We start from the raw sequence: 43,229 nt of genomic DNA, 5'->3' as shown, positions 1-43,229 counted from the left end.
AAAAATCATACCGAGACGATATACCCCCGGGGCCGCACATCCTGATGCGCTACTACACCACGCCGTCGGTGCACGAGGCGCGCAAATCGGTGTTCTGGACGCTGTTCTTCATCATGCTGATCTACATCACGGTGCCGGCGCTGGCGATCCTGGTGAAGTACGACATCTACACCTCGCTGGTCGGCAGCAACTATGCGCACTTGCCGGATTGGGTCTACTACTGGGCCAACATCGACAAGGTCAATCCGCTGGTCAGCATCACTGACCTCAACCACGACAACGTGGTGCAGCTCGGCGAGATTGCACTCGACGGCGACATCATCGTGCTGGCCACGCCGGAGATCGCCGGCCTGCCTTATTTCATTTCGGGACTGGTGGCGGCGGGCGGTCTGGCGGCGGCGCTGTCGACTGCCGACGGCCTGCTGCTGACCATTTCCAATGCGCTGTCGCACGACGTGTATTACAAGGTGATCGATCCGGCCGCCTCGACGCAGAAGCGCGTGACGATTTCCAAGTTGCTGTTGCTGGTGGTGGCCTTGCTGGCCGCCTATGCGGCGTCGCTCAAACCGGGCGACATCCTGTCGATGGTGGGGGTGGCGTTTTCACTGGCGGCGTCGACGCTGTTCCCGGCGCTGGTGTTCGGGATTTTCTGGAAGCGCGCCAACCAGCCCGGCGCCATCGCCGGCATCGTCGCCGGCTTCGTGATGTGCGTGTACTACATGCTGACCACGCATCCGGCCTTCGGCGGCAATGCTGCGAACCAGTGGTTCCACATTGCGCCGATCTCGGCCGGGCTGTTCGGCGTGCCGGTCGGCATCGCCGCGCTGGTGATCGTCAGTTTGCTGACGCCGCCGCCCGATGAACGAACCATTGCGCTGATCGATCACATCCGCACGCCGTAGTCGTCGAAATTCGTCAGCGCGCGAACGGCAAACCCGGCACTTCCTGCGACGGCATCACCGTGACGGCCACCTGCATGGTCTGCTGGCCGCCGCCGATCAGCACGCCGCGCAGGGGCGAGATGTCGAGGAAGTCACGGCCCCATCCCAGCGTGATGTGGCTGATGTCCGGGAAGATGCCGTTGGTCGGATCGGCGTCGATCCAGCAGCCCGGCTGGCCGTCCCGGCCCGGGCAATATACCGATACCCACGCATGCGATGCATCGGCGCCGCAGACTTCGCGCTTGAGCATGGGATGCTGGATGCAAGTGAACTTGTTGATCTTCAGTTGCACTGGCTTGGTCACGCCATGCAACGTCAGCTCGCCGTCAACGGCAACCGGCTTGTCGCCTTCGAATTTGATCGAGGTGCCCTTGTAGGTGGCGGTCGGGAATTTCTGTACGTCGAACACGTCGGGGCCCTTGACGTGATCGTTGAGCTTGGCGTGGCCGAAGTCGACCGACGACGCGTCAATGGTGATGTCCAGCGAGCCGGTCTTGGCGGCGCGATCCAGCGTCACGGTGCCGGAAGTCTTGGTGAACTTGCCGCGCCACACGGAAATGCCCATGTGATCCGCTTCGAAGCTTGGATAGGTGTGGCTTGGATCGATGGTGTAGGTGTCGGCGGCGAAGGCCGGGACGGATGTCGCGGCCAGCAGGGAAATCAGGGCGAGTTTCAGTTTCATGGTGAATCCTTTTCAATGAGCGGTAATAAGCAGTTGGTTGGGTATCGGTTGAGTATCGAAACGCTTTGTGATGAGCAAGTCTTAAGGCGTGGTGACGACGTGGAACTTGATCGTCACTTCGTCGGCGACCATGCCGGTGTCTTTCCATTCGCCTTCGCCGATGTTGAACGCCAGACGCTTGATCGGCAAGGCGCCGTCAAAAGTCTGGCCGCTGCCTTCTTTCCTGACCGTCAGCGGGAAGTGCACATCCGCAGTCTTGCCCTTGATGGTCAGCTTGCCGGCGACGTCATACTTGGTGCCGGCCGGTGCGCCCGCCGTCGGCTTGATCGAGTTGGCGACGAAGGTGGCCTTGGGGAATTGTGCGGCGTTGAACCATTCCTTTTTCAGCACTTCCTTGTTGTACTCGGCTTCACCCAGGTCGAAGCTGGCGATGTCGATGTCCACGCTGGCCTTGGCAGCATCGGGTTTGGTGCTGTCGAAATCAATTTGCGCGACGAATTTCTTGAATTTCGCTTCGACCGGCACGTTCAGTTGCTTGAACACGGCGCTGACCGTGCTTTTGGCGGCGTCGACTTTGAGTGGGGCTGCAACTGCAACGGCGGAGGCAACCAGGCCGAAGACGGCGATGCCGCCGACCATGGCATGGACCAATGTAGTACGCAGAGTCATGAGATTTCCTTGGAAAGAGAGTCAGGGCAGGATACGTCTGAGCACACCGTCGCGATCAATGAACTGATGCTTCAGGGCGGCCAGCACATGCAGGCAGAAAGCGGCTAGCAAAGTCATGTTCAGCCAGTAATGCACCAGCTTGAGCAAGGGTTTGAGTTCGGGATTCGGGTCGATGATCACCGGCAGCGGCAGCACGCCGAGATAGACCACGGGGATGCCGGCGGCAAGACTGTACAGATAGCCGGAAACCGGAATCGCGAAAATCAGGATGTAGAGCAGAAAATGCAGCGCGTGCGCGGCGCTTTGCTGCCAGCGCGGCATCTGCACCGGGTATGGCGGCGCCGCATGCGTCAGGCGCCAGAGCAAGCGCAGGCAAGCCAGGCCGAGCACGGTGACGCCCAGCCATTTATGCCAGGAAAAATATTTGAGCTTGGTCGGGGTCAGACCGGGAATGTTGGTCATCGTCAGGCCGAGCGCAAAGGCGGCAATGATCAGCAGAGCAATGAGCCAGTGCAGCAGGACGGCGGGTTTGGTGTAGCGTTCCATGGCGATTGCTGGTGGAGTATCAGGTTGGACGGCAAGTGGTGCCGGATCGTACAGGCGCCGGCGCGACTGCGTGCAGAGTCTGGTCTTTCGCAGTGGCGCCGTAGCGGCAGGCTAACTCAGCAGAATAAGGTGTTTTCATCGGCGGCAATAGATAGGCATATTTGATTTCACTCATCCATTGATGTTGTGAATGAAGCTGACTGCCGCTCGATTGGAGTGGATCGGGCGGCTTTGGTTTCCGCCCGATCGTTGCTGTGATTAAATATTTTTGGCCAGAGCGATCGCTTCGCCGATGTAATTTGCCGGCGTCATCGCCAGCAAATGGTCCTTGGCGTTTTGCGGAATGGCCAGGCCGTTGATGAAGTCGCGCAACGCATCCTTGGAAATCCCTTTGCCGCGCGTCAGTTCCTTCAGTTGCTCATACGGATTTTCGATGCCGTAGCGGCGCATCACGGTTTGCACCGGCTCGGCCAGTACTTCCCAGGTGTTGTCCAGATCGGCTGCCAGGCGCGTCGGATTGACTTCCAGCTTGTTCAGGCCGCGCAGGCAGCTGTCATAGGCCAGCACCGCATAGCCGAACGCTACGCCGATGTTGCGCAGCACGGTGGAGTCGGTCAGGTCGCGCTGCCAGCGCGAGACCGGCAGTTTTTCCGACAGATGCTTGAGCACGGCGTTGGCCATGCCGAGGTTGCCTTCGGAATTCTCGAAGTCGATCGGATTGACCTTGTGCGGCATGGTCGACGAACCGATCTCGCCGGCCTTGGTGCGCTGCTTGAAGTAACCCAGCGAAATGTAGCCCCAGACGTCGCGGTTCAGATCCAGCAGGATGGTGTTGGCGCGCGCCACGGCGTCGAACAGTTCAGCCATGTAGTCGTGCGGCTCGATCTGGATGGTGTACGGATTGAACACCAGGCCCAGGCGTTGTTCGATGACGTTTTTGGAGAACGCCGCCCAGTCGGTTTCCGGATAGGCGGACAGATGGGCGTTGTAGTTGCCGACCGCACCGTTCATCTTGCCGAGGATTTCGACGGCGGCGATGCGTTTGACGGCGCGCTGCAGACGGGCGACGACGTTGGCGATTTCCTTGCCCAGCGTGGTCGGACTGGCCGGCTGGCCGTGGGTGCGCGACATCATCGGCACGGCGGCGTGTTCATGCGCCAGTTCGGTCAGCTTGGCGACCAGGCCTTGCAGCGCCGGCAACACGACCGTGTCGCGCGCGGACTTGAGCATCATGCCGTGCGAGGTGTTGTTGATGTCTTCGGAGGTGCAGGCGAAATGGATGAATTCGGAGGCGGCCACCAGTTCCGGCACGTCCTTGACCTTTTCCTTGAGCCAGTACTCGACAGCCTTGACGTCATGGTTGGTGACGGCTTCGATTTCCTTGATGCGGGCGGCGTCGGCTTCGGTGAAGTCGGCTGCCAGCTTGTCCAGCAACGCGGTGGCGCTGGCGGAAAATGGCTTGATCTCGGCAAAACCTGCAGCCGACAGAGCTTGCAGCCAGGCAATTTCCACTTTCACCCGATGGTGCATGAAACCTGCTTCGGACAGGATGGGACGCAGCTTGTCGGTTTTGGCGGCGTAACGGCCGTCGAGCGGGGAGAGAGCGGAAAGTGCGGAAAGTGACATGATGATATGCGGATGAAAAGACGTTGAAATGACGTGGAAAATTCGTTGAAAATACGACGCGCAAGGCTCTCGGTATGTGCTGCCGTCATCCGGCAGCGGAGCAAACCTGCATTGACTCGCGATTTTACCATTGCCCGGGGCCGTAACCCGTAACGTTGCAGCTTGTCCTCCAGACGGTCGTCTCGGACGTTGATGGTAAATACCCGATGCTATAATCGGGCCGGATTATTACAAGAAATGTTATGAAACTGATCGCCTCGCTGGTAAGCCCTTACGCTCGCAAAGTCCGCATTGTCATGGCGGAAAAAAAGATCGATTTCGAATTGGTGCTGGAAGACGTATGGAGTGAGACCACCACGATCCAGCAATTCAATCCGCTCGGCAAAGTACCGTGCCTGATGATGGACGATGGCGGCGCCATGTTCGACTCGCGCGTGATTTCCGAATACCTCGATATTCTGACCCCGGTGGGCAAGTTGATGCCGACCAGTGGTCGTGAGCGCGCTGAAGTCAAATGCTGGGAAGCGCTGGCCGATGGCCTGCTCGAAGCCGCCATCCTGGTGCGTCTCGAGAAGAAGCGCCCGACGCGCCAGCAAAGCCCGGAATGGATCAAACGGCAATGGAGCAAGGTCGAGGCGGGTCTGAAGGCGATGTCGGTCGGTCTGGGCGAAAAGAATTATTGCGTCGGCAACCATTACACTCTGGCCGACGTCGCCGTCGGCTGTGCGTTGGGTTGGCTGGAATTCCGTTTTCCGGAGACCCAGTGGAAAGACAGCTATCCGGAGTTGCTGCGCTTGTACGAGAAGCTGTCCGAACGCCAGTCCTTCAAGGATACATTCCCGCAGTAAGAACGATGCGCCGTTGCACATTGCCGTGCATCCCGGCGCCTTCAAAATAAAAAACGCGACCGGCAAGGGTCGCGTTTTTTTGTGCCGCCGCTTCGCAGAGGAGGCGACTTCTGCAGTCAGCCTACTCCGCGATGATCTGCGTTTGCAGGTAATTCTGGATGCCGATTTTATCGATGATGTCGAGCTGGGTTTCGAGCCAGTCGATATGTTCTTCGGTGTCGTCGAGGATCATCTGGAACAGTTCGCGCGAGACATAGTCGCCATGCTGTTCGCAAGTGGCGATGCCTTCCTTGACGGTTTTGTGCGCAGCTCTTTCCAGGTTCAGGTCACATTGCAGCATCTCGGGCGTGTTCTCGCCGATCATCAGCTTGTGCAACGCCTGCAGGTTAGGCAAGCCGTCCAGCATCAGGATGCGGTCGATCAGCTTGTCGGCATGTTTCATTTCACCGATGGATTCGGCGTACTCTTTCTTTGCAATCTTTTCGAAACCCCAATGCTTGTACATGCGGGCGTGCAAAAAATACTGGTTGATCGCTGTCAGTTCGTTGGTTAACTGAGCATTGAGCAGTTTGATGACCGCTGGATCGCCTTTCATAGGTGCCTCTGGAATAGTGGGAGAAGACAGGCTGACAGGGCGGGAGGGCGCAATAGCTGCGATACGCAATCCGGCGCACATGAAGTTCAGCCGCGTGAACGGACGGATCATAGCGCAGTGGGGTACAGACTTCACCTTAAATTAGCGCGAATCATTCTTACTTTATTTCTGGCGCGCAATGAGATTTGTTCCAAAGCGCAAAAAACAAAAGCCCCCGCCGGGGAGGGCGGAGGCTTTGTGCGCAGCGAAACAGCTGGAACTTATTTCGCTTGCGGGTCGGTAACGAAACCGATTTTGGACAGACCGCCTGACTGAGCTGCCGCCATGACCTGAGCGACCTTCTCGTATTGCGTCGTACGCTCGGCGCGAAGGTGCAATTCAGGTTGCGGCTGCTTCCTGGCAGCTTCGGCGATACGGGCGGTCAGCTGCTCGCTGTCGATCGCTTCCTCGTTCCAGAACACCTTGCCGCCGGCATCGATCGAGAGACTGATGTTTTGCGGTTTCGGCTCATCCGGCTGGTTGGTGGCGCGCGGCAGATCGATCTTGACCGCATGGTTCATGACCGGAATGGTGATGATGAAAATGATCAGCAGCACCAGCATCACGTCGACCAACGGCGTGGTGTTGATTTCCGGGTTGAAGTCGTCGTCCGAATCGGACAGGGAACCCATCGCCATTACGCTCTCCCGACAGCCGTCAGTTTGGCGCTTTTGGTGGCGCCCGTTTCGGCGTCCTCGGTGGCAGAGCGGGCGCCGGTGACGAACAGGGCGTGCAGGTCGAAACCGAACTTGTTCAGCTTGGCGATTGTGGTCTTGTTACCGCGCACCAGGGCGTTGTAGCCGAAGGTTGCCGGAATTGCGACCGCCAGGCCCAGCGCGGTCATGATCAGCGCTTCGCCGACCGGACCGGCGACCTTGTCAATGCTGGCCTGGCCGGATGTGCCGATCGACACGAGTGCGTGGTAAATGCCCCAGACGGTGCCGAACAGGCCGACAAACGGTGCCGTCGAACCGACCGACGCCAGCACGGCCATCCCGGTTTGCAGCTTGCCCGATGCTTCGTCGATTGCCTGACGCAGCGACAGCGTCACCCAGTCGCTGACCGACAACTGGTCATGCAGGTGGCCCTTGTGGGCGGTGTGGTGGCTCATCGAGGTGACGCCGGCTTTGGCGACTTCGGCGAACGGGTTGTCGTTGCCCAATGTGGCGACGCCTTCCGGCAGACTGGTGGTGTCCCAGAATGCATGGCCGGCCGCATCGGATGCGCGACGGAAGCGCAGCAGTTGCAGCGCCTTGGTGACGATGACATACCAGGACGCGATCGACATGGCGACCAGCAGCACTGCGACGCCTTTAGTGACGAAATCCCCTTGCGCCCACAGGCTTTCCAATCCGTACGGACTTACTTCCATGATGACTTCCTTTGCTTATTGACTTGAATGAATAGACGAATGAATGAACGAATAGACGAATGAATCAGCGATCGAGCTTGAAATTGATGACGCCGGTGGCGGACACGACAATCGCCTTGCCGTCTTCAATGTAGGGTTTGAACACCGCACGCATGACTGCGCGTCGCGCTTCATCGTCCAGGCGGGACGAACCGGAGCCCTTGATGATGTCAACTTTTTCGGCTCTGCCGCCGGTATTGACCAGTACCCGGAACTGTACGACGCCTTCTTCGCCCATGCGCTTGGAGGCTGCAGGGTAGCTGACGCGAGGCGGTTCAATGTATTCGATGCCGGAGGTGATCTGCTTGGGCAGCACCGGTCCGGGCGGCGCGGCGGGCGCCGGGGTCGGCTCGGCGGCCACCTGTGGCGCCGGGGCGGCAGGCTGCGGCGGTTGCGGCGGCGCCGTGATGGCCGTGGGAGCGGGCGTTTCGGTGACCGGGATGGGTTTGGGCGGCGTCACCGCCTTCTTGACGATCTTCACTTCCTTGGGCGGCGCCGGTTGGGCCTTGGGCGGGGCCGGCTCAGGTGCTTTCTCGGGAACGATGAAGGTGGCGATCACTTCCTTCGGAATCGCGCTGGCGACCTGATGGATGAGGCCACTTTGCAGCGCATAGAAGAAGGCGATATGCAGCAGGATGATGAAGCCGAGCGGGCCGATTTTCTTGACCTGGCGCCAGGCGGCGCCAGCAGGATTGGACGAGCTGCTACTCATAGTAGGCGATAAAGCGTTCATGAATGAAGTGATCTTTAGGCAATCATGGTATTCGCACGGAATACCAGAGTCTGCACTGTGTTGCGTGTTTGATTGGAGTTGCTCAGACATTCGCGGAGGACATGTTTGGCGCAGGTATGACATTTGCCGCAAGAAGTGCCAATACCGAGCTCCTTGCGAAGCTCGGACATGGTGGTCATGCCTGCGTTCACTGCCTGGTGAATCTTGCCTTCGGAAATGTTGTTACAAACACATACGATCATTGTACGCCTTGCCGCCCGGGTATGTAGGCTCTTAAATGGATCTCGCTCCTGAAACGATGCGAGCGAACAGATTAAATTTCTCGGGTTGCGGCATCGTTCGTTCCACTACGGTACCCCACTGTTCCGACAATTGTTGGCAAGTTGCCCGCAATACCGGCGCCAGATTCGGCAAATCCGCCAGCGCTTTCAGGTGTCGTTCAATCACTGACGCCAATTTGACGCAGCTTTTGGTTTCCTGATTACTGGCAGTGTAATGAGACATCAAATGCAGCACTGCTGAGACCAGCAGCTCTGGCTGTGCCGGTGCGTTATTGGGTTCCACGAAAGCGGAATCCATTTTGTCGGTAACCATCAAACTCTCCTTAATCGGCTAGCTTGGCTGGCTAACGCGTAACGCATGGCATCACCGTTGGCTGGCTGGTTTTTACATCGCTTCACTACGAATCCTGAAGCGACTCCTTAATATGGTTACGCCGTCAGAATTAATTTGTTCAACTGCGTCAGACGCAGTTTATAAATACGGCCGCCATGGTCGATTTCCAACTCGCGCATTTGCCGGAACAAATCCTGGCTCTTGATGCGCGTAATGGGGGAGCCATTGGCTGCTGTGGCCGGTTTGTTGCGACGCTCGGTTCCGTGCTCGATCAGTTGGTTCATCATGAACTCCTATTAAATACGAACAATTCTTATTTAGATTATTCGTCATTTGATCCAAGACTGCAAGCTCTTTTATGATTTGTTGCGAGTTTCTTGCCGCGGGGAAATCGACACGCCGGATTTTGTTGCCGAAAAAGCAAAAACGCCCCGCTGCGCAAGGCAAGCGGGGCGCTTCAAAGGAGCGGAAGTGTCTAAACGGACTCGATAATGCCGCCGCCAAGGCAAACGTCGCCTTGGTACAGCACGGCCGATTGACCTGGCGTCACGGCCCATTGCGGGTCGCTGAAGCGCAGATCGAAGCGGCCGCCGGCATCGCTGAACGAGCAGGGCACGTCAGCCTGGCGGTAGCGCGTCTTGGCGCTCAGTCCGGCCCCGCTCATATTGGGCGCCTCGCCGGCGACCCAGCTGATCTGGCTGGCGCCGAGTTGCGACGACAGCAGCCATGGATGCTCATGACCCTGCACGATATAAAGTGTGTTGGTGTCGACGTCCTTGCGGGCGACATACCAGGCGTCGCTGTTGCCGTCGGCGTTCTGATGCGCCTTGATGCCGCCCAGTCCGATGCCCTTGCGCTGGCCCAGAGTATAAAAGCTCAGGCCGACATGTTCGCCGACGATGTCGCCGTCAGGCGTCTTCATCGGACCGGGTTTGTAAGACAGGTAGCGGTTCAGGAATTCCCGGAACGGCCGTTCGCCGATGAAGCAAATGCCGGTCGAGTCCTTTTTTGTCGCGTTCGGCAGTTTCAGTTGCTCGGCGATCCTGCGCACCTCGGTCTTGTGGATTTCGCCCAGCGGAAACAGCGTTTTCGACAATTGCGCCTGGTTCAGCCGATGCAGGAAATAACTCTGGTCCTTGCTGGCGTCCACCGCTTTCATCAGCTCGAACTTGCCGACCGGATTTTCGCGTACGCGCGCATAGTGGCCGGTGGCGATCAGGTCCGCGCCCAGATGCATGGCATGGTCGAGGAAGGCCTTGAACTTGATCTCGGCGTTGCACAGCACGTCGGGGTTGGGCGTACGGCCGGCCTGGTATTCACGCAAAAATTCCGCAAACACGCGGTCCTTGTATTCAGAGGCGAAGTTGACGGCTTCGATGTCGACGCCGACCACATCGGCGACGCTGACCGCGTCGATCCAGTCCTGACGCGTCGAGCAGTACTCGGAATCGTCGTCGTCTTCCCAGTTCTTCATGAACAGGCCGATTACCTCGTAGCCTTGTTCCTTCAGCAGCCAGGCGGAGACCGACGAATCGACGCCGCCGGACATGCCGATCACCACTTTTTTCTTAGCCATGAGCGACTCCTGCGGCGATTTCCGTCGATGCCGTCACGCTGGGGTCCGTATGGAGCAGCGACAGCGGCGCGCGCTGGCCGCTGAGGTAGTCGTCCACGCAACGCAGCACCAGCGGGCTGCGATGGCGTTCGCGGCAGGCGGCGATCTCGTCGCGCGCCATCCACAGCGTGCGCACGATGCCGTCATCCAGCGGGCGATCATGCTGCAGGCCCAGTGTGCCGGCAAACGCAAAACGCAAGTAGGTCGTGTCGGCGCCGCCGCGCGAGGACGAGACATTGCGCGACATGTACATGCCGACCAGCGCGGTCGGCTCGAAATCGTGGGCGGATTCTTCCAGCGCCTCGCGCACCACCGCCTGCGTCAGCGTCTCGCCCTGGTCGAGATGGCCGGCCGGCTGGTTCAGGCGCAAGCCGTCGCCGGCCTGCTCTTCTATCATCAAAAAACGGCCCTCGCGCTCGATGATCGCTGCGACCGTGACGGAGGGTTTCCAGACTTCAGACATAATATTCCTTACAAGAGCCGACATTTTACCGTGGCTGGACAAAGGCTTCAGCGCGGCGGCCCGGAACGCATCGCATATGCGAGTCCCGGCTCCTGCAATGCTTTTGCGCAAAGTTGTTGATCTTCAAATTTTACGTGTAAGATTCCGGTAAGAATTTACAACTACAGGAGCTCTGAATGAGGCTAGGCATCCCCGTCGAAAGTCGGGACGGAGAAACACGCGTTGCGGCAACCCCGGAAACGGTCAAGAAACTGGTTGCCGCCAAACATGAGGTGTTGGTGGAGTCGGGGGCCGGCACCAAATCCAGCATTACGGACGAAGCCTATGTCGCCGCCGGCGCGGTCATTGCCGCCGCGGCCGACGTCTATGGCGCCGAAGCCTTGCTCAAGGTGCGCGCGCCGAGTGCGGACGAACGTGCACGCCTGAAGTCCGGCACCGTCGTGGTCGGTATCCTGAATCCGTTCGATGCCGACAACCTGGCCGCGATGGCCGCCGCCGGATTGACCGCTTTCGCGCTGGAAGCTGCGCCGCGCACCACCCGCGCGCAGTCGATGGACGTGCTGTCCTCGCAGGCGAACATTGCCGGCTACAAGGCCGTGTTGATGGCTGCCAATACCTACCAGCGTTTCATGCCGATGCTGATGACCGCCGCGGGCACCGTCAAGGCCGCGCGCATGCTGATCATGGGCGCCGGCGTCGCCGGTTTGCAGGCGATTGCGACGGCCAAGCGTCTTGGTGCCGTGATCGAGGCATCCGACGTGCGTCCGGCCGTCAAGGAACAGATTGAATCGCTGGGCGCCAAATTCCTCGATGTACCCTTCATCACCGATGAAGAAAAGGAAATCGCCCAGGGCGTCGGCGGCTATGCACGTCCGATGCCGGCCGACTGGATGCGCCGTCAGGCCGAGCTGGTGCATGAGCGCGCCAAGCAAGCCGACATCATCATCACGACTGCGCTGATTCCGGGCCGCAAGGCGCCGGTGCTGATCAGCGAAGAAACCGTCAAGGCCATGAAGCCGGGTTCGGTCATCCTCGACATGGCGGTCGACCAGGGCGGCAACTGTCCGTTGTCCGAGCCGGGCAAGACGGTGATCAAGCACGGCGTGCACATCATTGGCGAAGGCAATCTGGCGGCGCTGGTGGCGGCTGATGCCTCGGCCCTGTATTCGCGTAACGTGCTCGATTTCCTCAAGCTGATCGTCGATGCCGAAGGCAAGCTGGTCATCAACCGCGAAGACGACATCGTCGCGGCGACTCTGTTGTGCAGCGGCGGCGAAGTGCTGCGCAAATAAGGCAGCATCAACGCAACGTCAATGCGTCGCATCATCCATGCCGGTTCGCGCCAGCGTTCCGGAGCAGAACAAGAGAATTAAAGAGTAAAGCCTTATGCAACGAATCATGCTGCGCGCGAAGATCCACCGCGCGACTGTGACCGAATGTGACCTGAACTACGAAGGTTCCTGCGGTATCGACGAAGACCTGCTGGAAGCCGCCGATATCCGGGAGTTTGAAAAGATCGAGCTGTACAACGTCAACAACGGCGAACGCTTCTCCACCTACGCTATCCGCGGCAGGCGTGGCAGCGGCGAGATTTCCCTGAACGGCGCGGCAGCCCGCCGCGCGCACCTGGGCGATCTGCTGATCATCTGCACCTATGCACCCATGACGGACGCAGAAATCGCCAGCTATGTACCGAAGATCGTTTTCGTCGACGACAAGAATCACATCACCAGCCTGAAAGCCATATAAAACCAAACAGGTCGCGGCATCGACCAATAAATTCATGCCGCAGCCACAGAAAGGAATGACATCATGGAAGTCAGTCACACCATCATCAACCTGATCATCTTCGTACTGGCGATCTACGTCGGCTACCACGTGGTCTGGACCGTTACGCCGGCCTTGCACACGCCGCTGATGGCGGTCACCAACGCCATCTCGGCGATCATCATCATCGGCGCCATGCTGGCGGCCGGCCTGACAGAAGGACCGGTCGGCCGCATCGCCGGCACGCTGGCCGTGGCGCTGGCGGCGGTCAACGTCTTCGGCGGCTTCATGGTCACGCAGCGCATGCTGGAAATGTTCAAGAAGAAAGAGCCCAAGGCCAAGTCGGGAGAACAAGCATGAGCATGAACCTGGTGACCCTGCTGTACCTGATCGCATCGATCTGCTTCATCCAGGCCCTGAAGGGCCTGTCGCACCCGGCCACGGCGCGGCGCGGCAACAGCTTCGGCATCGCCGGCATGGTGATTGCGGTGCTGACCACGCTGGCGCTGATCGTCAAGATCAAGGGCGAGGGCGGCAATCCTTCCGGTGACATCGGTTACCTGCTGGTGGCCGGCGGCGTGATCGTCGGTGGCGGCATCGGGGCGTATCTTGCGCGCAGCGTCGAGATGACCAAGATGCCTGAGCTGGTCGCGGCGATGCACTCGCTGATCGGTCTGGCGGCAGTCTGTATCGCCGTCGCTGCAGTTGCAGAGCCATGGGCCTTCAACATCGCCGCGCACGGCGAAGCGATCCCGCTGGGCAATCGCGTCGAATTGTTCATCGGCACCTTCGTCGGCGCGATCACCTTCTCCGGTTCGGTGATTGCGTTCGGCAAGCTGTCGGGCAAGTACAAGTTCCGCCTGTTCCAGGGGGCGCCGGTCAGCTTCTCGGGCCAGCACATGCTGAACCTGTTGCTGGCGGTGGCGATGATCGGCTTCGGCGTGATCTTCGTGCTGACGCAGAACTGGCTGCCGTTCATCATCATGGCGGCAATCGCCTTCGTGCTCGGCGTGCTGATCATCATCCCGATCGGCGGCGCCGACATGCCGGTGGTGGTGTCGATGTTGAACAGCTACTCCGGCTGGGCCGCAGCGGGCATTGGTTTCTCTCTGAATAACTCGATGCTGATCATCGCCGGTTCGCTGGTCGGATCGTCCGGTGCGATCCTGTCGTACATCATGTGCAAGGCGATGAACCGGTCGTTCTTCAATGTGATTCTGGGCGGTTTTGGTGGCGATCCTGCCGCTGCTGCCGCAGTTGGCGGCCAGGCGCAGCGCAACGTCAAGTCGGGTTCGGCTGACGACGCGGCTTTCCTGATGGGCAATGCGGAAACCGTGATCATCGTGCCGGGCTACGGCCTGGCGGTGGCGCGCGCGCAGCATGCACTGAAGGAACTGACCGAGAAGCTGACCCACAAGGGCGTGATCGTGAAGTACGCGATCCATCCCGTGGCCGGCCGCATGCCGGGTCACATGAACGTGCTGTTGGCCGAAGCGGAAGTGCCTTACGACCAGGTCTTTGAAATGGAAGACATCAACAGCGAGTTCGGTCAGGCCGACGTGGTGCTGGTGCTGGGCGCCAACGACGTGGTCAATCCGGCGGCCAAGGATCCGAAGTCCTCGATCGCGGGGATGCCGATTCTTGAGGCATACAAGGCCAAGACGGTCATCGTCAACAAGCGTTCGATGGCAGCCGGTTATGCCGGGTTGGACAACGAACTGTTCTACATGGACAAGACCATGATGGTCTTCGGCGACGCCAAGAAAGTCATTGAGGATATGGTCAAGGCGGTTGAGTAAGCCTTGATTGCATGAAGTAAAAAAGCCGCCGGATTCAACATCCGGCGGCTTTTTTCATGGTGCTGAGATTTATTTGGTGCCGAAAATCCGGTCGCCTGCATCGCCCAGGCCCGGCACGATGTAGGCATGGCTGTCGAGATGCGAATCGAGCGAGGCGACATACAGCTTCACATCGGGATGTGCATCATGGAATACCTGTACGCCTTCGGGTGCCGCCACCAGCGCGACGAAAATGATGTTCTCGGCCGTCACGCCGCGTTTCTTGAGGACGTCGATGGCGTACACAGCGGAGTTGCCGGTCGCCACCATCGGGTCGCACAGGATCATGGTGCGGTCTTGCAGGTCGGGCAGGCGCACCAGGTATTCCACCGGCTGGTGCTGGTCGTTGCGATACACGCCGATATGGCCGACGCGTGCCGAGGGGATCAATTCCAGCAAACCGTCGCTCATGCCGATGCCGGCGCGCAGCACGGGAACCACGGCCAGTTTCTTGCCGGCGATCACCGGTGCATCGTAGGTGACCAGCGGCGTCTCAATCGACTCGGTGGTCAGCGGCAGGTCGCGCGTGATTTCGTAGCCCATCAGCAAGGTGATCTCGCGCAGCAGGTCGCGGAAGGTGCGCGTCGAAGTGCGCTTGTCGCGCATGTGCGAGAGCTTGTGCTGGATCAGCGGGTGGTTGAGGATGAACAGATTGGGAAAGCGGGGATCTTGTTTCATGATCTTATTTCATGGTCTTGTCAGTCAGGACCGCAAGCGTGCGGCAATGCTGCATTGTCTCATGCCGGACACTGCGGCAAGGGATTCAGGGCAAGCTTAACGCCAGCCGAACATCATCTGTTCGGCCAGGACGCGTTTCGCCGGCGCGGCAACGTCGATCAATCCCAATGACAATCCGAGCAGCGCCTGCGACGGCGCACCATCCGGCGCGCTGGCGAAAACCCGCGCCATCATGTCGGTCAGCCTGATCGTGGCGTTGCGGTCGCGCCGCCGCTGCGCAGCGAATTGTTCGAGTGCGGCAGGCGTGGAGCTTGTGCGTGTCAGCGCGCTTGCCAATACCGCGGCATCACGCAGACCCAGGTTGAGTCCCTGGCCCGCGACCGGGTGCAGTGTTTGCGCGGCGTTGCCGATGGCGACCGTGCGTGCGGAGGCGGCGGGTGCGGCGTTCAGGCCCAGTGGGTAACTATGGCGAGCGCTGCAGGAAGCAAAGCGGCCAACCCGTCCGCCGAAGACTTCGCCGAGTTCGTGCAGGAACGCCTTTTCATCGAGCGCCAGCAGGCGCCTTGCCGTGTCCGGACGCACGCACCACACCAGCGCATAACCGTCATCCTGCGGCAACAAAGCCAGCGGCCCTTGCGCGGTAAAGCGTTCGAACGCGCGATGGGCAATCGCGGCCGTGGCGGTGACGTGGGCGACGATGGCGACCTGATCGTAGTCGCGTTGGACGGCCTTGGCGGTTTGTTCCGAGAACACGCCGCCTTCGGCCTGCACCACGACGCCGGCGCTGAGCGTGCGGCCGTCGGCCAGTCGTACGTCGGCCTGCAGACCTTGCTCATCGATGGCGGACACTTGCTCCGGGCGCAGCACGGCCACGTTGGTCTTCGTCAGCGCTGCGGACAAGGCTGTCACCAGCGCGCCATACCGCACCACATAACCGAGTGCGGGCAGGGCGTAGTCTTCGCGATTGATCAGCGTGCGGCCGAAATGCTTGCGTCGCGACACGTGGATCTGGTTGATCGATGTCACCGATGGCGCCATCAGGGACCAGGTGCCGATTTCCTGCAGGATTTGCTGGCTGCCGTGCGAGAGCGCAATCGTGCGCGGATCCTGCGCCGCCTGCTCGCTCGACTTGGCGTCGATCAGTGCGATGCGGTGCGCCGGCATGCCGCGCTTGTGCAGCAGTGCGGCGGCGCTGAGGCCGACCGGACCGGCGCCGCAGATGATGACGTCGTAATCCGGCTGGGCTGGCGCGGCGGTGTCGGAAGAACTCATGGCAGGCGTGGAAAGATATCCGTAACGATTCACGCCGAACGCATCAGCGCTTCGATGTCGGCCACTTTGTTGGGCACGGCCGTGGTCAGGATTTCGCAGCCGTCCGGCGTGACGTGGGCATCGTCTTCGATACGGATGCCGATGTTCCAGTATTTTTCCGGCACGCCTTCGCCAGGGCGCACGTAGATGCCCGGCTCGACCGTCAGCACCATGCCCGGTTGCAGCGTGCGCCACGGCTTGTCGCCATCGGCCGTGGCCGGGTCGCGATATTCGCCGACGTCGTGCACGTCCATGCCCAGCCAGTGGCCGGTGCGATGCATGTAGAACTGGCGATAGTCGCCCTTGGCGATCACGTCGTCGAGCGAGCCGACCTTGTTCTTGTCGAGCAGGCCGGTGTCGAGCATGCCTTGCGCCAGCACGCGCACGGCGGCGTCGTGGCCGTCCATGAAGCGTTTGCCTGGGCGGGTGTCGGCGATGGCGGCGTCTTGCGCGGCCAGGACGATCTCGTACAGTTCTTTTTGCGGACCGGAGAACTTGCCGTTGGCCGGGAAGGTGCGCGTGATGTCGGAAGCGTAGCTGTCGAGTTCGCAGCCGGCATCGATGAGCACCAGGTCGCCGTCCCTGAGTTCGGCGTCGCCGGCGCGGTAATGCAGCACGCAGGCGTTGGCGCCGGTGGCGACGATGGAGCCGTAGGCCGGATATTGCGAACCGTTGTTGCGGAATTCGTGCAGCAGCTCGGCTTCCAGATGATATTCGCGCAGGCCGGGACGCGACAGGCGCATGGCGCGGCAATGCGCTTCGGCCGAAATGAGTCCGGCGCGTTTCATGACCGCGATTTCGCCGGCGTCCTTGAACAGGCGCATCTCGTCGAGCAGCACGTTGACGTCGACGATGGATGATGGTGCGGTGATGCCGGAACGACCAAGTGCGCGTACGCTTTGCAACCATTCCTGCAGCTGCGCATCGCGCTTGACGTCGCGGCCCAACGCATAAAAAACGGCCGGTGCATCGGCCAGCAATTGCGGCATTTCCTTGTTGAGCGTATCGACGGCGAAGGCTTCGTCGAAACCGAATTCCTGGCGCGCGGCATCGGGGCCGTAGCGATAACCGTCCCAGATTTCACGTTCGAGATTTTTGTCGCGGCAGAACAGAATGCTGCGGCTTTCCTTGCCCGGAGCGGCAATCAGGACGATGACCGCTTCCGGTTCCGTGAAACCGGACAGATAGTAGAAATAACTGTCGTGGCGATAAGGATAGTCGGCGTCGCGATTGCGCATGACTTCGTGCGCGGTCGGGATGATGGCGACGCCGCCGCCTTTTGCTTGCATCTGCGCGATCAAGCTGGCGCGGCGGGCGATAAAGGAGGCTGTGGTCATCTTGGTGCTTTCTTCCGGGTGATCCGGATTATCTGCCGGCGAGGGGCGTATTCAATTCTTCCAGCTGTTCGACGGTGCCGACGTTGATCCATTCGCCGCGGTAAATTTCTCCGCCGACCTGGCCACGCGCCGCGTATTCGCGCAGCAGGGGGCCGAGCTTGGCATGTTCACCCGGCGCAATGGCGTCGAACATCTGCGGTCGGTACACGCCGATATTGGCGAAGGTGAACAAGGGCGATCCTTCATTGGCGATCGAAAAACTGTTCAGCGCGAAATCGCCGGTGGGATGGTGCTGTGGATTTTTCACCAGATAGATCCAGGCGACGTCGCGCTTGTCCAATGGTATCGGATTTCCCCACAGGTCGTTGTCTTCGAGGACGGTTTTGACCTGTTCGAAATCGAAATGAGGGATGTAGATATCGCCCGAGATGGCGACGAACACTTCTTCGCCGAGCAGGTGGCGCGCCTTGGCGATGCCGCCGGCGGTTTCCAGTGCAGTTCCCTCGGCAGAATACTGAATCTGCGCGCCGAACTGCGAGCCGTCGCCCAGCGTTTCTTCAAGCAGGTGGCCGAGATGCGCGTGGTTGATCACGATTTCAGTGATGCCGGCGCGCACCAGGTTCAGGATCTGCCAGACGATCAACGGGCGGCCGCGTACTTTCAGCAGAGGTTTGGGGCAGGTATCGGTCAGCGGGCGCATGCGGCGGCAAAAATCATCGCTTTCATGGCGTAGCCGGCCTCAGAAGGTGTAGCCGACTTGCGGCGCTTTGTCTTCCAGCTTCTCGATCAGTCTGACCAGCGGGATCAGCGCGCTGTAGCGGCGTGCCGCCTTGAGCGTGTATTCCATGACCAGCGGCATGTCCTTCAGGTAAGCGTCCTTGCCGTCGCGATGGTAAAGGCGTGCAAATATGCCCAGCACTTTCAGATGACGCTGCAGGCCCATGAACTCGAAATCGCGATAGAAGGTATCGATGTCCGGCGCCACCGACAGGCCGGCGCGCTTGGCGCGTTCCCAGTAGCGGATGACCCAGTCCAGCACCATTTCTTCGTCCCACTGGATGTAGGCGTCGCGCAGCAGCGAAACCAGATCGTACGTGATCGGGCCGTAGACCGCGTCCTGGAAATCGATGATGCCCGGATTGCCGGTCGGCAGGACCATCAGGTTGCGCGAGTGATAGTCGCGGTGGACGAACACCTGCGTCTGCGACAGGTTATTGGCCAGCAGCGTGTCGAAGACCTTGCTCAGCGTGTTCTTCTGGTCGTCGGTCAGCGTCACGTTCAGGTGCCTGGCGATGTACCAGTCGGGGAACAACTGCAACTCGCGCGACAGCAGGGCGCGGTCGTATTCCGGCAGCACATCTGGCTTGCTCTGGGTCTGCAGCAGCACCAGCGCATCGATGGCGTCGATGTAGAGCTTGTGGGCGGTGTCGTTGTTGAGCTGATTCAGGTAAGTCGTCGTGCCCAGGTCCGACAACAGCAGGAAGCCGCGTTCGACATCCTGCGCCAGTAGGGTCGGCACCGACACGCCGGTTTTGCCGAAGACCTCGGCGACATGGATGAATGGGCGCACGTTTTCTTGCGGTGGCGGCGCGTCCATGACGATCAGCGTTTTACCATCCGGCGTGTCCACGCGGAAATAACGGCGGAAGCTGGCATCGGCCGAAGCGGGGCGCAGCGTATCGACATTGGTGGGGGTGGCGAGGGTGGGCAGCCATTCTTGCAGCAGGGACAGGCGCGGATCGGCAGGGGAATTATTTAAAGACATGAACAATCAGAGGAATTCGTTTGATGATGTTGAGTTCCCATATAATAAGGGATTAAATCCAAAAAATCGCCTGCCATGGTGTTTGAACGCTTCTTTACATGATCCGCTTTTTCAAGTTTCCATTTGGTCGTTGTGCCGACTTGCGGATGTCGCGTTTCTTTACGTCCCTGGCCTCTCTCGCCGTCGCGGCGTCGGCAACGACCGTTTTGCCGGTCTCCGCGCAGGCGCAGACCACCCAGAATACCCCGGCCACGCCCAGCGCCAAGGCCGATGACAAGGATGCCCCGGTCAACGTCAGCGCCGAGCAGATGACCGGCCGGCCTGATCGACAGATCAACCTTGACCGCGACGTCGAAGTGGTCCGCGGCGAAACCACCATCAAGGCCGACAAGGCCGAATACCGCATCATCAAGGACGAGGTCGAAGCGACCGGGCACGTCTGGATGAAGCGTCTGCAGGATCGCTACACCGGCGACAAGGCGCTGATGAACATGGATTCGGGCAAGGGTTACGTGACCAACCCGACTTACCTGTTCGGCAAGAACGGCGGACGCGGCAAGGCTGAAAAGATCGACTTCCTTTCCGACGACCAGGCCAAGGTCACCGAAGGCACCTACAGCACCTGCGAAGCGCTCGATCCGGACTGGTACATCCAGGCGTCGACCATGGATCTCGACAGCGGCCGCGACGTCGGCACCATGCATAGCGGCGTCGTCTATTTCAAGGGTGTGCCGATCCTCGGTGCACCGCTGATGTCTTTTCCGCTGTCGGGTGAGCGCAAGTCGGGCGTGCTGCCGCCGACCTTCGGCGTCACCAGCACGGGTGGCGCGGAGCTGACGGTGCCTTATTATTTCAATATCGCGCCAAATCGGGACCTGACGCTGTATCCGCGTTATATTGCGCGGCGCGGTTTGCAAATGGGTATTGAAGGTCGTTATCTGGGCGAGGACTATTCCGGAACGACCAGGGTTGAAGGCATTCAGGATCGTGTGACCGGTACCGGGCGCTACTCCCTTTCATCCCTGCATTCGCAAACGCTGGCGCCGAATCTGGTGTTCGGCTGGAATGTGAACAAGGCGTCGGACAACGACTATCCGAGCGATTTTTCGCATTCGGTGACGGCCAGTACGCAGCGCCTGTTGACCCGAGACGTAAGCCTCGCTTACTCCGCGACGTATTGGAGCGCCGTAGGACGCGTCACGAAATATCAATTGCTGCAGGATGTCAACAATCCTATCCAGAAGCCGTATGACCGTGTACCGCAGTTGACCTTGACCGCCGCCCGTCAGGATGTCGGCGGTTTTGACTTCAATTTTGCTTCTGAATTTGCGCGTTTTTCGAACACTTTCACCGCCGGTACTTCGGCGGGTTCCGAAATGGTTGGCGGCGACCGCATGTATGCCAATCAGTCGATCGCCTATCCGATCATCCGTCCCGGTTATTTCATTACGCCGAAAGCGTCCCTTGATGCGACCACGTACCGCTTGAACAACGTCAGCGTCGGCGCACCGACCAATCTGACGCGCGTGGTGCCGACTTATTCTCTGGATGCCGGCATGACTTTTGAGCGCGACACACGTTTGTTCGGACGCGACATGACGCAAACGCTGGAGCCGCGTTTGTTCTACGTGCGTACGCCCTATCGCGATCAGAGCCAATATCCGAATTTCGACTCGGGTCTGGCGGATTTCAACTACGCGCAGATCTTCAGCGAAAACCGTTTCGTCGGTCATGACCGCATCAGCGACGCGAATCAGATTACCGGGGCGCTGGTGTCTCGCTTCATCGAAGAAGACGGCCTCGAACGGTTGCGTATGGCGGTTGGTCAGCGTTTCTATTTTGCCGATCCCAAGGTTGTGCTGGATGGCACTTCGGCCACCGTCAACGGTAGCAAATCCGATCTGTTGTTGTCCTTGGGCGGTCAGATCACCAGACAGCTCTCCCTCGACAACACCGTTCAATACAGCGAAACGCTGCGGCAGATGGTGCGTTCCAATTTCGGCGCGCGCTGGCAACCGGCACCCAAGAAAGTGCTGAACCTGACCTATCGTCTCGACCGCACCAATGCCACCGGCATCCTCAAGCAGATGGATATCTCCGGTCAATGGCCGGTGTCGCAACGCTGGTATGCTGTCAGCCGCATCAACTATTCAATCCCTGACAAGACCGTGGCAGAAGGTTTGCTGGGCATGGAATACAAGGCCGATTGCTGGGTGTTCCGCCTGGTGGCGCAGCGCATTCCGACTTCGTCGAGCAAGGCGTCCACTTCGTTCTTCATCCAGCTTGAGCTGAATGGTTTCTCCAAGATTGGCTCGAATCCGCTGGATGCGCTGAGCGCCAGCATTCCCGGCTATCAGATCATCAACAAGCCAGACGATCTCACACGTTATTAAACCGATAATCATATGAACGCTTCCATTTCCTCGCGCCGTCATCCTCTCGCTCGCATCACCTCCGGCATCGTCTTGATGTGCATGTCGTTCGGCATGATCGGCAGCGCCCAGGCGCAATTCGCCGCGACCGCCACGCCTGCCGTTCCCGGATTGCAGCTGCCGCCGACGGCGACACCCGCTCCTGCGCCTGCAGCTGCGACATCGCGTGCGCCGCGTCCGGTCGACTCCATTCTTGTGGTTGTCAACAATGACGTGATCACGCGCCAGGAACTGTCCGAACGCCTGGCGTCGGTGCAGAAACGTCTCACCGCCCAAGGCGTCGCCTTGCCGCCACGCAACCAGTTGCAAAGCCAACTGTTGGAACGCATGATCGTTGAGCGCGCGCAGACCCAAATGGCGAAAGAAAACGGCATCGTTGTCGACGACGCCATGCTGGATCGTGCGATCTTGCGCATCGCTGAACAGAACAAGATGTCGCTCGCAGATTTCCGCGTCCAGCTCGAGCGCGAAGGCATGGCCTATCCGGCCTTCCGTGAAGACATCCGCCGTGAAATCATCATGCAGCGCCTGCGCGAACGCGAAGTCGACAACAAGGTGCTGGTGTCGGAATCCGAAGTGGACAACTACCTGGCCGCCGAGAACAATACCTCCGTCAAACACGAGGACCTGAACCTGGCGCAAATCCTCGTGCGCGTGCCGGAAAACGCCTCGCCGGAGCAAGTTGCGGCACGCCGCCAGCGCGCGGAAGAAGTGTTGCGCCAATTGAAGACCGGCGCCGATTTCGCCAAGACCGCGGCAACCTATTCCGACAGCAGCGATGCACTCAGCGGCGGCGACCTGGGCTGGCGCGCGCAGGACCGTCTGCCGCAGTTGTTCCTCGACGCGGTGGCGAGCCTGAAGCCGGGCGAAGTCTCCTCCATCGTCAAGAGCGGCAACGGCTTCCATATCCTCAAGCTGATTGATCGCCGTAATGCCAGCGCCACCGGCAAGGCTGGTGCGCCGGCCGTAGAGCAAACGCATGCACGCCATATCCTGATCAAGGTCAATCAAGTGGTGTCTGCCGCTGAAGCGCGTCGCAAACTGCTCGAACTGAAAGAACGCCTGGATCACAAGGCGGCGACCTTCGAAGAATTGGCCAAGCTGTATTCCAACGACCTGTCGGCGTCCAAGGGCGGCGACCTGGGCTGGATCTATCCGGGCGACACCGTGCCGGAATTCGAGCGCGCCATGAACGAATTGAAGCCGGGCGAAGTCAGCCAGCCGATCGAATCGCCGTTCGGCTTCCACCTGATCCAGGTGGTCGAACGCAAGACCGACGACGGTTCGCAGGAGCGCGCACGTCTGGCTGCACGTCAGGCGATTCGCGAGCGCAAGATCGACGAAGCGACCGAAGACTGGTTGCGTCAGCTGCGTGACCGCGCCTACGTCGAGTTCCGCACCGACGACAACTGATCCCTCCGATGTCCGCAGCCCTGTCCGCAGTCCCTGAAGTTCAACGCCGGCGCCCCACGCTGGCGATCACCTGCGGAGAGCCGGCCGGCATCGGCCCGGAAATTTCCGTCAAGGCCGCCTGGCAGCTGCGTGCAGAAGTGCGCAGCGTGCTGCTCGGCGATGCTGCCTTCCTGGCGCAGACTGCGCAGGCGCTGGACCCGGCCATCGCCTTGTCGGCCTTGTCGCTGCAGGCCTTTCGCAACAGCGGATTGCCCAATTTTCCGCAAGACCGCCTGATCGTCATCGATTGCCCCACCAGTGAGCCGGTAGTTCCCGGCGTGCTCGATGCGCGCAATGGCCGCGCCGTGCTGCAGACGCTCGACGTTGCGGTCGAGTGGGCGCTGCAAGGACAATTCGACGCCATCGTCACTGCGCCGCTGCAGAAGAGCACGATCAATGACGCCGGCGTGCCATTCACCGGTCATACCGAATACCTCGCCGAACGCACCGCCACGCCGCAGGTAGTGATGATGCTGGCCGGAGGCGATGCGCCGCATTTACGGGTGGCGCTGGCGACCACGCATCTGGCGCTCAAGGACGTGTCGGCGGCGATCACTTTTGATGGCCTGAGCCGTACCCTCGATATCATCCATGCCGACCTGCGCGACAAATTCGGCATCGCGCAACCGCGCATCCTGGTTACCGGACTCAATCCGCATGCCGGCGAGAACGGTTACCTGGGGCGCGAAGAAATCGACGTCATCAGTCCAGCGCTGGCCGCCGCCAAGGCGCGCGGCATCGATGTCGCCGGTCCTTATCCGGCGGACACGCTGTTCCAGCACAAATATCTCGAACACGCCGATTGCGTGCTCGCCATGTATCACGACCAGGGCCTGCCGGTATTGAAATTCGCCAGCTTCGGCCAAGGCATCAATATCACGCTGGGCCTGCCCATCATCCGCACCTCCGTCGACCACGGCACCGCACTCGACCTCGCCGCCCAGGGATTGGGCCGCGCCGACCACGGCAGCATGGTCGAAGCCATCAGGACGGCGGCGCTCATGGCCCGCGCCAAGAATTCCCTATGAAACATATCGCCCGCAAACGCTTCGGCCAGAATTTCCTGACCGATCAGACCATCCTGTACGACATCATCAGCGCCATCGCGCCGCAGAAGGGCGATGTCATGGTCGAGATCGGTCCGGGTCTGGCTGCGATGACCAGCCTGTTGCTCGAGTCGCTTGACGAGATGCACGTGGTCGAACTCGACCGCGACCTGGTGGCGCGCCTGCAGAAGCAGTTCGATCCGAAAAAACGCCGGCGTACCCTTCACGGGCCACACCGAATATCTCGCGGAACGCACCGCCACGCCCCAGGTCGTCATGATGCTCGCCGGCGGCGACGCCCCGCATTTGCGCGTAGCGCTGGCGACCACGCATCTGGCGCTGAAGGACGTGTCGGCGGCGATTACCTTCGACGGGCTGGGTCGCACGCTCGACATCATCCATGCCGATCTGCGTGACAAATTCGGCATCGCCCGGCCGCGCATCCTGGTCACCGGCCTCAATCCGCACGCCGGCGAGAACGGCTACCTCGGCCGCGAAGAAATCGATGTCATCAGTCCTGCACTGGCGGCTGCCAAGGCGCGCGGCATCGATGTCGCGGGCCCGTATCCGGCCGACACGCTGTTCCAGCACAAATATCTCGAGCATGCCGATTGCGTGCTCGCCATGTACCACGACCAGGGCCTGCCGGTATTGAAGTTCGCCAGCTTCGGCCAGGGCGTCAACATTACGCTGGGCCTGCCCATCATTCGCACCTCCGTCGACCACGGCACCGCACTCGACCTCGCCGCCCAGGGATTGGGCCGCGCCGACCACGGCAGCATGGTCGAAGCCATCAGGACGGCGGCGCTCATGGCCCGCGCCAAGAATTCCCTATGAAACATATCGCCCGCAAACGCTTCGGCCAGAATTTCCTGACCGATCAGACCATCCTGTACGACATCATCAGCGCCATCGCGCCGCAGAAGGGCGATGTCATGGTCGAGATCGGTCCGGGTCTGGCTGCGATGACCAGCCTGTTGCTCGAGTCGCTTGACGAGATGCACGTGGTCGAACTCGACCGCGACCTGGTGGCGCGCCTGCAGAAGCAGTTCGATCCCAAGCGCCTGCATGTGCATTCGGCCGACGCGCTCAAATTCGATTTCACTTCGATCCCGGTGCCTGCCGGCCGCAAGCTGCGCGTGGTCGGCAACCTGCCGTACAACATCTCCAGTCCGCTCATGTTCCATCTGGCCGCGCTGGCGCCGCTGGTGCAGGACCAGCATTTCATGCTGCAGAAGGAAGTAGTCGAGCGCATGGTCGCCGACCCGGGCAGCAAGGCCTTCGGGCGCCTCTCGGTGATGCTGCAATGGCGCTACCGCATGCAGCTGATGTTTGTGGTGCCGCCGACCGCCTTCGATCCGCCTCCGCGCGTGGAATCGGCGATCGTGCGCATGATCCCGATTGCGCATCCGCTTGACTGCGACCAGTCCCTGCTCGAAGAAGTCGTCACCAAGGCGTTTTCCCAACGTCGCAAGGTCATCCGCAATTGCGTCGCCGGCTTGCTCGTCGAAGCCGACCTGATCGCCGCCGGCATCGATCCGCAGGCGCGTCCCGAAGCGGTACCGATGGAACAGTTCGTCGCGCTGGCCAACGTGCTGCGGCAACATCGCGCCGGCTGAACCGGCGATCGCTGTGCGGTCGTAAATTATTTACGCGCCGATTTCAGCAGCAATTCCATGAAGTCCGCCGCCAATTGCTGATCCTGCGGCGCGGCGCCAGCAGGATGAAGCGTCCCAGCGCGTTTTCGAGACGCGCCGCAGCCGCCTTGCCGGCATCACTGACCGTTTTTCCTGACTGCATGTTCTGTTCGGCGATGAAATAAAGCGACGACACCGGGACGTCGAGCGCTTTGGCGACGTTTTCCAGCATGTCGGGCGTGAGGCGCTGCTTGTCGCGTTCGACGCGCGACAGATTGGCGGCATCGGTGCCTGCGACCAATGCGATTTCTTCCAGGCTCGCTTTTCTTTCCTTGCGAATCTTGCGTAGGACTTGGCCAATATTCATTTATCAATTCTCCTGCCAATATTGCGTGAGGCGCAAAGTCGTGCGGACAAATTTTTTGATAAAATATTGCGTATTGCGCAAATAAACGCGCCAAACCAAGGCTCGCAAGCAAAAAGGAAACTTGCTTTGCGGCGTTGAATAGTTGGTGCTGTCGGAACAGCACCACGAAAGGCGGCAAAAAACATGCGGGAAAACAGATAACAGATTCCGTCGTGGAGCGGCTCGCTTATGACTGCAGGACGTGCGGATGCACTGTTTTCATCATAGTTCGTCGGGCGCAAGATGAAACCTGTATTTGCGCATGTTGCCATTTGACAGGGGGAAGTGGCGCGGCAGTCGTCATCAGGAATTTCCTGATGGCGAAGGGCGGCATTGCGGATTAATCTTGCCGGGATTTTCATACTTCAATATTGCGCCATTGCATCGGCGGTACCTACGCAACACAAAAGGCGATTGAAGCGCAATCCCCCCGGCGCATAGTCGGCATATCCTCATCGGAACAGCCGGGAACGTCTAACCAGTCGTCAGTCAATACGTTTAATTGCACTTTTACATGACAAGGGGAAATGTATGCGCATAGCGAATTTCAGGATCGGGGCACGTCTGGGCATAGGATTCGGTTTCCTGGTGCTGTTGCTGGTCTCCATGGCCGTGCTCGGCGTCACGCGCCTGTCCGGACTCAACGAGCAGATGGACGAAGTCATCAATGACAAATATCCGAAGACGGTGCTGGCCAACGACATCATCAAGAACGTCAACGTGATTGCACGATCCTCGCGCAACGTGCTGCTCATGACAGATGCCGACGAGATCGGCAAGGAAATGCAGACCATCAAAAAAGCCGGCGACAGCACCAAGGCTACGCTTGAAAAACTCGACAGTCTGATCACCGGCGACAAGGGTCGCGCACTCATGAAGTCGATCATGGACGCGCGTACGCAATACAACGTCGGTCGCGACGAAGTGCTGCGCCTGGTGGTGGCTGGTGCGAAGAACGACGCCACGATGCTGCTGCTGCAGACGGTGCGGCCGCTGCAACTGACCTACATGTCTGCCGTCGAAACCCTGATTGCGCATCAGAACGAGCTGATGCAAGTCGCCAGCAAGGAAGTCGAAGAAGAGTATATCGAGGCCCGCAATCTGGTGATTGCGCTGAGCGTCATCGCGCTGGTGTTCGCCGGCCTGATCGCCTGGCTGGTCACGCGCAGCATCACGTCGCCGTTGAGCCGTGCAGTCAAGGTTGCAGAGACCGTTGCGGCGGGTGACCTGACCTCGCAGTTCGATGCTTCCGCCAAGGATGAAACAGGCCAGTTGCTACGCGCCTTGCGGGCCATGAACGACAACCTGCTCGACATCGTCAGCCGGGTTCGCCATGGCACCGACACCATCGCCACTGCATCGACCCAGATCGCTGCCGGAAATCTGGACCTGTCCAGCCGTACCGAGCAGCAAGCCAGTTCGCTCGAGGAAACCGCCTCGTCGATGGAGGAACTGACCTCCACCGTCAAGCAAAATGCCGAAAATGCGCGTGAAGCCAACAAACTGGCCGTCTCGGCGTCTGCCGTCGCGGTCGAAGGCGGCAACGTGGTCGGCAAGGTGGTGCATACGATGGAGTCGATCAATGCGTCCTCGCGCAAGATCGTCGATATCATCAGCGTGATCGACGGCATTGCCTTCCAGACCAACATCCTGGCGCTGAACGCCGCGGTCGAAGCGGCGCGCGCCGGTGAGCAGGGCCGCGGCTTCGCGGTGGTGGCCAGCGAAGTGCGCACATTGGCGCAGCGCAGCGCCGCCGCTGCGAAAGAAATCAAGTCGTTGATCGATGATTCGGTGGAAAAAGTGGATTCCGGCAGCAAGCTCGTCGAGCAGGCCGGCCAGACCATGAACGAAGTCGTCAGCAGCGTGCGCCGCGTGACCGACATCGTCGGCGAGATCACCGAAGCCAGCCGCGAACAAAGCGAGGGCATTGAGCAGGTCAACCAGGCAGTGACGCAGATGGACCAGGTCACGCAGCAAAACGCCGCGCTGGTCGAAGAAGCCGCCGCTGCGGCGCAATCGCTGCAGGATCAGGCCACCAGCCTGTCGCAGATCGTCGGTGTCTTCAAGATCGACAGCAATCGCCTGCCGGATAAGGCCGGCGCTTCGTCGTCTGTCCAGCAACGTCCGCATGACGTGACGCCGAAGACGCCATCGCTGGCGCGCAAGCAGGAAGCGCCGCGTCTGCCTGCTGCGGCACGTACCCCCGTCACCGGCAAGGACGACGACTGGGAACAGTTCTGATCGTTGCCTGACGTGATTGCCATTACTGCGCGCCTGCCGTCATCCGACCGCAGGCGCGCGGTATTTGCGGCCTGGAACGCGACGGCAATAATGCGCGCCGGCAAGCCGACGCGAACAGCGCTACAATCCTGCACTCCGATAAGTTCTTAGGCAAAGGCTCATTATGCGCATCCTGCACACCATGCTCCGGGTTGGCGACCTGCAACGCTCCATCGATTTCTACACCAAGGTGCTCGGCATGAAATTGCTGCGCACCAGCGAAAACACCGAATACAAATACACCCTGGCCTTCCTCGGCTACGGCAGCAATCCGGATCACGCCGAACTCGAGCTGACCTACAACCATGGCGTCGACAAATATGAAATGGGCACTGCCTACGGCCATATCGCCATCTCGGTCGACGACGCCTACAAGGCTTGCGATGCGGCGCGCTCGTCGGGCGGCAACGTGACGCGTGAAGCCGGTCCGGTCAAGGGCGGCAGCACGGTGATCGCCTTCGTGACGGATCCCGACGGCTACAAGATCGAGTTCATCGAACGCAAAGACTGAATCAACGCGGCGTATGAAATGAATCGGCCTGCTGCATGGAGACATGCCGCAGGCCGATGTTTTTGTCGAACAGATTTGCCGGTCAGAAAATCGGCAGCGTCTCGGGTGCGCTGTCGCGCAGGGCGCGCTTGGCGGTTTCGAATTCAGGGAAGATCGATTGGACCGTGGCCCAGAAGCGTGGGCTGTGGTTCATTTCGCGCAGGTGCGACAGCTCGTGCGCGATCACGTAATCGATCAGCGGCAGCGAAAAATGCATCAGGCGCCAGTTCAGGCGGATGCGTCCGTCGGCGGTGCAGGAGCCCCATTGAGTGGTGGCCGACGACAGCGCGAACGACTGATAGGTCACGCCCAGTTTCTCAGCGTAAACCGGCAGCCGCGCTGCAAAGGTTTCCTTGGCGCGGGCTTGCAACCAGCCTTGCACGCGGTCTTTCAATTGCTGCTCGCCGGCATCGGCAGGCAGGCCTACGGTCAACTCCAGGGTGTCTTCATCGTAGGCGATTCCGGCCGCCTGATTGGCGCGGATACGCAGGGTGATGTCCTGGCCCAGATAGGGCAGGGTGGCGCCGTCGCGCCATTGCATCTGCGGTTGCAGGCGGCGCGCCGAGCGTTCGCGGCGTTCATTGAGTTTGGTGAAGATCCAGCGCTGCTTTTCGCGGATGGCGTTTTCGATCTCTCCCAGGGTCACCCATTTCGGCGCGGTCACGCGCAAGCCTTCGTCGCTGATCAGGAAGCCGATCGAGCGGCGCTTCGAGCGCAGCAGCGCATAGTCGAGATGATGTTCGCCCAGTTGAATGCGCCGCATGCCGTCGGCGGGACGGCCGATCGGCGGCGACATCGGCGGCAACGGGGTCTGCTGTTTGAGTTCGGGCGCCGGTGCGTAGTCCTGCTGCAAAAGCGGTGGCGGTGGGCTGTCCTGCGTCGTCTCCAGAGGCGTCGGCGTGAAGAAATCCAGTTGCAGCGTGAGCTGGTTAGGATCCGGCTGAGAGTGACGAAGCAGTTTCAATGTAGTGGGGCCGATGGTGTCAGTTTCTTTTAGTATCGACGGCGGCATAAACCGCCGGGGAAATCACGCGCATTTCGGATTCTATCCAATTTTCAACGCGTTGGCTTAACTGTGCAGGATCCAGGCCTTCCGGCGAGATCGGCTTGCCGATCGATACCGTGATCATACCCGGAGTTTTGATGAATGAACCCTTCGGCCAGCATTCGCCGGCATTGACCGCAACCGGCACGACCACGGTGTTGGTTTCCACCGCCAGGCGCGAGCCGCCGTGTTTGTACTTGCCGGTCTGGCCGACCGGAATGCGCGTGCCTTCCGGGAACATGATCACCCATTGGCCGTCGGCCAGGCGCTTGCGTCCCTGCACCACGACTTGCGCGAAGGCGTCGCGGCCCTTGCTGCGGTCGATCGGGATCATGCGCAACAAGGCGATGCCCCAGCCGAAGAACGGGATGTAGGTCAGTTCCTTCTTGAACACGAACACCAGCGGGCGCGGCATGATGATCAGGTAGAAAATGGTTTCCCACGCCGACTGGTGCTTGGACAGGAGGATCACCGGCGCGTCGGGCAGGTTTTCCATGCCCTTGACCTGGTAGCGGATGCCGCAGATCACACGTGCCGCCCAGATCACGATGACGTTCCAGCGCGATGTCAGGTAATAGCGCCGGGCGTACGGGAACGGGGCGAACAGGATGCACGCCATCGACCACACCACGGTGGTCACCGTCATCACCAGCGTGAACAGCACGGAACGCAAAAACAGGTTGATACGCAAAATACAGTCTCCCTTTTCAGAGTCGGCGAGGCCGTGTCCGCAATGCGACGGCCTGCTGCCTTCTCACTATCCACTAAACCGACATTTCTACCGGTGCTTTCAATATGAAGTCGACCACCCCGGCGAGGTCCGGATAAATCAACGTGCCGGGCGGCAGGCCGCCTTTCTCGCGGGTCTTCTCGCCCTTGCCGGTGAGCACCAGAAACGGCGCGCAGCCGGCCACGAAACCGGCTTGCAGGTCGCGCAGCGAATCGCCCACGGTGACCACGCCGCCACGCAGGCTGATGCCGAAGCGCTTGGAAATTTCGTTGAACATGCCCGGCTTGGGTTTGCGGCAATCGCAGTTGTCGTCGGCGGCATGCGGGCAGAAGAACACGGCGTCGATATCGGCGCCGACCTGCTGCGCAGCGTTGTGCATCTTCTGATGGATGGCATTGAGCGTCATCATGTCGAACAGGCCGCGGCCCACGCCCGACTGATTGGTGGCGACGACGACGCGATAGCCTGCCTGGTTGAGGCGGGCGATCGCTTCCAGCGAACCCTTGATCGGTATCCATTCCGCGGGCGACTTGATAAAGGCGTCCGAGTCCTGGTTGATCACGCCATCACGATCCAGAATGATCAGCTTCATGTTCTTCTTACCCTATCCCTGAGAACCTGATGGACCTTATGCCGCCAGCTTGGAAATGTCCGCAACCTGGTTGAGCATCTGATGCAATTCAGCCAGCAAAGCCTGGCGGTTGTGGCGCAGTTGTTCGTCTTCGGCGTTGACCATCACGTCGTTGAAGAAGGCATCGACGTTTTGACGCAATTGCGCCAGGGCTTTGAGTGCGCCGCTGAAATTGCCTTGCGCATAGGCGGCATCGACTTGCGGCTTCAGCAACAGCATGGCCGAGTACAGCGCCTGCTCGGCCGCTTCGCGCAGCAAGCCGTTCTGCACGGTGCCGCTCACTCCGCCTTCGATTTTCTTGAGGATATTGGTGATGCGCTTGTTGGCGGCGGCCAGCGCTTCGGCTTCGGGCAGCGCGGCGAAGGCCTGGACCGCATCCAGGCGTTCGGTGATGTTGTCCAGCACTTCCGGCTGTTGCGCCACCACTGCCTCGATTTCGTTGGGCGAATAATTGCGCTCGCGCAGCAGGCCGCGCAGGCGATCGAACAGGAAGGCGCTGACGTCGGCGCTCGGATCCTTGAAATTGCTGTTGCCTGCGAACTGCGCCACGGCTGCCTGCAGCAACGCAGGAATCGCCAGCGGCAGGCGCTTTTCAACCAGCATGCGCAACACGCCCAGCGCGTGACGGCGCAGTGCGAACGGATCCTTGTCGCCGGTCGGTTGCAGGCCGATGCCCCAGATGCCAACCAGGGTTTCGAGCTTGTCGGCCAGCGCCACGGCGGTGCCGGTCGCGGACGCCGGCAAGGCGTCGCCGGCGAAGCGCGGCTGGTAATGTTCGGAAGCGGCCAGCGCGACTTCATCCGGCTCGCCGTCGTGACGCGCGTAGTAGGCGCCCATGATGCCTTGCAGCTCGGGGAATTCGCCCACCATGTCGGTCAGCAGATCGGTCTTGGCCAGCAGCGCGCCGCGTTCGGCCAGCGCCACATCATTACCCAGCAGTTTGGCAATCGCGCCGGCCAGCGCCTTGACGCGCTCGGTGCGTTGCAACTGGTTGCCCAGCTTGTTGTGATAGACGACGTTGGCCAGTTGCGGGACGCGATCGGCCAGCGTCTTCTTCTTGTCTTGCTCGAAGAAGAATTTCGCATCCGACAGACGCGGACGCACCACGCGTTCGTTGCCCTGGATGATGTGCTGCGGGTTGGACGTTTCCAGATTCGAAACGATCAGGAAACGCGACCGCAGCTTGCCGTTGGTATCGGTCAGCGCAAAATATTTCTGGTTGGTCTGCATGGTCAGGATCAGGCATTCCTGCGGCACCGCCAGGAATTGATCGTCGAATTTGCATTCATAGACCACCGGCCATTCGACCAGCGCCGTGACTTCGTCGAGCAGCGCTTCCGGCATCAGCACCTTGTCGTCGCCGGCTTTGCCGAGCAGGTCGAGGCGGATCTTTTCCTTGCGTTCCGTGAAGCCCGGGATGACTTTGCCTTTGCTGATCAGCGTCTCGACATAGGTCTCGGGCGAGTCGATCGCGATCGCGCCTTGCGACAGGAAGCGATGGCCTTGCGTGATCTTGTCGGCGTCGAGACCGAGGATGTTCAGCGCCACCACGCTCGAGCCATGCAGCGCGATCAGGCGGTGTGCGGGACGAACAAAATGAACGGTGTTGCCCGCGTCGCGGCCGTGCTGGCGCTGGTAGCTCATCAGCTTCGGGATCGGCAGCCTGGCAACCGATTCTTCCAGTGCAGCTTGCAGGCCGGATTGCAGCGCGCCGCCCTTGGCGGTGTAGTTGTAGAAGAAGCTCTCGGCCTTGCCGTCCTGGGCAAGTTCCAGCTGGTCCGGGGTGATCACGGTGGCGCCGACTTGCGCAGCCAATGCGGCCAGTTTCTTGACCAGCGGCGCTGCCGGACGGCCTTCGGCGTCCAGCGCCACGCTGACCGGCAATACCTTTTCGCGGATCGCCTTGTCGAGCGACGTGGCGCGCACGTTGGTGATCGACACTGCCAGGCGACGCGGCGTCGCGTAAGTGGTGGCGGTAGCGCCTTCTTCGAGGAAGTCGCGCGATTTCAGTCCGTTGAAAATGCCGTTGGCAAAGGCGTCGCCCAGTTTGGCGAGCACTTTCGGCGGCAGTTCTTCAGTCAGGAGTTCTACTAAAAGTGTTTGAGTCATTTTCTATCTTCTTGCCGATTTCTTGCTTATTTGGCGCTGCGGCCGGTGTCAGCCGCAGCGCGATCCGGTCAATACGTTATTCAGGCAGCCTGGCGTGCAACATCGGCGCCCGCCATCGGGAAGCCGAGGCGCTCGCGCGATTCGTAATATGCCTGCGCCACGGCGCGCGACAGATTGCGGATGCGGCCGATGTAGGCGGCGCGCTCGGTCACCGAGATGGCGCCGCGTGCATCCAGCAGGTTGAAGGTATGCGCCGCCTTCAGGATCATTTCGTAGGCGGGCAACGCCAGCGGCACTTCCAGCAGGCGCTTGGCTTCGGCTTCGTAGTTGCCGAACAGCGAGAACAGGAAGTCGGTATTCGAATATTCGAAGTTGAAGGTCGACTGCTCGACTTCGTTCTGGTGGAACACGTCGCCGTAGGTCAGCTTCTTCTTGACGCCGTTCTCGACCCATTCGGTCCAGACCAGGTCGTAGACGTTTTCAACGTTTTGCAGGTACATCGCCAGGCGCTCGATGCCGTAGGTGATTTCGCCGAGCACCGGTTTGCAGTCGAGGCCGCCGACTTGCTGGAAGTAGGTGAATTGCGTCACTTCCATGCCGTTGAGCCAGACTTCCCAGCCCAGGCCCCAGGCGCCCAGGGTCGGGTTTTCCCAGTCGTCTTCGACGAAACGCACGTCGTTTTGCTTCAGGTCGAGGCCGAGCGCTTCGAGCGAACCGAGGTACAGATCGAGGATGTTCTCAGGCGCCGGCTTCAGCACCACCTGGTATTGGTAGTAGTGCTGCATGCGGTTGGGGTTTTCGCCGTAGCGGCCGTCCTTGGGACGGCGCGACGGTTGCACGTAGGCAGCGCGCCATGGCTCCGGTCCGATCGCGCGCAGGAAGGTCGCGGTGTGCGAGGTGCCGGCGCCGACTTCCATGTCGTAGGGCTGGAGCAATGCGCAACCTTGCGCATCCCAATATTCTTGCAACTTGAGAATGATCTGTTGAAATGTAAGCATCTTTTTATGTTGCCGGTGATGGCGGGCAAGGAATTGCTAAAACCCTGAATTTTAGCGGTTTTTGAGGGGGCCATGCGGCCCAAACGCAGGAACCTGCAGGAAATAACCAGGAAAGGAGCAAAGAAAAACGCCGGAGGCGCTAGCGTTTGCGGCGCGACAGCAGCCAGGCCGCCGCCAGCGCAGCGACCGTCAGCGCCAGCATCAGCTTGTTGCCGAGCAGGATGTAGGGGGTCTGGCCCTGGAACCCCTGCACCGATGCGCTCAGCATGTTGCGCGTGTAAGGCTGCAATTCGGACACCAACTGGCCTTTGGGGCCGATGACGGCGGTGGCGCCGGTATTGGTCGCGCGCAGCATCGGGCGGCCGGTTTCCAGCGCGCGCATCTGGGAGATCTGCAAGTGCTGCGGCAGGGCGATCGAATTGCCGAACCAGGCGATGTTGGACAGGTTCAGCAGCATGCTGGCCTGCGGCTGGCCGGCGTAGTAGGCGCCGCCGAGCTGGGCGGCGATCTCTTCACCGAACAGATCCTCGTAGCAGATGTTGGGCATGATCCATTGCTGCTTGACCTGGAACGGCAACTGCAAGGGTTTGCCGCGCGTCATGTCGCCCAGCGGAATGTTCATCATGTCGACGAACCAGCGGAAACCGAGCGGGATGAATTCACCGAAAGGCACCAGGTGATGCTTGTCGTAGCGATACGGCATGCGCTCGCTGGCCGGGTCGGGAGAGAAACCGATCATGCTGTTGGCGTACTGGCCCGGACCGTCCGACAAGGGAATCCCCAGCGCCAGATGGCTGCCCGAGGTCTGTACAAAGCGCGTCAGGCGCGCCAGATAATCCGGCGGCAATTGTTGCGGCAGCAGAGGTACCGCGGTTTCGGGCGTGGCGATCAGGTCGGCCGGCGCGCTGCGGATCATATCGTCGTACATCATCAGCGACGACAGCAGCGCTTCATTGGAGAACTTCATTTCCTGCGGAATATTTCCTTGCAGCAAACGGACGCTGATCGGCTGTCCCTGTGCATGCGTCCAGTCGACTGCATGCAGCGCCACGCCGGCGCCGGCCAGCAGCAGCGTCAGTGCGGCAGGCAGGACACGCGGACCGGTGCGCAGGCTCAGCATGGCGAGGCTGCCGGCGATGATCGCGGCGAACCAGGCCAGGCCGTAGACGCCGACCACGGGCGCGAAGCCGGCCAGCGGACCGACATTGTGCGCATAGCCCGACGTCAGCCATGGAAAACCGGTGAACAACCAGCCGCGCAGCCATTCCGACAAGGCCCACAGCGCCGGCAACAACAGCAGCAGCACGACAAGCGGTGATGCCGCCCAGCGTTGTCGCAGCCAGCTCGCGAGCGTCGCGGTCAATGCCGCATAGAGGCCCAGGTAAGCAGCCAGCAAGCCCACCGCCAGTGCCGCCATCCATCCCGCCATGCCCCCGTAGTCGTGCATGCTGATGTAGAGCCAATGCACACCGCAGGCGGCCCAGCCGAAGCCGTACAGCCAGCCGGTCAGCGCATTGCGACGAAAGGAGGCGGTGCGGGAAATCTGGCGGAACAACCAGGCCAGCGTGAGGATCTGCACCGGCCAGATGTTGAACGGCGCGAACGCCAGCACGTTGGCGACGCCGGCCAGCAAGGCGAACAGCGGCGTCCAGCGTGCAAGGCGTGACGCCGTCGGACTATTTGCGGCAGCCGCAGCATCGGTAGAGTCAGCAGTGATGGGCGAAGAAGAGTTCACGCGGAAAAACTATTGTTCTTCCTCGGCTGCCGGCGTGTCGGGCAGTTTTTCCACCAGCAGCACATGCGCCTGGCGGGCGTCGGCGCGCAACACTTCGAAGCGCATGCCGGCGATGTCGAACTCGTCGCCCTTGCGCGGCACGCGGCCGAGATGGTTGGCGACCAGCCCACCGATGGTATCGGCGTCTTCATCGGAGAAGGCGGTTTCCAGCGTCTCGTTGAACTGGGCGATTTCGGTCAGTCCCTTGATGCGCCAGCGCGGGCCGTGGGCGCCGTCCTTGATGGCGAGGATATTGTCTTCTTCCTCGTCGAAATCGTATTCGTCTTCGATGTCGCCGACGATTTGTTCCAGCACGTCTTCGATCGTGATCAGGCCGGCGACGCCGCCGTATTCGTCGACCACGATGGCCATGTGGTTGCGGTTGGCGCGGAAGTCGCGCAGCAGCACGTTGAGGCGCTTGGATTCGGGAATGAATACCGCCGGGCGCAGCATGTCGCGCACGTCGAAGGATTCTTCGGCGTAATAGCGCAGCAGGTCTTTCGCCAGCAGCACGCCGACCACCTTGTCGCGCTCGCCTTCGACCGCAGGGAAGCGCGAATGCGAAGTCGACAGCACGTCGGGCATCCAGGTTTCGATCGGTTTGCTGATATCGATGGTGTCCATCTGCGAACGCGGCACCATGATGTCGCGCACGGCGAGATCGGATACCTGGAACACCCCTTCGATCATCGACAGCGCATCGGCGTCGATCAGGTTGCGTTCATGGGCGTCTTGCAGGACCTCGAGCAACTCTGCTCGGTTTTCTGGTTCGGGGGAGATGAGGGCGGTGAGACGTTCGAACAGGGAACGATGTGGTTTAGCGTCAAGAGATTTGACGCTACTAGAGTGATCTTGCATATGGCGTGAGCCGTGGGTCCGACGTTGTTTCGATGAGCCATAGGATACAACAAATATATGACAAATCTACTAAAACCCGATTTTCACGCCCGTGACGCACAACGAATGCAAGCGGCAGGCTGGATCAAATTGCAACAGTTTCCCGACGGACAAGTCCACTGACGGACATGTCCACGGCGAGGGATGCCGCAGACATGTCGAAAGAAACGAAGATTACTTCTTCATTTCATCTTTTTTCATTTCATCCTTGGCCATCCCGTCTTTACCCATGGCATCCTTGCCCATGGAATCTTTCTTCATCTTGTCCTTCTTCATTCCGTCTTTACCCATGCTGTCTTTCTTCATGCCGTCCTTGGACATCGAATCCTTGGACATGTCGTCCTTGGCCATTGTGTCGGCAGCGTAGGCGCCCGATACGGCAGCCATCATCAGACAGGCGAACAGGGTCGAGAGTGCTTTTTTCATGTGAATCTCCTAAGTGTTGAAAATTGGCAAAAGCGCCATGATTACGGCAGGTGCCCGGCACATTGCTAAGCGCCGCCGAACCAGTTGTACCCCTGGTCTTCCCAGTAACCGCCGGGGTAAGTGTTGGTTACTTCGATCGAAACGATATGCTTCGGATTCTTGTAGCCCAGCTTGGTGGGCATGCGCAGCTTCATCGGGAAACCGTATTTCGGCGGCAATATTTCACCGTCATACGTCAGCGTCAGTTGCGTCTGCGGATGCAACGCCGTGGCCATGTCGATGCTGGTGTAATAGTCGTCGGCGCAACGGAAGGCGATGTACTTCGCGCTCAGGTCGGCGCCGATGTGTTTGAGGAAGCCGGCAAACGGCACGCCGCCCCAGCGGCCGATTGCGCTCCAGCCTTCGACGCAGATGTGGCGCGTGATCTGTTCCACCTGCGGCAGGCGGCGCAGCTCGGCCAGCGACCAGGTGCGGCGGATGGCGACCAGGCCTTTGAGTTCGAGGCGATAGGCGTCGCCGTCGACTTCGGTGATTTCATCCTCGCCATAGAATGCATTGAACGGAAACGGCCGCGTGATCATCGAGGCCGGATACGTCGGCGCCAGTTTGGTCGGATCGAACAGCCAGGCCTGCACTCCATCGTTCATGCGTGAAATCCTGGTCAGCATGCGGTTCACCGACTCCTGCTCGGTGAGGTTGCAGCCGCTCAGCAGCGACAGGCCGCCTAGCGTCAGCGCGTGCTTGCCGAACAGGCGTCGCGACGGCATCGATAATTCCAGTTCGCGGCGCGCATCCTTGAGAATCAATTCGCCGTCGAGCGTGGACGGCAGGCGATTTGGTTTCTTGATCATGGTAAGTTCTCCGTTCAGCGTCCGCGCAGCATGGCCAGCAAGGTGCGCGGCACCAGCGCCACCATCGCCACATGGACGGCAATGAACAACACCAGGAAACTCATCGCGAAGAAATGCACGATGCGTGCGTTGTCATAGCCACCCATCAGGTCGCGCAGCAAAGGCAGCTGTACCGATTTCCAGATCGCCAGTCCCGACACCACGATCAGCACCAGGTCGGCGATCACCGAGAGATACGCCAGCTTTTGCACGGCGTTGTAATGATCCAGCGACGCATGCTGCAGCTTGCCTTTGAGCGCCTGGACAAAATCCTGGAAAACTTCCAACGGACGCAGCGGAAAGAACTTGCGCCGTGCACGCCCACTCAGCAGATTAAGCGCCAGATAAATCACGCCGTTGATCGCCAGCAGCCACATCGCCGCGAAATGCCATTGCAATGCACCGCCCAGCCAGCCGCCCAAGGTCCATGCCTTGGGAAACGCAAATGGAAAGATCGGCGAAGCGTTATAGATGCGCCAGCCGCTCAGGATCATGAGCACGACGGCCAGCGCATTGGTCCAATGCGTGACGCGCAGCCACAGCGGATGGATAATCGCGGACGTGGTTGGAAGGATTGGAGCGTGGATCTTCAAGTTCGTCTCCTCAAGACATGGCGAATAGTTGTTTCATGCAGCTTGGTCGGACGAGCTTGCGGTTTCTTACAAGAAGTTTGAAGAAAATGAAAATTACCGGCGCAATCGTGCTCGCAGCGGTATGAAGACCGCTGCTAAAAATAATTGTCAGTGAACTGTAAGAAACGACGCCCGGCCGCGACCAACATGCAGGGAGCCGGAGAACGGCGCTGAAAGCGCGACTGCGGGCCTGGCTGATTTACAATGCCAACCGAAGCGCCACAGGAGCAATCATATGAACTGCAAGGAAGCACATCGCGTCTTGTGCGAGGCGCAAGACAGCAAATTGTCCTTTGCCCGGCGGCTGACGCTGCGCTGGCATCTGGCCATTTGCGACCATTGCACGCGCTTCGGCCGGCAATTGGATTTCATGCGCAAGGCGGTGCGGCGTTATCGCGACGGCGGGGATGGGAAGTAAGATAAGAGGGTAATACAGGAAGTAATAGAAAGAAAACAATGCCGTCGCAGCGCAACGCTGCGGCCGGCAATGTTCGGAGCTGCAGAGTTCATACCGGCGTTATCGGCGGTCCGCGTAAGGATCGGTGAAACCTAGGCCCGCCAGAATTTCAGTTTCCAGCGTTTCCATTTCGGTCGCTTCTTCTTCGTCTTCGTGATCGTAGCCTTGTGCGTGCAACACGCCGTGCACGATCAGATGCGCCGCGTGATCCAGCAGCGGCTTCTTCTGTTCCAGCGCTTCCTTTTCCAGCACGTCGGTGCACAGGATGATGTCGGCCTGCGTCACTTCGGCGTCTTCATCTTCCGTGTACGCAAACGTCAGCACGTTGGTGGCGTAATCCTTTTCACGGTATTCGCGGTTCAGCGTGCGGCCTTCTTCGGCGTCGACGAAGCGGATCGTCAGTTCCGCCGGCGCAAACAGCGCTGCCTGGATCCAGCGGCGGATCTGTGGGCGCGGCACGCTTTCCTTCAGGCGTGGATCGGCATACTGGACGGACAGGGTCAGTTTATTTTTTTGCATGGCGTGGCTTGGCTGACTGGGTCAGTCCCTGGCTGAGGCGTTTGACGGCGGTGCTGGAAGTAACCTGGGCGCTGTGGGCATTATGGGAGTTGCCGGCGCCCGACACCGCTTCATAGGCGTCGACGATGCGCGCGACCATCGGATGGCGCACCACGTCGCTGCTGGTGAAGCGCGAGAAGGCGATGCCGCGCACGTCATGCAGCACATTGAGCGCATCGACCAGGCCGCTCTTCTGGCCATGGTGCAAATCAATCTGGGTGACGTCGCCGGTGACTACCGCCTTGCTGCCAAAACCGATGCGCGTGAGGAACATCTTCATCTGTTCCGGCGTGGTGTTCTGCGCTTCGTCGAGGATAATGAAGGCGTGGTTCAGCGTGCGGCCGCGCATGTAGGCCAACGGCGCGATTTCAATCGCCTGTTTCTCGAACAGCTTTTGCGTGCGGTCGAAGCCGAGCAGGTCGTACAGCGCGTCATACAGCGGCCGCAAATACGGATCGACCTTCTGCGCCAGGTCGCCCGGCAGGAAGCCCAGGCGTTCGCCGGCTTCCACCGCCGGACGCGTCAGCACGATGCGCTGCACGGCATCGCGTTCCAGCGCGTCGACGGCGCAGGCCACCGCCAGGTAAGTCTTGCCGGTGCCGGCCGGGCCGACGCCAAAGGTGATGTCGTGCTCGAGGATGGCGTGCAGGTACTGGCTCTGATGCGGCGTGCGGCCGCGCAGATCGTGCTTGCGCGTCTTCAGCACCGGGCTTTCGATTTCGGTCTTGTCTTTCTTGTCGACCGCGATATCCGCGTCGTCGAGCTCGGCGTCGATGGTCGCGGTGGCGCGTTGTTCGACCAGCGCCAGTTGAACATCTTCCACCGACACCGGCTTGTCCGCCCGCGTGTAGAAACGATCAAGGACCGCGACCGCGCGCTCGGCGTTGGTGCCGCTGACGATGAACTTCTCGCCGCGACGGAAAATCGTCACGTCGAGGGCGGACGAGATCTGCCTCAGGTTTTCATCGAGCGGACCGCACAGATGCGCCAGGCGCTTGTTGTCGAGCGGTTGCGGGATGAAGTAATGAGGCTGGTTGGGTGATTTTTTCAATCTGGCTCGGTGTCGTCAGTTGGAAGTTAAACAGCGGATGGCGATGGCGTCATTGCTTGACGATGATCTCGCCGCGCAGCGAAAACGCGAAAGTCTGCACGATGGTGACGTCGATCATTTCGCCGATCAGGCGGGCGCCGTTCGGGCCGCCGTCGAAATTCACCACGCGGTTGTTTTCCGTGCGGCCTTGCAATTCGTTCGGATCCTTCTTCGAAGGGCCTTCGACCAGGATGCGCTGGACCGTGCCGAGCATGGCCTGGCTGATCTTGCTTGCATTGTCCTGCACCACCGCCTGCAAATGTTGCAGGCGCTTCAGCTTGACGTCGGCCGGCGTGTCGTCGGCCAGGTTGGCGGCCGGCGTGCCGGGCCGCGGGCTGAAGACAAAGCTGAAGCTGCTGTCGAAACCGATATCCGTAATCAGCTTCATCAGCGCGTTGAAATCTTCGTCCGTCTCGCCCGGGAAGCCGACGATGAAATCGCTCGAAATCGTGATGTTGGGACGCACTTCGCGCAGGCGGCGCAGTACCGATTTGTATTCCAGCGACGTGTAGCCGCGCTTCATCGCCGCCAGGATGCGGTCGGAACCGTGCTGCGCCGGCAGGTACAGGTGATCGACCAGCTTGGGCACCTTGGCATAGGTGTCGATCAGGCGCTGGGTAAATTCCTTGGGATGGCTGGTGACGAAACGGATGCGCTGGATGCCGGGCATCTCGGCGATGTATTCGATCAGCAGCGCAAAGTCGGCGATCTCGCCGTCTTCCATGACGCCGCGGAAGGCGTTGACGTTCTGGCCCAGCAACGTGATTTCCTTGACGCCTTGTGCGGCCAGTCCGGCCACTTCGGTCAGCACGTCCTCGAAGCGGCGCGACACTTCTTCGCCGCGCGTGTACGGCACCACGCAGTAGCTGCAATACTTGCTGCAACCTTCCATGATCGACACATAAGCCGTCGCGCCTTCGACGCGGGCCGGCGGCATGTGATCGAACTTCTCGATTTCCGGGAAGCTGATGTCGACCTGCGGACGGCCGGTAAAGCGGCGCTCGCTGATCATCTGCGGCAGGCGATGCAGGGTTTGCGGGCCGAACACCATGTCGACGAAGGGCGCGCGCTTGACGATGGCTTCGCCTTCCTGCGAGGCCACGCAACCGCCCACGCCGATCAGCAGGTCGGGATTTTTCTTCTTCAGCTCACGCAGGCGACCGAGATCCGAGAACACTTTTTCCTGCGCTTTTTCACGCACCGAACAGGTGTTGAGCAGGATCACGTCGGCGTCTTCCGGACGATCGGTCTTGATCAGTCCGTCGGAAAGGTTCAGCACGTCGGCCATCTTGTCCGAGTCGTACTCGTTCATCTGGCAGCCGAAGGTTTTGATGAATACTTTTTTCTGCATAAATGTCATTCAGGCATGAGGGCGCGGCGGGAGGCTTGGTTCTGCGCACATGTGAGGCGCGTCGGCCAAGCGCCGGCAAGAGGAAGCCGATCGTGAAAACTTCAGTCGCAAAGGCCGGAAAGGCGGTTTGTGCAGCGCGATCCGGAGCGCCTGCAGTCGGTGCTTCCAAGGTCCGCGATTATAGCACCGGATGCCGCGCGAAGCCGCTGGCGGGCGCTGATCCCGGCATACCGGCAACGGTGGTGAAAATACCGAAAAATGCCTTTCCGGCAACGCTTTGGCCACGCTCAGACGGGCGATTCGCCGGCGAAGCAGCCTTCCAGCCAGTCCAGCACGGCCCGCAGACGCGGCAGCGCCCG

The 43,229-nt window shown here is 60.3% G+C and carries 46 protein-coding genes and 3 pseudogenes; 16 read left to right on the top strand and 33 right to left on the bottom strand.

The features are described 5' to 3' along the window. Positions 1 to 902: VC_2705 family sodium/solute symporter (locus tag HLUSI_RS0100900; protein ID WP_029362966.1), on the top strand; the 902-nt coding region annotated here is incomplete at its 5' end. Between the two features lie 253 nt (positions 903 to 1,155). On the opposite strand, the pseudogene HLUSI_RS26360 reads toward HLUSI_RS0100900, so the two are convergent. From HLUSI_RS26360 to purB, 4 genes and pseudogenes are all read right to left on the bottom strand, one after another. Next, positions 1,156 to 1,623, bottom strand: a pseudogene (locus HLUSI_RS26360) (polyisoprenoid-binding protein); the annotation flags it as partial. A gap of 81 nt (positions 1,624 to 1,704) precedes the next feature. Next, positions 1,705 to 2,262, bottom strand: coding sequence for a YceI family protein (locus HLUSI_RS0100890; protein ID WP_238533886.1), 558 nt, complete (start codon positions 2,260 to 2,262; stop codon positions 1,705 to 1,707). Between the two features lie 51 nt (positions 2,263 to 2,313). Next, positions 2,314 to 2,838 (bottom strand): cytochrome b, encoded by a 525-nt coding sequence (locus HLUSI_RS0100885; protein ID WP_016832163.1) that lies wholly within the window; start codon positions 2,836 to 2,838, stop codon positions 2,314 to 2,316. Between the two features lie 258 nt (positions 2,839 to 3,096). After that, positions 3,097 to 4,464 (bottom strand): adenylosuccinate lyase, encoded by a 1,368-nt coding sequence (purB, locus tag HLUSI_RS0100880; RefSeq protein ID WP_016832162.1) that lies wholly within the window; start codon positions 4,462 to 4,464, stop codon positions 3,097 to 3,099. A 242-nt stretch (positions 4,465 to 4,706) separates the two neighbouring features. On the opposite strand from purB, the gene HLUSI_RS0100875 reads away from it, so the two are divergent. Then, a complete protein-coding gene (locus HLUSI_RS0100875; RefSeq protein WP_016832161.1) occupies positions 4,707 to 5,312 on the top strand; it encodes a glutathione S-transferase N-terminal domain-containing protein in 606 nt (201 codons plus the stop codon). Between the two features lie 121 nt (positions 5,313 to 5,433). Here HLUSI_RS0100875 and bfr read toward each other — a convergent pair whose 3' ends face one another. From bfr to HLUSI_RS0100835, 9 genes are all read right to left on the bottom strand, one after another. Next, positions 5,434 to 5,907, bottom strand: coding sequence for a bacterioferritin (bfr, locus tag HLUSI_RS0100870; RefSeq protein ID WP_016832160.1), 474 nt, complete (start codon positions 5,905 to 5,907; stop codon positions 5,434 to 5,436). 260 nt (positions 5,908 to 6,167) lie between these two features. Further along, positions 6,168 to 6,584, bottom strand: coding sequence for an ExbD/TolR family protein (locus HLUSI_RS0100865; RefSeq protein ID WP_016832159.1), 417 nt, complete (start codon positions 6,582 to 6,584; stop codon positions 6,168 to 6,170). Then, the gene (locus tag HLUSI_RS0100860) at positions 6,584 to 7,318 is read right to left on the bottom strand and encodes a MotA/TolQ/ExbB proton channel family protein (RefSeq protein ID WP_016832158.1); all 735 of its coding nucleotides are present in this window, start codon (positions 7,316 to 7,318) and stop codon (positions 6,584 to 6,586) included. Before HLUSI_RS0100860 ends, HLUSI_RS0100865 begins: the two co-directional genes overlap by 1 nt. Before the next feature lie 64 nt (positions 7,319 to 7,382). After that, positions 7,383 to 8,090, bottom strand: a complete 708-nt coding sequence (locus tag HLUSI_RS0100855; protein ID WP_029362965.1) for an energy transducer TonB — start codon at positions 8,088 to 8,090, stop codon at positions 7,383 to 7,385. Between the two features lie 14 nt (positions 8,091 to 8,104). Then, complete coding sequence (locus tag HLUSI_RS31210; RefSeq protein WP_083830777.1) at positions 8,105 to 8,332, bottom strand: (2Fe-2S)-binding protein; 228 nt, start codon at positions 8,330 to 8,332, stop codon at positions 8,105 to 8,107. A gap of 31 nt (positions 8,333 to 8,363) precedes the next feature. Continuing rightward, positions 8,364 to 8,684: a hypothetical protein gene (locus tag HLUSI_RS0100850; protein WP_016832156.1), complete on the bottom strand. Its 321-nt coding sequence runs from the start codon at positions 8,682 to 8,684 to the stop codon at positions 8,364 to 8,366. 116 nt (positions 8,685 to 8,800) lie between these two features. Then, positions 8,801 to 8,989, bottom strand: a complete 189-nt coding sequence (gene hemP, locus HLUSI_RS0100845) for a hemin uptake protein HemP (protein ID WP_016832155.1) — start codon at positions 8,987 to 8,989, stop codon at positions 8,801 to 8,803. Positions 8,990 to 9,180: 191 nt separating this feature from the next. After that, on the bottom strand, positions 9,181 to 10,281 hold the full coding sequence (gene mnmA, locus HLUSI_RS0100840; RefSeq protein ID WP_016832154.1) for a tRNA 2-thiouridine(34) synthase MnmA: 1,101 nt from the start codon (positions 10,279 to 10,281) through the stop codon (positions 9,181 to 9,183). After that, entirely contained in the window at positions 10,274 to 10,783 is a 510-nt protein-coding gene (locus tag HLUSI_RS0100835) for an NUDIX hydrolase (RefSeq protein WP_016832153.1), read from the bottom strand. Before HLUSI_RS0100835 ends, mnmA begins: the two co-directional genes overlap by 8 nt. Positions 10,784 to 10,959: 176 nt before the next feature. On the opposite strand from HLUSI_RS0100835, the gene HLUSI_RS0100830 reads away from it, so the two are divergent. From HLUSI_RS0100830 to HLUSI_RS0100815, 4 genes are all read left to right on the top strand, one after another. After that, complete coding sequence (locus tag HLUSI_RS0100830; protein WP_016832152.1) at positions 10,960 to 12,075, top strand: Re/Si-specific NAD(P)(+) transhydrogenase subunit alpha; 1,116 nt, start codon at positions 10,960 to 10,962, stop codon at positions 12,073 to 12,075. Positions 12,076 to 12,169: 94 nt separating this feature from the next. Further along, positions 12,170 to 12,532: an aspartate 1-decarboxylase gene (panD, locus tag HLUSI_RS0100825; RefSeq protein WP_029362964.1), complete on the top strand. Its 363-nt coding sequence runs from the start codon at positions 12,170 to 12,172 to the stop codon at positions 12,530 to 12,532. Between the two features lie 63 nt (positions 12,533 to 12,595). After that, positions 12,596 to 12,910, top strand: coding sequence for an NAD(P) transhydrogenase subunit alpha part 2 (locus HLUSI_RS0100820; protein WP_013232734.1), 315 nt, complete (start codon positions 12,596 to 12,598; stop codon positions 12,908 to 12,910). Further along, on the top strand, positions 12,907 to 14,349 hold the full coding sequence (locus HLUSI_RS0100815) for an NAD(P)(+) transhydrogenase (Re/Si-specific) subunit beta (protein ID WP_029362963.1): 1,443 nt from the start codon (positions 12,907 to 12,909) through the stop codon (positions 14,347 to 14,349). The genes HLUSI_RS0100820 and HLUSI_RS0100815 overlap by 4 nt, the downstream gene beginning before the upstream one ends. 69 nt (positions 14,350 to 14,418) lie before the next feature. Here the strand turns inward: HLUSI_RS0100815 and upp are convergent, their stop codons facing one another. From upp to HLUSI_RS0100790, 5 genes are all read right to left on the bottom strand, one after another. Further along, on the bottom strand, positions 14,419 to 15,066 hold the full coding sequence (gene upp, locus HLUSI_RS0100810) for a uracil phosphoribosyltransferase (RefSeq protein ID WP_016832149.1): 648 nt from the start codon (positions 15,064 to 15,066) through the stop codon (positions 14,419 to 14,421). Positions 15,067 to 15,162: 96 nt separating this feature from the next. After that, complete coding sequence (locus HLUSI_RS0100805) at positions 15,163 to 16,338, bottom strand: FAD-dependent monooxygenase (protein WP_016832148.1); 1,176 nt, start codon at positions 16,336 to 16,338, stop codon at positions 15,163 to 15,165. 29 nt (positions 16,339 to 16,367) lie between these two features. After that, the gene (pepP, locus tag HLUSI_RS0100800; protein ID WP_016832147.1) at positions 16,368 to 17,714 is read right to left on the bottom strand and encodes a Xaa-Pro aminopeptidase; all 1,347 of its coding nucleotides are present in this window, start codon (positions 17,712 to 17,714) and stop codon (positions 16,368 to 16,370) included. 28 nt (positions 17,715 to 17,742) lie between these two features. Continuing rightward, the gene (gene murU / locus HLUSI_RS0100795) at positions 17,743 to 18,414 is read right to left on the bottom strand and encodes an N-acetylmuramate alpha-1-phosphate uridylyltransferase MurU (RefSeq protein ID WP_016832146.1); all 672 of its coding nucleotides are present in this window, start codon (positions 18,412 to 18,414) and stop codon (positions 17,743 to 17,745) included. A 39-nt stretch (positions 18,415 to 18,453) separates the two neighbouring features. Next, positions 18,454 to 19,479: an aminoglycoside phosphotransferase family protein gene (locus HLUSI_RS0100790; protein ID WP_029362962.1), complete on the bottom strand. Its 1,026-nt coding sequence runs from the start codon at positions 19,477 to 19,479 to the stop codon at positions 18,454 to 18,456. A gap of 98 nt (positions 19,480 to 19,577) precedes the next feature. Between HLUSI_RS0100790 and HLUSI_RS0100785 the strand changes: the two genes are divergently transcribed. The 6 genes and pseudogenes from HLUSI_RS0100785 (at position 19,578) to rsmA (ending at position 26,028) form a co-directional block, all read left to right on the top strand. Continuing rightward, positions 19,578 to 21,872: an LPS-assembly protein LptD gene (locus HLUSI_RS0100785; RefSeq protein WP_016832144.1), complete on the top strand. Its 2,295-nt coding sequence runs from the start codon at positions 19,578 to 19,580 to the stop codon at positions 21,870 to 21,872. 12 nt (positions 21,873 to 21,884) lie between these two features. Beyond that, the gene (locus HLUSI_RS0100780) at positions 21,885 to 23,324 is read left to right on the top strand and encodes a peptidylprolyl isomerase (protein ID WP_016832143.1); all 1,440 of its coding nucleotides are present in this window, start codon (positions 21,885 to 21,887) and stop codon (positions 23,322 to 23,324) included. An 8-nt stretch (positions 23,325 to 23,332) separates the two neighbouring features. Next, the gene (gene pdxA / locus HLUSI_RS0100775) at positions 23,333 to 24,391 is read left to right on the top strand and encodes a 4-hydroxythreonine-4-phosphate dehydrogenase PdxA (RefSeq protein ID WP_016832142.1); all 1,059 of its coding nucleotides are present in this window, start codon (positions 23,333 to 23,335) and stop codon (positions 24,389 to 24,391) included. Next, positions 24,388 to 24,618, top strand: a pseudogene (locus tag HLUSI_RS31205) (rRNA adenine N-6-methyltransferase family protein); the annotation flags it as partial. The gene pdxA (HLUSI_RS0100775) and the pseudogene HLUSI_RS31205, both read left to right, overlap by 4 nt. Then, positions 24,617 to 25,246: pseudogene (gene pdxA, locus HLUSI_RS26355) on the top strand (4-hydroxythreonine-4-phosphate dehydrogenase PdxA); the annotation flags it as partial. The pseudogenes HLUSI_RS31205 and pdxA (HLUSI_RS26355), both read left to right, overlap by 2 nt. Next, a complete protein-coding gene (rsmA, locus tag HLUSI_RS0100765) occupies positions 25,243 to 26,028 on the top strand; it encodes a 16S rRNA (adenine(1518)-N(6)/adenine(1519)-N(6))-dimethyltransferase RsmA (protein WP_016832140.1) in 786 nt (261 codons plus the stop codon). The pseudogene pdxA (HLUSI_RS26355) and the gene rsmA, both read left to right, overlap by 4 nt. 43 nt (positions 26,029 to 26,071) lie before the next feature. Here the strand turns inward: rsmA and HLUSI_RS0100760 are convergent, their stop codons facing one another. After that, the gene (locus HLUSI_RS0100760) at positions 26,072 to 26,413 is read right to left on the bottom strand and encodes a helix-turn-helix domain-containing protein (RefSeq protein ID WP_029362960.1); all 342 of its coding nucleotides are present in this window, start codon (positions 26,411 to 26,413) and stop codon (positions 26,072 to 26,074) included. Further along, positions 26,410 to 26,814, bottom strand: coding sequence for a hypothetical protein (locus tag HLUSI_RS32260; RefSeq protein WP_157137712.1), 405 nt, complete (start codon positions 26,812 to 26,814; stop codon positions 26,410 to 26,412). Before HLUSI_RS32260 ends, HLUSI_RS0100760 begins: the two co-directional genes overlap by 4 nt. Positions 26,815 to 26,983: 169 nt before the next feature. Here HLUSI_RS32260 and HLUSI_RS0100755 point away from each other — a divergent pair, with 169 nt between their 5' ends. Both HLUSI_RS0100755 and gloA read left to right on the top strand, forming a co-directional pair. Further along, entirely contained in the window at positions 26,984 to 28,693 is a 1,710-nt protein-coding gene (locus HLUSI_RS0100755) for a methyl-accepting chemotaxis protein (protein WP_016832139.1), read from the top strand. A 163-nt stretch (positions 28,694 to 28,856) separates the two neighbouring features. Then, on the top strand, positions 28,857 to 29,243 hold the full coding sequence (gene gloA, locus HLUSI_RS0100750) for a lactoylglutathione lyase (protein WP_016832138.1): 387 nt from the start codon (positions 28,857 to 28,859) through the stop codon (positions 29,241 to 29,243). 82 nt (positions 29,244 to 29,325) lie between these two features. Here gloA and HLUSI_RS0100745 read toward each other — a convergent pair whose 3' ends face one another. The 10 genes from HLUSI_RS0100745 to HLUSI_RS0100700 all read right to left on the bottom strand — a co-directional run bounded on the left by HLUSI_RS0100745 (position 29,326) and on the right by HLUSI_RS0100700 (position 39,375). Further along, complete coding sequence (locus HLUSI_RS0100745) at positions 29,326 to 30,246, bottom strand: M48 family metallopeptidase (protein WP_029362959.1); 921 nt, start codon at positions 30,244 to 30,246, stop codon at positions 29,326 to 29,328. A 19-nt stretch (positions 30,247 to 30,265) separates the two neighbouring features. Continuing rightward, entirely contained in the window at positions 30,266 to 31,018 is a 753-nt protein-coding gene (locus tag HLUSI_RS0100740) for a lysophospholipid acyltransferase family protein (RefSeq protein WP_016832136.1), read from the bottom strand. A gap of 73 nt (positions 31,019 to 31,091) precedes the next feature. Then, positions 31,092 to 31,649, bottom strand: coding sequence for a D-glycero-beta-D-manno-heptose 1,7-bisphosphate 7-phosphatase (gene gmhB, locus HLUSI_RS0100735; RefSeq protein ID WP_016832135.1), 558 nt, complete (start codon positions 31,647 to 31,649; stop codon positions 31,092 to 31,094). A 36-nt stretch (positions 31,650 to 31,685) separates the two neighbouring features. Then, positions 31,686 to 33,797 carry a glycine--tRNA ligase subunit beta gene (gene glyS, locus HLUSI_RS0100730; RefSeq protein ID WP_029362957.1) on the bottom strand — a complete coding sequence of 704 codons (2,112 nt, stop codon included), beginning with the start codon at positions 33,795 to 33,797 and terminating at the stop codon, positions 31,686 to 31,688. A gap of 80 nt (positions 33,798 to 33,877) precedes the next feature. Next, positions 33,878 to 34,795, bottom strand: coding sequence for a glycine--tRNA ligase subunit alpha (glyQ, locus tag HLUSI_RS0100725; RefSeq protein WP_016832133.1), 918 nt, complete (start codon positions 34,793 to 34,795; stop codon positions 33,878 to 33,880). 139 nt (positions 34,796 to 34,934) lie between these two features. Beyond that, entirely contained in the window at positions 34,935 to 36,530 is a 1,596-nt protein-coding gene (lnt, locus tag HLUSI_RS0100720) for an apolipoprotein N-acyltransferase (RefSeq protein ID WP_414086124.1), read from the bottom strand. 9 nt (positions 36,531 to 36,539) lie between these two features. Further along, positions 36,540 to 37,427 (bottom strand): HlyC/CorC family transporter, encoded by an 888-nt coding sequence (locus HLUSI_RS0100715; protein ID WP_029362956.1) that lies wholly within the window; start codon positions 37,425 to 37,427, stop codon positions 36,540 to 36,542. A 213-nt stretch (positions 37,428 to 37,640) separates the two neighbouring features. Beyond that, positions 37,641 to 37,892, bottom strand: a complete 252-nt coding sequence (locus HLUSI_RS0100710) for a pentapeptide MXKDX repeat protein (RefSeq protein ID WP_016832130.1) — start codon at positions 37,890 to 37,892, stop codon at positions 37,641 to 37,643. Positions 37,893 to 37,957: 65 nt separating this feature from the next. Then, positions 37,958 to 38,743: a molybdopterin-dependent oxidoreductase gene (locus HLUSI_RS0100705; RefSeq protein ID WP_016832129.1), complete on the bottom strand. Its 786-nt coding sequence runs from the start codon at positions 38,741 to 38,743 to the stop codon at positions 37,958 to 37,960. Positions 38,744 to 38,757: 14 nt separating this feature from the next. Beyond that, the gene (locus tag HLUSI_RS0100700; RefSeq protein ID WP_016832128.1) at positions 38,758 to 39,375 is read right to left on the bottom strand and encodes a cytochrome b/b6 domain-containing protein; all 618 of its coding nucleotides are present in this window, start codon (positions 39,373 to 39,375) and stop codon (positions 38,758 to 38,760) included. 274 nt (positions 39,376 to 39,649) lie between these two features. Between HLUSI_RS0100700 and HLUSI_RS0100695 the strand changes: the two genes are divergently transcribed. Continuing rightward, positions 39,650 to 39,832 carry an anti-sigma factor family protein gene (locus HLUSI_RS0100695; protein ID WP_016832127.1) on the top strand — a complete coding sequence of 61 codons (183 nt, stop codon included), beginning with the start codon at positions 39,650 to 39,652 and terminating at the stop codon, positions 39,830 to 39,832. A gap of 99 nt (positions 39,833 to 39,931) precedes the next feature. Here the strand turns inward: HLUSI_RS0100695 and ybeY are convergent, their stop codons facing one another. Genes ybeY through miaB form a run of 3 tightly spaced genes read right to left on the bottom strand, consistent with a single transcriptional unit; the run spans position 39,932 to position 42,870 of the window. Beyond that, on the bottom strand, positions 39,932 to 40,390 hold the full coding sequence (gene ybeY, locus HLUSI_RS0100690; RefSeq protein WP_016832126.1) for an rRNA maturation RNase YbeY: 459 nt from the start codon (positions 40,388 to 40,390) through the stop codon (positions 39,932 to 39,934). Continuing rightward, the gene (locus tag HLUSI_RS0100685) at positions 40,377 to 41,480 is read right to left on the bottom strand and encodes a PhoH family protein (RefSeq protein ID WP_016832125.1); all 1,104 of its coding nucleotides are present in this window, start codon (positions 41,478 to 41,480) and stop codon (positions 40,377 to 40,379) included. The genes ybeY and HLUSI_RS0100685 overlap by 14 nt, the downstream gene beginning before the upstream one ends. A gap of 49 nt (positions 41,481 to 41,529) precedes the next feature. Continuing rightward, a complete protein-coding gene (gene miaB, locus HLUSI_RS0100680) occupies positions 41,530 to 42,870 on the bottom strand; it encodes a tRNA (N6-isopentenyl adenosine(37)-C2)-methylthiotransferase MiaB (RefSeq protein ID WP_016832124.1) in 1,341 nt (446 codons plus the stop codon). 92 nt (positions 42,871 to 42,962) lie between these two features. Here miaB and HLUSI_RS33750 point away from each other — a divergent pair. Continuing rightward, positions 42,963 to 43,229 (top strand): hypothetical protein (locus tag HLUSI_RS33750; protein ID WP_238533884.1); only part of this gene is annotated, 267 nt, incomplete at its 3' end.

Origin of the sequence: Herbaspirillum lusitanum P6-12, from assembly GCF_000256565.1 — a bacterium.
Taxonomy (GTDB): Bacteria; Pseudomonadota; Gammaproteobacteria; order Burkholderiales; family Burkholderiaceae_D; genus Herbaspirillum; species Herbaspirillum lusitanum.
This window is presented reverse-complemented; position numbering and strand designations above follow the sequence as displayed.

Bases quoted from the DNA above. Each gene is read 5' to 3' on its own strand.
- HLUSI_RS0100890 (WP_238533886.1), bottom strand. From the start codon at position 2,262: ATGGTCGGCGGCATCGCCGTCTTCGGCCTGGTTGCCTCCGCCGTTGCA.
- HLUSI_RS0100885 (WP_016832163.1), bottom strand. From the start codon at position 2,838: ATGGAACGCTACACCAAACCCGCCGTCCTGCTGCACTGGCTCATTGCT.
- purB (WP_016832162.1), bottom strand. From the start codon at position 4,464: ATGTCACTTTCCGCACTTTCCGCTCTCTCCCCGCTCGACGGCCGTTAC.
- HLUSI_RS0100875 (WP_016832161.1), top strand. From the start codon at position 4,707: ATGAAACTGATCGCCTCGCTGGTAAGCCCTTACGCTCGCAAAGTCCGC.
- bfr (WP_016832160.1), bottom strand. From the start codon at position 5,907: ATGAAAGGCGATCCAGCGGTCATCAAACTGCTCAATGCTCAGTTAACC.
- HLUSI_RS0100865 (WP_016832159.1), bottom strand. From the start codon at position 6,584: ATGGCGATGGGTTCCCTGTCCGATTCGGACGACGACTTCAACCCGGAA.
- HLUSI_RS0100860 (WP_016832158.1), bottom strand. From the start codon at position 7,318: ATGGAAGTAAGTCCGTACGGATTGGAAAGCCTGTGGGCGCAAGGGGAT.
- HLUSI_RS0100855 (WP_029362965.1), bottom strand. From the start codon at position 8,090: ATGAACGCTTTATCGCCTACTATGAGTAGCAGCTCGTCCAATCCTGCT.
- HLUSI_RS31210 (WP_083830777.1), bottom strand. From the start codon at position 8,332: ATGATCGTATGTGTTTGTAACAACATTTCCGAAGGCAAGATTCACCAG.
- HLUSI_RS0100850 (WP_016832156.1), bottom strand. From the start codon at position 8,684: ATGGTTACCGACAAAATGGATTCCGCTTTCGTGGAACCCAATAACGCA.
- hemP (WP_016832155.1), bottom strand. From the start codon at position 8,989: ATGAACCAACTGATCGAGCACGGAACCGAGCGTCGCAACAAACCGGCC.
- mnmA (WP_016832154.1), bottom strand. From the start codon at position 10,281: ATGGCTAAGAAAAAAGTGGTGATCGGCATGTCCGGCGGCGTCGATTCG.
- HLUSI_RS0100835 (WP_016832153.1), bottom strand. From the start codon at position 10,783: ATGTCTGAAGTCTGGAAACCCTCCGTCACGGTCGCAGCGATCATCGAG.
- HLUSI_RS0100830 (WP_016832152.1), top strand. From the start codon at position 10,960: ATGAGGCTAGGCATCCCCGTCGAAAGTCGGGACGGAGAAACACGCGTT.
- panD (WP_029362964.1), top strand. From the start codon at position 12,170: ATGCAACGAATCATGCTGCGCGCGAAGATCCACCGCGCGACTGTGACC.
- HLUSI_RS0100820 (WP_013232734.1), top strand. From the start codon at position 12,596: ATGGAAGTCAGTCACACCATCATCAACCTGATCATCTTCGTACTGGCG.
- HLUSI_RS0100815 (WP_029362963.1), top strand. From the start codon at position 12,907: ATGAGCATGAACCTGGTGACCCTGCTGTACCTGATCGCATCGATCTGC.
- upp (WP_016832149.1), bottom strand. From the start codon at position 15,066: ATGAAACAAGATCCCCGCTTTCCCAATCTGTTCATCCTCAACCACCCG.
- HLUSI_RS0100805 (WP_016832148.1), bottom strand. From the start codon at position 16,338: ATGAGTTCTTCCGACACCGCCGCGCCAGCCCAGCCGGATTACGACGTC.
- pepP (WP_016832147.1), bottom strand. From the start codon at position 17,714: ATGACCACAGCCTCCTTTATCGCCCGCCGCGCCAGCTTGATCGCGCAG.
- murU (WP_016832146.1), bottom strand. From the start codon at position 18,414: ATGCGCCCGCTGACCGATACCTGCCCCAAACCTCTGCTGAAAGTACGC.
- HLUSI_RS0100790 (WP_029362962.1), bottom strand. From the start codon at position 19,479: ATGTCTTTAAATAATTCCCCTGCCGATCCGCGCCTGTCCCTGCTGCAA.
- HLUSI_RS0100785 (WP_016832144.1), top strand. From the start codon at position 19,578: ATGATCCGCTTTTTCAAGTTTCCATTTGGTCGTTGTGCCGACTTGCGG.
- HLUSI_RS0100780 (WP_016832143.1), top strand. From the start codon at position 21,885: ATGAACGCTTCCATTTCCTCGCGCCGTCATCCTCTCGCTCGCATCACC.
- pdxA (WP_016832142.1), top strand. From the start codon at position 23,333: ATGTCCGCAGCCCTGTCCGCAGTCCCTGAAGTTCAACGCCGGCGCCCC.
- rsmA (WP_016832140.1), top strand. From the start codon at position 25,243: ATGAAACATATCGCCCGCAAACGCTTCGGCCAGAATTTCCTGACCGAT.
- HLUSI_RS0100760 (WP_029362960.1), bottom strand. From the start codon at position 26,413: ATGAATATTGGCCAAGTCCTACGCAAGATTCGCAAGGAAAGAAAAGCG.
- HLUSI_RS32260 (WP_157137712.1), bottom strand. From the start codon at position 26,814: ATGAAAATCCCGGCAAGATTAATCCGCAATGCCGCCCTTCGCCATCAG.
- HLUSI_RS0100755 (WP_016832139.1), top strand. From the start codon at position 26,984: ATGCGCATAGCGAATTTCAGGATCGGGGCACGTCTGGGCATAGGATTC.
- gloA (WP_016832138.1), top strand. From the start codon at position 28,857: ATGCGCATCCTGCACACCATGCTCCGGGTTGGCGACCTGCAACGCTCC.
- gmhB (WP_016832135.1), bottom strand. From the start codon at position 31,649: ATGAAGCTGATCATTCTGGATCGTGATGGCGTGATCAACCAGGACTCG.
- glyS (WP_029362957.1), bottom strand. From the start codon at position 33,797: ATGACTCAAACACTTTTAGTAGAACTCCTGACTGAAGAACTGCCGCCG.
- glyQ (WP_016832133.1), bottom strand. From the start codon at position 34,795: ATGCTTACATTTCAACAGATCATTCTCAAGTTGCAAGAATATTGGGAT.
- HLUSI_RS0100715 (WP_029362956.1), bottom strand. From the start codon at position 37,427: ATGCAAGATCACTCTAGTAGCGTCAAATCTCTTGACGCTAAACCACAT.
- HLUSI_RS0100710 (WP_016832130.1), bottom strand. From the start codon at position 37,892: ATGAAAAAAGCACTCTCGACCCTGTTCGCCTGTCTGATGATGGCTGCC.
- HLUSI_RS0100705 (WP_016832129.1), bottom strand. From the start codon at position 38,743: ATGATCAAGAAACCAAATCGCCTGCCGTCCACGCTCGACGGCGAATTG.
- HLUSI_RS0100695 (WP_016832127.1), top strand. From the start codon at position 39,650: ATGAACTGCAAGGAAGCACATCGCGTCTTGTGCGAGGCGCAAGACAGC.
- ybeY (WP_016832126.1), bottom strand. From the start codon at position 40,390: ATGCAAAAAAATAAACTGACCCTGTCCGTCCAGTATGCCGATCCACGC.
- miaB (WP_016832124.1), bottom strand. From the start codon at position 42,870: ATGCAGAAAAAAGTATTCATCAAAACCTTCGGCTGCCAGATGAACGAG.